68 protein-coding genes, 4 tRNA genes and 1 pseudogene (1 of these 73 cut by a window edge) are annotated in these 54,535 nt (G+C 42.8%); 25 read left to right on the top strand and 48 right to left on the bottom strand.

Going from position 1 to position 54,535, the window contains the following annotated elements; all coding sequences use genetic code 11:
- Nucleotides 1-75: 75 nt before the first annotated feature.
- From ACO5E4_RS03440 to gloB, 5 genes are all read right to left on the bottom strand, one after another.
- Nucleotides 76-160 (bottom strand) — tRNA-Leu (locus ACO5E4_RS03440).
- A 5-nt stretch (nt 161-165) separates the two neighbouring features.
- Nucleotides 166-242, bottom strand: a tRNA-Met gene (locus tag ACO5E4_RS03445).
- A 248-nt stretch (nt 243-490) separates the two neighbouring features.
- Nucleotides 491-1,714, bottom strand: coding sequence for an ROK family protein (locus ACO5E4_RS03450; RefSeq protein ID WP_485862078.1), 1,224 nt, complete (start codon nt 1,712-1,714; stop codon nt 491-493).
- 61 nt (nt 1,715-1,775) lie between these two features.
- Nucleotides 1,776-3,080, bottom strand: coding sequence for a glutamyl-tRNA reductase (hemA, locus tag ACO5E4_RS03455; RefSeq protein WP_485862079.1), 1,305 nt, complete (start codon nt 3,078-3,080; stop codon nt 1,776-1,778).
- Between the two features lie 187 nt (nt 3,081-3,267).
- Nucleotides 3,268-3,969 carry a hydroxyacylglutathione hydrolase gene (gene gloB / locus ACO5E4_RS03460; protein WP_485862080.1) on the bottom strand — a complete coding sequence of 234 codons (702 nt, stop codon included), beginning with the start codon at nt 3,967-3,969 and terminating at the stop codon, nt 3,268-3,270.
- 20 nt (nt 3,970-3,989) lie between these two features.
- Here gloB and ACO5E4_RS03465 point away from each other — a divergent pair, with 20 nt between their 5' ends.
- Nucleotides 3,990-4,685 carry a class I SAM-dependent methyltransferase gene (locus ACO5E4_RS03465; RefSeq protein ID WP_485862252.1) on the top strand — a complete coding sequence of 232 codons (696 nt, stop codon included), beginning with the start codon at nt 3,990-3,992 and terminating at the stop codon, nt 4,683-4,685.
- Nucleotides 4,686-4,755: 70 nt separating this feature from the next.
- Here the strand turns inward: ACO5E4_RS03465 and ACO5E4_RS03470 are convergent, their stop codons facing one another.
- Nucleotides 4,756-6,249, bottom strand: coding sequence for a PTS transporter subunit EIIC (locus ACO5E4_RS03470; protein WP_485862081.1), 1,494 nt, complete (start codon nt 6,247-6,249; stop codon nt 4,756-4,758).
- 289 nt (nt 6,250-6,538) lie between these two features.
- A pseudogene (locus tag ACO5E4_RS03475) lies at nt 6,539-6,604 on the bottom strand (YegP family protein); the annotation flags it as partial.
- A gap of 123 nt (nt 6,605-6,727) precedes the next feature.
- Here ACO5E4_RS03475 and manA point away from each other — a divergent pair.
- The 4 genes from manA (at nt 6,728) to ACO5E4_RS03495 (ending at nt 11,902) form a co-directional block, all read left to right on the top strand.
- On the top strand, nt 6,728-7,930 hold the full coding sequence (gene manA / locus ACO5E4_RS03480; RefSeq protein ID WP_485862253.1) for a mannose-6-phosphate isomerase, class I: 1,203 nt from the start codon (nt 6,728-6,730) through the stop codon (nt 7,928-7,930).
- A 74-nt stretch (nt 7,931-8,004) separates the two neighbouring features.
- Nucleotides 8,005-9,768, top strand: a complete 1,764-nt coding sequence (ycaO, locus tag ACO5E4_RS03485; RefSeq protein WP_485862082.1) for a 30S ribosomal protein S12 methylthiotransferase accessory factor YcaO — start codon at nt 8,005-8,007, stop codon at nt 9,766-9,768.
- Between the two features lie 155 nt (nt 9,769-9,923).
- Nucleotides 9,924-10,331 (top strand): Z-ring associated ZapG family protein, encoded by a 408-nt coding sequence (locus ACO5E4_RS03490; RefSeq protein ID WP_485862083.1) that lies wholly within the window; start codon nt 9,924-9,926, stop codon nt 10,329-10,331.
- A gap of 185 nt (nt 10,332-10,516) precedes the next feature.
- Nucleotides 10,517-11,902: a Do family serine endopeptidase gene (locus ACO5E4_RS03495; RefSeq protein ID WP_485862084.1), complete on the top strand. Its 1,386-nt coding sequence runs from the start codon at nt 10,517-10,519 to the stop codon at nt 11,900-11,902.
- Nucleotides 11,903-11,980: 78 nt separating this feature from the next.
- On the opposite strand, the gene uvrB is transcribed toward ACO5E4_RS03495, so the two are convergent.
- On the bottom strand, nt 11,981-14,023 hold the full coding sequence (gene uvrB, locus ACO5E4_RS03500; RefSeq protein WP_314402426.1) for an excinuclease ABC subunit UvrB: 2,043 nt from the start codon (nt 14,021-14,023) through the stop codon (nt 11,981-11,983).
- Between the two features lie 424 nt (nt 14,024-14,447).
- On the opposite strand from uvrB, the gene ACO5E4_RS03505 reads away from it, so the two are divergent.
- The gene (locus ACO5E4_RS03505) at nt 14,448-14,630 is read left to right on the top strand and encodes a hypothetical protein (RefSeq protein WP_442539264.1); all 183 of its coding nucleotides are present in this window, start codon (nt 14,448-14,450) and stop codon (nt 14,628-14,630) included.
- 221 nt (nt 14,631-14,851) lie between these two features.
- On the opposite strand, the gene ACO5E4_RS03510 is transcribed toward ACO5E4_RS03505, so the two are convergent.
- The 38 genes from ACO5E4_RS03510 to ACO5E4_RS03695 form a co-directional block, all read right to left on the bottom strand.
- A complete protein-coding gene (locus tag ACO5E4_RS03510) occupies nt 14,852-16,099 on the bottom strand; it encodes a hypothetical protein (RefSeq protein WP_485862085.1) in 1,248 nt (415 codons plus the stop codon).
- On the bottom strand, nt 16,086-16,421 hold the full coding sequence (locus ACO5E4_RS03515; RefSeq protein ID WP_485862086.1) for a hypothetical protein: 336 nt from the start codon (nt 16,419-16,421) through the stop codon (nt 16,086-16,088). Before ACO5E4_RS03515 ends, ACO5E4_RS03510 begins: the two co-directional genes overlap by 14 nt.
- A gap of 7 nt (nt 16,422-16,428) precedes the next feature.
- Nucleotides 16,429-19,398 carry a TipJ family phage tail tip protein gene (locus tag ACO5E4_RS03520; RefSeq protein WP_485862087.1) on the bottom strand — a complete coding sequence of 990 codons (2,970 nt, stop codon included), beginning with the start codon at nt 19,396-19,398 and terminating at the stop codon, nt 16,429-16,431.
- A 39-nt stretch (nt 19,399-19,437) separates the two neighbouring features.
- Nucleotides 19,438-20,100 (bottom strand): tail assembly protein, encoded by a 663-nt coding sequence (locus ACO5E4_RS03525; RefSeq protein ID WP_485862088.1) that lies wholly within the window; start codon nt 20,098-20,100, stop codon nt 19,438-19,440.
- Nucleotides 20,046-20,804: a C40 family peptidase gene (locus tag ACO5E4_RS03530; protein ID WP_315090986.1), complete on the bottom strand. Its 759-nt coding sequence runs from the start codon at nt 20,802-20,804 to the stop codon at nt 20,046-20,048. The genes ACO5E4_RS03525 and ACO5E4_RS03530 overlap by 55 nt, the downstream gene beginning before the upstream one ends.
- A gap of 1 nt (nt 20,805) precedes the next feature.
- Nucleotides 20,806-21,540, bottom strand: a complete 735-nt coding sequence (locus ACO5E4_RS03535; RefSeq protein ID WP_315090900.1) for a phage minor tail protein L — start codon at nt 21,538-21,540, stop codon at nt 20,806-20,808.
- On the bottom strand, nt 21,540-21,872 hold the full coding sequence (locus ACO5E4_RS03540; RefSeq protein ID WP_109064392.1) for a phage tail protein: 333 nt from the start codon (nt 21,870-21,872) through the stop codon (nt 21,540-21,542). The genes ACO5E4_RS03535 and ACO5E4_RS03540 overlap by 1 nt, the downstream gene beginning before the upstream one ends.
- 9 nt (nt 21,873-21,881) lie before the next feature.
- Complete coding sequence (locus ACO5E4_RS03545; protein ID WP_485862089.1) at nt 21,882-25,208, bottom strand: tape measure protein; 3,327 nt, start codon at nt 25,206-25,208, stop codon at nt 21,882-21,884.
- 63 nt (nt 25,209-25,271) lie between these two features.
- Nucleotides 25,272-25,469, bottom strand: a complete 198-nt coding sequence (locus ACO5E4_RS03550; protein WP_006718602.1) for a hypothetical protein — start codon at nt 25,467-25,469, stop codon at nt 25,272-25,274.
- Between the two features lie 75 nt (nt 25,470-25,544).
- Nucleotides 25,545-25,748, bottom strand: a complete 204-nt coding sequence (locus ACO5E4_RS03555) for a hypothetical protein (RefSeq protein ID WP_485862090.1) — start codon at nt 25,746-25,748, stop codon at nt 25,545-25,547.
- Between the two features lie 352 nt (nt 25,749-26,100).
- Nucleotides 26,101-26,367: a DUF4035 domain-containing protein gene (locus ACO5E4_RS03560; protein WP_485862091.1), complete on the bottom strand. Its 267-nt coding sequence runs from the start codon at nt 26,365-26,367 to the stop codon at nt 26,101-26,103.
- An 8-nt stretch (nt 26,368-26,375) separates the two neighbouring features.
- On the bottom strand, nt 26,376-26,783 hold the full coding sequence (locus tag ACO5E4_RS03565; protein ID WP_197712328.1) for a hypothetical protein: 408 nt from the start codon (nt 26,781-26,783) through the stop codon (nt 26,376-26,378).
- 58 nt (nt 26,784-26,841) lie between these two features.
- Nucleotides 26,842-27,495 (bottom strand): hypothetical protein, encoded by a 654-nt coding sequence (locus tag ACO5E4_RS03570; protein WP_485862092.1) that lies wholly within the window; start codon nt 27,493-27,495, stop codon nt 26,842-26,844.
- Nucleotides 27,496-27,498: 3 nt separating this feature from the next.
- Nucleotides 27,499-27,843: a DUF3168 domain-containing protein gene (locus ACO5E4_RS03575; RefSeq protein WP_485862093.1), complete on the bottom strand. Its 345-nt coding sequence runs from the start codon at nt 27,841-27,843 to the stop codon at nt 27,499-27,501.
- 1 nt (nt 27,844) lies between these two features.
- Nucleotides 27,845-28,327 (bottom strand): HK97-gp10 family putative phage morphogenesis protein, encoded by a 483-nt coding sequence (locus ACO5E4_RS03580; RefSeq protein ID WP_485862094.1) that lies wholly within the window; start codon nt 28,325-28,327, stop codon nt 27,845-27,847.
- Nucleotides 28,320-28,643 carry a phage head closure protein gene (locus tag ACO5E4_RS03585; RefSeq protein ID WP_485862095.1) on the bottom strand — a complete coding sequence of 108 codons (324 nt, stop codon included), beginning with the start codon at nt 28,641-28,643 and terminating at the stop codon, nt 28,320-28,322. Before ACO5E4_RS03585 ends, ACO5E4_RS03580 begins: the two co-directional genes overlap by 8 nt.
- Nucleotides 28,640-28,960 carry a head-tail connector protein gene (locus ACO5E4_RS03590; protein WP_070714479.1) on the bottom strand — a complete coding sequence of 107 codons (321 nt, stop codon included), beginning with the start codon at nt 28,958-28,960 and terminating at the stop codon, nt 28,640-28,642. Before ACO5E4_RS03590 ends, ACO5E4_RS03585 begins: the two co-directional genes overlap by 4 nt.
- Nucleotides 28,961-29,009: 49 nt before the next feature.
- Nucleotides 29,010-30,236, bottom strand: coding sequence for a phage major capsid protein (locus ACO5E4_RS03595; RefSeq protein ID WP_315544874.1), 1,227 nt, complete (start codon nt 30,234-30,236; stop codon nt 29,010-29,012).
- Nucleotides 30,237-30,299: 63 nt separating this feature from the next.
- Nucleotides 30,300-30,971: an HK97 family phage prohead protease gene (locus ACO5E4_RS03600; protein WP_485862096.1), complete on the bottom strand. Its 672-nt coding sequence runs from the start codon at nt 30,969-30,971 to the stop codon at nt 30,300-30,302.
- Entirely contained in the window at nt 30,895-32,115 is a 1,221-nt protein-coding gene (locus ACO5E4_RS03605; RefSeq protein ID WP_485862097.1) for a phage portal protein, read from the bottom strand. The genes ACO5E4_RS03600 and ACO5E4_RS03605 overlap by 77 nt, the downstream gene beginning before the upstream one ends.
- Nucleotides 32,112-32,264, bottom strand: a complete 153-nt coding sequence (locus ACO5E4_RS03610) for a hypothetical protein (RefSeq protein ID WP_485862098.1) — start codon at nt 32,262-32,264, stop codon at nt 32,112-32,114. The genes ACO5E4_RS03605 and ACO5E4_RS03610 overlap by 4 nt, the downstream gene beginning before the upstream one ends.
- A complete protein-coding gene (locus ACO5E4_RS03615) occupies nt 32,261-33,967 on the bottom strand; it encodes a terminase large subunit (protein WP_485862099.1) in 1,707 nt (568 codons plus the stop codon). Before ACO5E4_RS03615 ends, ACO5E4_RS03610 begins: the two co-directional genes overlap by 4 nt.
- Complete coding sequence (locus ACO5E4_RS03620; protein ID WP_442539276.1) at nt 33,964-34,455, bottom strand: phage terminase small subunit P27 family; 492 nt, start codon at nt 34,453-34,455, stop codon at nt 33,964-33,966. Before ACO5E4_RS03620 ends, ACO5E4_RS03615 begins: the two co-directional genes overlap by 4 nt.
- Before the next feature lie 127 nt (nt 34,456-34,582).
- A complete protein-coding gene (locus ACO5E4_RS03625; protein WP_485862100.1) occupies nt 34,583-34,954 on the bottom strand; it encodes an HNH endonuclease in 372 nt (123 codons plus the stop codon).
- Between the two features lie 41 nt (nt 34,955-34,995).
- Nucleotides 34,996-35,277 carry an Rz1-like lysis system protein LysC gene (gene lysC / locus ACO5E4_RS03630; protein ID WP_485862101.1) on the bottom strand — a complete coding sequence of 94 codons (282 nt, stop codon included), beginning with the start codon at nt 35,275-35,277 and terminating at the stop codon, nt 34,996-34,998.
- Nucleotides 35,183-35,539, bottom strand: a complete 357-nt coding sequence (locus ACO5E4_RS03635) for a DUF2570 family protein (RefSeq protein ID WP_485862102.1) — start codon at nt 35,537-35,539, stop codon at nt 35,183-35,185. Before ACO5E4_RS03635 ends, lysC begins: the two co-directional genes overlap by 95 nt.
- Nucleotides 35,515-36,090, bottom strand: coding sequence for a lysozyme (locus ACO5E4_RS03640; protein WP_485862103.1), 576 nt, complete (start codon nt 36,088-36,090; stop codon nt 35,515-35,517). The genes ACO5E4_RS03635 and ACO5E4_RS03640 overlap by 25 nt, the downstream gene beginning before the upstream one ends.
- The gene (locus ACO5E4_RS03645) at nt 36,074-36,310 is read right to left on the bottom strand and encodes an HP1 family phage holin (protein ID WP_485862104.1); all 237 of its coding nucleotides are present in this window, start codon (nt 36,308-36,310) and stop codon (nt 36,074-36,076) included. Before ACO5E4_RS03645 ends, ACO5E4_RS03640 begins: the two co-directional genes overlap by 17 nt.
- 150 nt (nt 36,311-36,460) lie before the next feature.
- A complete protein-coding gene (locus tag ACO5E4_RS03650; protein ID WP_485862105.1) occupies nt 36,461-36,967 on the bottom strand; it encodes an antiterminator Q family protein in 507 nt (168 codons plus the stop codon).
- Nucleotides 36,960-37,322 (bottom strand): RusA family crossover junction endodeoxyribonuclease, encoded by a 363-nt coding sequence (locus ACO5E4_RS03655; protein ID WP_308605245.1) that lies wholly within the window; start codon nt 37,320-37,322, stop codon nt 36,960-36,962. The genes ACO5E4_RS03650 and ACO5E4_RS03655 overlap by 8 nt, the downstream gene beginning before the upstream one ends.
- On the bottom strand, nt 37,319-37,612 hold the full coding sequence (locus ACO5E4_RS03660; RefSeq protein WP_006718649.1) for a DUF1364 domain-containing protein: 294 nt from the start codon (nt 37,610-37,612) through the stop codon (nt 37,319-37,321). The genes ACO5E4_RS03655 and ACO5E4_RS03660 overlap by 4 nt, the downstream gene beginning before the upstream one ends.
- A 62-nt stretch (nt 37,613-37,674) precedes the next feature.
- On the bottom strand, nt 37,675-38,310 hold the full coding sequence (locus ACO5E4_RS03665) for a DUF1367 family protein (protein ID WP_295658114.1): 636 nt from the start codon (nt 38,308-38,310) through the stop codon (nt 37,675-37,677).
- The gene (locus ACO5E4_RS03670) at nt 38,280-38,798 is read right to left on the bottom strand and encodes a DNA N-6-adenine-methyltransferase (RefSeq protein ID WP_485862106.1); all 519 of its coding nucleotides are present in this window, start codon (nt 38,796-38,798) and stop codon (nt 38,280-38,282) included. Before ACO5E4_RS03670 ends, ACO5E4_RS03665 begins: the two co-directional genes overlap by 31 nt.
- The gene (locus ACO5E4_RS03675; protein ID WP_485862107.1) at nt 38,795-39,469 is read right to left on the bottom strand and encodes a replication protein P; all 675 of its coding nucleotides are present in this window, start codon (nt 39,467-39,469) and stop codon (nt 38,795-38,797) included. Before ACO5E4_RS03675 ends, ACO5E4_RS03670 begins: the two co-directional genes overlap by 4 nt.
- Nucleotides 39,466-40,239 carry a replication protein gene (locus tag ACO5E4_RS03680; RefSeq protein WP_006718655.1) on the bottom strand — a complete coding sequence of 258 codons (774 nt, stop codon included), beginning with the start codon at nt 40,237-40,239 and terminating at the stop codon, nt 39,466-39,468. Before ACO5E4_RS03680 ends, ACO5E4_RS03675 begins: the two co-directional genes overlap by 4 nt.
- Nucleotides 40,239-41,003: a KilA-N domain-containing protein gene (locus ACO5E4_RS03685; RefSeq protein WP_485862108.1), complete on the bottom strand. Its 765-nt coding sequence runs from the start codon at nt 41,001-41,003 to the stop codon at nt 40,239-40,241. Before ACO5E4_RS03685 ends, ACO5E4_RS03680 begins: the two co-directional genes overlap by 1 nt.
- A gap of 43 nt (nt 41,004-41,046) precedes the next feature.
- Complete coding sequence (locus ACO5E4_RS03690; RefSeq protein WP_442541673.1) at nt 41,047-41,343, bottom strand: hypothetical protein; 297 nt, start codon at nt 41,341-41,343, stop codon at nt 41,047-41,049.
- Nucleotides 41,344-41,363: 20 nt separating this feature from the next.
- A complete protein-coding gene (locus ACO5E4_RS03695; RefSeq protein ID WP_485862109.1) occupies nt 41,364-41,570 on the bottom strand; it encodes a helix-turn-helix transcriptional regulator in 207 nt (68 codons plus the stop codon).
- 127 nt (nt 41,571-41,697) lie between these two features.
- On the opposite strand from ACO5E4_RS03695, the gene ACO5E4_RS03700 reads away from it, so the two are divergent.
- The 4 genes from ACO5E4_RS03700 to ACO5E4_RS03715 all read left to right on the top strand — a co-directional run bounded on the left by ACO5E4_RS03700 (nt 41,698) and on the right by ACO5E4_RS03715 (nt 44,436).
- On the top strand, nt 41,698-42,354 hold the full coding sequence (locus ACO5E4_RS03700) for a LexA family protein (protein WP_485862110.1): 657 nt from the start codon (nt 41,698-41,700) through the stop codon (nt 42,352-42,354).
- A 55-nt stretch (nt 42,355-42,409) separates the two neighbouring features.
- The gene (locus ACO5E4_RS03705) at nt 42,410-43,468 is read left to right on the top strand and encodes an N-acetyltransferase (RefSeq protein WP_485862111.1); all 1,059 of its coding nucleotides are present in this window, start codon (nt 42,410-42,412) and stop codon (nt 43,466-43,468) included.
- Nucleotides 43,446-43,820 carry an ASCH domain-containing protein gene (locus ACO5E4_RS03710; protein WP_485862112.1) on the top strand — a complete coding sequence of 125 codons (375 nt, stop codon included), beginning with the start codon at nt 43,446-43,448 and terminating at the stop codon, nt 43,818-43,820. Before ACO5E4_RS03705 ends, ACO5E4_RS03710 begins: the two co-directional genes overlap by 23 nt.
- 385 nt (nt 43,821-44,205) lie before the next feature.
- A complete protein-coding gene (locus tag ACO5E4_RS03715) occupies nt 44,206-44,436 on the top strand; it encodes a hypothetical protein (RefSeq protein ID WP_485862113.1) in 231 nt (76 codons plus the stop codon).
- Between the two features lie 89 nt (nt 44,437-44,525).
- Here ACO5E4_RS03715 and ACO5E4_RS03720 read toward each other — a convergent pair whose 3' ends face one another.
- On the bottom strand, nt 44,526-45,050 hold the full coding sequence (locus ACO5E4_RS03720; RefSeq protein WP_006718666.1) for a hypothetical protein: 525 nt from the start codon (nt 45,048-45,050) through the stop codon (nt 44,526-44,528).
- A gap of 323 nt (nt 45,051-45,373) precedes the next feature.
- Here ACO5E4_RS03720 and ACO5E4_RS03725 point away from each other — a divergent pair.
- From ACO5E4_RS03725 to ACO5E4_RS03795, 15 genes are all read left to right on the top strand, one after another.
- Nucleotides 45,374-45,450 (top strand) — tRNA-Lys (locus ACO5E4_RS03725).
- A 555-nt stretch (nt 45,451-46,005) separates the two neighbouring features.
- Nucleotides 46,006-46,314 carry a hypothetical protein gene (locus ACO5E4_RS03730; RefSeq protein ID WP_485862114.1) on the top strand — a complete coding sequence of 103 codons (309 nt, stop codon included), beginning with the start codon at nt 46,006-46,008 and terminating at the stop codon, nt 46,312-46,314.
- Nucleotides 46,292-46,456 (top strand): hypothetical protein, encoded by a 165-nt coding sequence (locus ACO5E4_RS03735; RefSeq protein ID WP_485862115.1) that lies wholly within the window; start codon nt 46,292-46,294, stop codon nt 46,454-46,456. The genes ACO5E4_RS03730 and ACO5E4_RS03735 overlap by 23 nt, the downstream gene beginning before the upstream one ends.
- Before the next feature lie 2 nt (nt 46,457-46,458).
- Nucleotides 46,459-47,400: a hypothetical protein gene (locus ACO5E4_RS03740; protein ID WP_485862116.1), complete on the top strand. Its 942-nt coding sequence runs from the start codon at nt 46,459-46,461 to the stop codon at nt 47,398-47,400.
- Nucleotides 47,401-47,409: 9 nt separating this feature from the next.
- The gene (gene bet / locus ACO5E4_RS03745; protein ID WP_485862117.1) at nt 47,410-48,309 is read left to right on the top strand and encodes a phage recombination protein Bet; all 900 of its coding nucleotides are present in this window, start codon (nt 47,410-47,412) and stop codon (nt 48,307-48,309) included.
- Nucleotides 48,306-48,917: a YqaJ viral recombinase family protein gene (locus ACO5E4_RS03750; RefSeq protein ID WP_485862118.1), complete on the top strand. Its 612-nt coding sequence runs from the start codon at nt 48,306-48,308 to the stop codon at nt 48,915-48,917. Before bet ends, ACO5E4_RS03750 begins: the two co-directional genes overlap by 4 nt.
- A gap of 2 nt (nt 48,918-48,919) precedes the next feature.
- Complete coding sequence (locus ACO5E4_RS03755; RefSeq protein ID WP_442539291.1) at nt 48,920-49,333, top strand: hypothetical protein; 414 nt, start codon at nt 48,920-48,922, stop codon at nt 49,331-49,333.
- 79 nt (nt 49,334-49,412) lie between these two features.
- Nucleotides 49,413-49,772, top strand: a complete 360-nt coding sequence (locus ACO5E4_RS03760) for a hypothetical protein (RefSeq protein ID WP_485862119.1) — start codon at nt 49,413-49,415, stop codon at nt 49,770-49,772.
- Between the two features lie 73 nt (nt 49,773-49,845).
- Nucleotides 49,846-50,640 (top strand): DUF2303 family protein, encoded by a 795-nt coding sequence (locus ACO5E4_RS03765; protein ID WP_230622422.1) that lies wholly within the window; start codon nt 49,846-49,848, stop codon nt 50,638-50,640.
- A gap of 53 nt (nt 50,641-50,693) precedes the next feature.
- Complete coding sequence (locus tag ACO5E4_RS03770) at nt 50,694-51,329, top strand: hypothetical protein (protein ID WP_485862120.1); 636 nt, start codon at nt 50,694-50,696, stop codon at nt 51,327-51,329.
- 40 nt (nt 51,330-51,369) lie between these two features.
- Nucleotides 51,370-51,525, top strand: a complete 156-nt coding sequence (locus ACO5E4_RS03775) for a hypothetical protein (protein WP_485862121.1) — start codon at nt 51,370-51,372, stop codon at nt 51,523-51,525.
- Nucleotides 51,515-51,691 (top strand): hypothetical protein, encoded by a 177-nt coding sequence (locus ACO5E4_RS03780; RefSeq protein ID WP_485862122.1) that lies wholly within the window; start codon nt 51,515-51,517, stop codon nt 51,689-51,691. The genes ACO5E4_RS03775 and ACO5E4_RS03780 overlap by 11 nt, the downstream gene beginning before the upstream one ends.
- 55 nt (nt 51,692-51,746) lie before the next feature.
- Nucleotides 51,747-51,977, top strand: a complete 231-nt coding sequence (locus ACO5E4_RS03785) for a DUF4224 domain-containing protein (RefSeq protein WP_485862123.1) — start codon at nt 51,747-51,749, stop codon at nt 51,975-51,977.
- 9 nt (nt 51,978-51,986) lie between these two features.
- Nucleotides 51,987-53,009, top strand: a complete 1,023-nt coding sequence (locus tag ACO5E4_RS03790) for a tyrosine-type recombinase/integrase (protein WP_485862124.1) — start codon at nt 51,987-51,989, stop codon at nt 53,007-53,009.
- Nucleotides 53,010-53,431: 422 nt separating this feature from the next.
- Nucleotides 53,432-53,507, top strand: a tRNA-Asn gene (locus ACO5E4_RS03795).
- A 129-nt stretch (nt 53,508-53,636) separates the two neighbouring features.
- Here the strand turns inward: ACO5E4_RS03795 and zevB are convergent.
- On the bottom strand, nt 53,637-54,535 hold the 3' portion of the coding sequence (gene zevB / locus ACO5E4_RS03800; protein WP_485862125.1) for a zinc transporter permease subunit ZevB. It continues 136 nt past the right edge of the window; the window shows 899 of its 1,035 coding nt (coding positions 137-1,035); its start codon lies beyond the right edge, outside the window — the gene reads right to left on this strand; it ends in the stop codon at nt 53,637-53,639.

The raw sequence follows: 54,535 nt of genomic DNA on the forward strand, positions 1-54,535 counted from the left end.
GGATGCCGAGATCAAAACCCGGTGCCTTACCGCTTGGCGATACCCCAACTACTATATTGATATCAATGAAATAAATGGTGCGGGACGAGGGACTTGAACCCACACACCTCGCGGCGCCGGAACCTAAATCCGGTGCGTCTACCAATTTCGCCAGTCCCGCAAATATGGTGGCTATGACGGGATTCGAACCTGTGACCCCAACATTATGAGTGTTGTGCTCTAACCAACTGAGCTACATAGCCATTTATTTACAATCATCTCATTGACTTTGCGGGGCGTATTATGCGGATATTGCCCCTACTCGTCAACCATTTTTTTGGGAAAATAAATAAAATTAGATCATTCGAATAGAGATTAAACAAATCGCATTAATTTTATTCAACGCTTAGTTTACACCTCACTCAATCTCGATCACTTTTAGTCGCTCCGGCACTCAAAAATATTCTTTTTGAAGACCGCACTTTGAAGACCGCACTTTCATCTCGAAAACTTATTCTTCAATTAAACGACGCAATAAACTGCCGTCAAACAACGCACGTTTCACTAAGGCAAACGCCCCTATCACATCTTCATTGGTGAGCTCTGATGCGACTAATGGCGTGTTTTGAACAAACGCCGGTAAGGCATGGCTTTCCAACGTGCGACGAATAGCCGCAAATAAGACGTTTTTTGCCTGCGTAATTTCACCGGAAATCACGATTTTTTCCGGATTAAACATATTTACGCTCATTGCCAACACACGCCCGATTTGCGTACCAACGTGTTCGATGAGTTCTGTGGCTACCGCATCTTGCTTATTGCTGGCTTTGCAAATGGCTTCAATGTCATGAGCTTCTAAAGAAAGCCATTTACTTTGGTAACCATCTTCCAATAGCTCCGACATTTTATTTTCAATCGCCGAATTGCTGACCACCGTTTCCAAGCAACCCACATTACCGCACATACAACGTTTTCCTAACGGATCCACCTGAATATGCCCAATTTCGCCCACATTCTTTTTATAGCCGGAAAAGAGTTCGTGATTAATCACAATTCCCGCACCAACACCGCGATGAATACGCAATAGCAACGAATCGTAACAATCTTTGGTTACACCAAAATAATGCTCCGCAAGGGCTAAACTACGCACATCATGTCCGATATAGGTAGGTAAATTGAAACGTTCGGCAACGTGATTTGCCAAGTCCCAAGGCGCAGTTAATTCAAAGTGCGGAACCTGTTCAATCATGTTGCTTTTCGTATCCACAAAGCCGGGAACCGTGATACCAATCGCAATAAATTCACTGCCACGTTTTTGGTTTTCTTGAATAAATTCATCCAAGCGTTGAAATAAAAACTGTTCAAATGCTTGTGGCGTAGGATAATTCTCAAGCGTAAAGACGGATTTATTCACTAATTTAGCGGATAAATCCATAATGGCTAAAGTTAAATGTTCCCGCCCGATACCCACTAAAATCGCACGAAAATGTTTATGCTCTGCCACAATCGAGGTTGCCCGACGCCCACCGGTCGATTCTTGTTGTTCTACTTCTTTAATTAAACCGCGAGCAAGTAAATGGCGGGTAATTTTAGTCACACTGGCCGGAGCAAGTTGGCTCATTTCAGAAATTTGAATACGGGAAATCGGGCCTTTCTGATCGATAAGCTTATACACCACTGCGCTATTCATTTGTTTCACTAAATCAACGTTCGCGATTTGAGGACTTTCTCGCATTTTTTTCTCCCGCAAAAGTAAGTTGAGTGATTTAAACGGCATTTAAACACATTCGGAACGACTATTCATCGTCCATGCCTAAGGCTTTGGAAAAGGTTTGCAGACCCACCGCATTACCGTTTTTCACCATGGTTTGCATGGCTTTTGTCGGCGCATGAATTAATTTATTCATTAATTTATAACTTAATTCTTGTAGCACTTGTTCCGCCTCTTCGCCTTGTTGTAAGGAAGCGATCGCTTTTTCCAGTAAATCTTGGCGAGTCAACTCCGCCTCTTCCCGATAGCGACGAATCAAATTAGAAAACTGATGGACCTTCAACCATGCAAAGAAATCCGCGCATTCTGCCTGAATAATTTCCTTTGCCTGCTCAGAGGCTTGTTCCCGTTGGCTTAAATTATGCTGAATGATATTTTGTAAATCATCCACCGTATAATGATAAACACTGTCTAATTCTGCCGCACTTTCTTCAATGTCACGCGGCACGGCAATATCCACCAACAGCATCGGACGATAGCGGCGCATGATTTGCGCCTTTTCAACCATGTTGCGGCTTATCAAAATATGCGGACTACCGGTAGAGCTAATCACAATATCCGCTTGATCTAAGCCCTGCTGTAACTGTTCTAATGGCAGGATTTGAATATTCGCTGTTGTATCCAATTTCTCCACGAGGGCTTCGGCGCGGGTTAAAGTGCGGTTGGAAATCACCATGTTTTTTACGCCGTGACGCAATAAATGACGACAAACCAATTCAATGGTTTCCCCTGCACCTACTAATAAAATGGTTAATTCGCTCAGCGATTCAAAAATTTGGCGCGCTAAACTGCAAGCAGCGTATGCCACAGATACCGCACTTTCACCAATATTGGTTTCCGTACGCACGCGTTTTGCCGTGGAAAATGTTTTTTGAAATAAACGGGATAATTCGCCGGAAATGGCTTGCTGTTCTTGTTGATAGTGCTGCTCGCTCATTTGGTAAGCTTGCTTCACTTGCCCCAAAATTTGCGGCTCACCTAAAATCAATGAATCTAAACCACACGCCACTTCCATCAAATGATTGACGGCCGGCAGGTTTTCATAAGTGTAAAGGCAACGCTGAAGCTCGGCTAAGTCCAGTTGATGAATTTCGGCAAACCATTGTATGGCTTGGCGAATCCAATGTTGCGTGTCTTGTGGCGGGACGGTTTTGTTGTGCAGATAAACTTCAGTTCGGTTACAAGTGGATAAAATCACCGCACTTTCGGCTAATTCAATTTGCCGAATATGACGCAACGCAAAAGCACGTTTTTCGTCAGAAAAAGCGACTTTTTCCCTTAAGGCAACAGAGGCGGTTTTGTGATTAATACCAAGAACTAAAATCGTCATAAAAAATACATGAAAAATGACCGCACTTTATTATGTTGACACAACAAATACGGCAACATTTATCCCACTAAAATAGAAAAAATAGACATAAAAACGGGCTATATTCTAGCTGAATTGCCCCTGCTTGGGCAAATTAGCGCAAGAAAAAAGCCATTAATCTGTAATTTTATTGCGAATCATCAAATTTCTAAAACGTATCTTTTGCTTGGCGTAATTGGGTAAATTGCGCCAAATTGGTTGCTGTTAAAAACGGATTAATGTGTTTTTCCAAGCCGATCGTGGTGGGCAGGCTTGGTTTATTTTCAGCCCGTAACTGCGCCACCAAAACGCGATGATTTTCCACCGCACTTTTGTTTGCCCAAACACTTTGCACAAACGCTAAATTACTTAACGTATATTCATGCCCCGGGCAAACAATGGTGTCATCAGGTAACGCCGCAAAACGCTGCATGGTGGCGAACATTTGCGCGTAATCACCGGTAAACACCCGTCCGCAACCGGCGGAGAATAAGGCATCACCACAAAACAAATGCCCATCCACCCAATAACTCACATGCTGCGCCGTATGCCCACCGCTGGGCAATACTTGAATTCGATAATGTTCGGTGGTAAGGTCGCCTTCATTCACTACCTGCGTCAGCCCATGTTCAGCGCACTCTGCCGGACCATAAATTGGGATTTGTGGAAAACGTTGTTTAAACGCCGCAACACCGTTCGTATGATCTGCGTGATTATGCGTGAGCAACAACGCTTCAACGGAAAAATGTTGTTCTTCCAGAAAATGAAACAGACTGTCGGTTTCGGGCAAATCAACAATGAGCAACGGTAAATTTTCCCGTGCATAAAGCCAAATATAATTATCGTTTAACGCAGGAATCGGAATTAACATAGGACCTCGGAGTTACCATGATGTGGCGTGCTAAATATGAAAAGTCACTGGCGATGCCCAACGGTTGGCTAGAATTGCCAAATGGGCGCGCTTATTGTAACGCATTAAATGCGTATTTTGCCCCTTGGTTTACAAAAATTTGTGGTTATCAGATTCTGAAAATTGGCGAACTTAGCGCAGAAATTCAATGTGATTTGCCCTTGCGCCACCAAATTAGCCTCAGCGAAAAAATCACGGAAAATTTGACCGCACTTTTAAACGATCATCATTCCGTGATACAAGCCAAGCTCACCGAACTCCCTTTTATTCAACAGCAGTTGAATGCTTGTGTGTTGGCGAATACGTTAAATTTTGTCCAAGATCCCCACCAAGTATTGCGCGAAACCCACCGCGTACTCACCGATGACGGCTACTTGTTCCTCAGTGTGTTTAATCCGCTTAATGGCCTCTTTTTTAAATTAAAAACAGGCGACTTTCCCGCGCGTCATTATTGCCTTTGGCGGATCATTGATTGGTTGGAATTGCTCAACTTTGATATTTTGGAACAGCGGAACTTAGCGCTTTCCACTAAAACCGCCGGTTGGTTTGCGCCGCTGACGGTTATCGTGGCGCAAAAACGCACCTACCCGTTAACGCTTAATCCGCAAAAAGTGCGGTCAAAAATCCCGTCGTTTTTACAACCGGCAGAAGCGTTGAAACAAGCGGAAGATCTCTAGTCTTTGAAGAAAAAATAACGGTCAGAAATAAATCTATTTCTGACCGTTCACATTCATAGCGAAGAAAAAATTAATCTTCTTTACCTAAAATCTGGTTAATCTCACTTTTATATAATACCGCTTTAGCCCCATAAACTGCTTGTACGCCACCACCGACTTCTAATACTTCAACGGCGCCTAACGCTTTTAAGCGTGGTTTATCCACTAATTTGACGTCTTTCACCGCGACCCGTAAACGGGTAATGCACGCATCCACATTTTCAATATTCTCTGCGCTACCTAGGGCATTGATGATCTCGTGGGCGTTTTCCGTCAAAGAAGAGGTTTGTTGTTCCACGTTGTCTTCTTGCTCTTCTGCACGTCCCGGGGTCATCACATTAAATTGGGTAATTAAGAAACGGAAACTGAAATAATACAACGCCGCCCAACATACGCCGACCCAAATTACCGTAAACCAGTGGGTATTTTCATTGCCTTGTAAGATCCCAAACAACAGGAAGTCAATAAATCCGCCGGAGAACGTGTTACCGATGGAAATATTCAAAATGTCGGCAATATAGAAGGAAACGCCGTCTAAAAAGGCGTGAAAAACATACAACCAAGGCGCAACAAATAAGAACATAAATTCGATAGGTTCGGTGATCCCCGTAATAAAAGAGGTCAGCGCCGCACCGAGGAATAACCCGCCAATGGCTTTACGGCGCGCTTTCGGCACGCAGTGATACATGGCTAAACAGGCTGCCGGTAAACCGAACATCATCGTGTCAAAACGGCCTGCAAAGAAACGCGTGCCTTCAGTAAATAAACCTTGGTGATTCGGATCCGCCAATTGAGCAAAAAAGATTTTTTGCGCCCCAACAATGGTTTCACCATTCACAATTTCCGTACCGCCTAATTCAGTGTACCAAAATAAAGGATAAATCATGTGGTGCAAACCTACCGCACCACATAAGCGCATAAGGAAGCCATAAAAGAATGTTCCGATTGCACCCATGGAAGCAATATGTTCACCGGCAGACAACAACCAATTTTGAAATGTCGGCCAAATTAAAAAGAAGATGGCACCGACAAAAATCGCCGCAAAGGAAGTGACAATCGGCACAAAACGTGAACCGCCGAAGAAACCTAAAATTTGAGGCAATTGAATATTATGATATTTATTGTGCAGTTTGACGGTAATCAACCCCATCACCAAAGCACCGATCACGCCCGTGTCAATTCCTTTCGTTTCTGGTGAAAATAGCGGAATCAATGCCGCAATCGTACCGGTCATGATCAAATAGCCGACGGTTGCCGCCAACGCCGCAACCCCTTTATCCCGTTTGGCTAAACCAATGCCCAAACCGATACAAAGCAATAATGCCAAATTACCGAACACTACCGAACCGGCAGCTGACATGATCTGAAAAACGCCTTGTAAAACCGGATGATCCAATAATGGATAGGCTTGCACGGTGGCTTTATTAGATAGTGCGCCACCAATCCCTAGTAGCAAACCGGCTGCAGGTAAAATGGCAATCGGCAACATAAATGCCTTACCGACCTGTTGAAGCTGTTTAAACATAAGTTTTCTCCTTAATTTACGACATGGTTTATGTCCAAATGCCCACTTGCCAAACCTAGTGTATTCCATTCAAAGGCAAAGTGTTTTGTGGAATATTACTTCAATACGTCAGTAAAAAATATGATGAAGATCGCATTTTAAAAAGAAAACCTGTTTTCTGATTAACGCCCTGTTTTAGATAAAAAATCAGCACCGAAGTGCCGATAATATTCATTTATTCTTGTATATTATGTCGTAATAACAGGAATATCTTCCGTTGAGGGATTATTCATCACATATGCATACTTTTTTACGCCGCCGCGTTCGTTTTGTAAAGCTCGCTGGTTAAGAGCTCTTGTCCGTTAGTGGCGATTAAATAGAAATTTTAGGCGTCACTAAATGTATAAAAAAAAGCCTGTATATCGCAACAGTTAAGCGGAAGAATATGCTAAAATGCCGCCTTCATTTTAGGCAAAGCAACGCTAAACGAGAACACATGATGGCAGGCATTTATCCACTGAACGGGAGTCTTCAATATTACGCATGGGGTGGTAACCAGTATCTTCCGGACTTCTTGCATATTACAAAAACGCAAGCGCATTATGCCGAATATTGGCTTGGCTCACACCCTTCTTCGCCATCACAGTTAATCACCGCCGATGGCGAACTGTCGTTACTGGATTTTTTACAACAAAATCCCACCGCACTTGGTCGTCAAAACCGTCAATTATTGGGTAACAATTTGCCTTATTTACTGAAAATTTTAGACGTTGCGAATCCCCTTTCTATTCAGTTACACCCAACCAAAGAACAAGCTGAAATTGGCTTTGCGCAAGAAAATGCAGCAGGCATTGCGTTGAACGATCCTAAACGCACTTATAAAGATGATAACCATAAGCCGGAAATGATGATTGCTTTGTCCGATTTTTGGCTTTTACATGGTTTTAAATGCAGAGCCGACATTCTTGATACGCTACGCCAACGCCCATCACTTGCGGAACTGGCAACAAAATTGGCCTCACAGAGTTTAGCGGATTTTTATGCGGATATTATGTTGGCAAAACAGGAACAGCTGGCACAATGGCTGTTGCCGATCATTGATGCGCAACAAAAGGCTTACGAGCAAAACCAGCTTGCCATGCAAAATCCGGATTACTGGGTGCTTTACACATTACACGCCATGAAGATTTCCCGAGACCGGTTAGATGCCGGCTTAATGAGTTTCTACCTGTTCAATATTGTGAATTTGCAGGTTGGCGAAGGGATTTTCCAAGCCGCCGGCGTGCCGCACGCTTATTTACGCGGACAAAATATTGAACTAATGGCCTGTTCCGACAACGTGATCCGTGGCGGTTTAACGCCGAAACACGTTGATATCGAACAATTGCTGAAAATCATTGATTGTAGCGAAATCGACCCTCAAATCATCGCGCCGGCACCTCAAAATCAGGTTTACATCTACCCGACGCCCATTGCCGATTTTGCTTTGAGCAATATGCCTTATGCTAAAAACACCGAAATTTCCGACCGCACTTTAAACGGCACGATTCTCTTAGTCATGGCAGGCGAAATGACATTGGAAGCCACACAACAAAAACTCACTTTAAAACAAGGACAAGCGGCGTTTATTGAAGCTGACACAGACTATCGCGTGCATGGCATGCAAGAAGGCTATGCCGTGCTGGCCGGATTACCGATTTAACATCGTTTTCATGAAAGAAATACTTAACAACGATTTTTATGACCTCTGATTACATCACAAAAATAGGAACAACAATGACTCAACAAACGTTTATTCCCGGCAAAGATGCCGCTCTTGAGGAAAGTATTGAAAAATTCCAGCAAAAACTGACCGCACTTGGCTTTAATATTGAAGAAGCCTCGTGGTTAAACCCGGTGCCGAACGTGTGGTCGGTACACATCCGTGATAAAGACTGCCCACAGTGTTTCTCTAACGGCAAAGGCGCCAGTAAGAAAGCCGCATTAGCATCAGCACTCGGCGAATATTTTGAACGTCTTTCCACTAACTATTTCTGGACGGATTTCTATTTAGGACAAGACATTGCCAATGGCGATTTTGTGCACTATCCGAACGAAAAATGGTTTCCGATTGAAGACGAGGCGTTGTTGCCACAAGGCATTTTAGACGATCGTTTATTCGAACATTTCGATCCAAATCAGGAGCTGACACCAGAACTTTTGGTAGATTTGCAATCAGGCAACTATGAGCGTGGCATTGTTGCTTTGCCTTATGTGCGTCAATCAGACCAGCAAACGGTTTATATTCCACAAAGCATCATTTCTAATCTCTACGTCTCCAATGGGATGTCCGCCGGAAACAGCCAATTTGAAGCGCGCGTGCAGGGATTATCGGAAGTGTTTGAGCGCTATGTGAAAAATAAAATCATCGCAGAAGCCATTAGTTTGCCATTAATTCCGCAAGAGGTGATGGCACGTTATCCATCGATTCAAGCCGCGATTGACAAGCTGGAACAGGAAGGCTTCCCGATTTTGGCATATGATGCTTCTCTTGGTGGAAAATACCCGGTGATTTGCGTCATTTTGCTTAATCCAACCAACGGCACTTGCTTTGCCTCTTTCGGGGCACATCCAAAATTCCAAGTGGCGTTAGAGCGCACCGTGACTGAACTGCTGCAAGGTCGTAGCTTAAAAGATTTGGATGTTTTTTCTCCGCCATCCTTCAACAATGACGATGTTGCCGAACACGCCAATTTGGAAACCCATTTTATTGATTCCAGCGGTTTAATTTCATGGGATTTATTCAAAGAAACACCGGATTATGAGTTCGCCGATTGGAATTTCTCCGGCAAAGATACCCATGAAGAATACGACAATCTGATGGCGATTTTCCGTGCAGAAAAGAAAGACGTTTACATCATGGACTATAACCATTTAGGTGTTTATGCCTGCCGCATTATCGTGCCGGGCATGTCCGATATTTATCCGGCAGACGACTTAATTTACGCCAACAGCAACATGGGCATGGACTGGCGCGAAATCCTGTTAGATTTACCGCACTTCCACCACGCCCCAGAAACCTACCAAGAATTATTGGATGAACTGGATGAGCAAGGCATTGATGATGCTACCCGCGTGCGTGAATTTATCGGCATCGTGGCACCAAAAGCCAGTGGTTGGACAACCTTGCGCATTGGTGAATTAAAATCCATGCTTTATCTTGCCTTGGGCGACTTGGAAATGGCACTAGATTGGGCGAACTGGGCCTATAACATGAACAGTTCCGTGTTCACGGCAGAACGTGCCAACTATTATCGTTGCTTAATCAGCAGCCTTGAATTGTTTATGGATAGCCAACGTGATCCGCAGCAATATCGCATGGTGTTCGAAAAAATGTATGGCAAAGAGGCTGTTGCATTTGCGTGGAGCGCGATTCAAGGTGGCAATCCGTTCTATAACCTGCCAGCCAGTGATGAAACCCTTGCAAACTTTAGCGAACATCAAAAATTATTGGCGGCTTATGCGAAATTGCAAAAGGCAAAACGTGAAAATTGGCAGTAAAGTGCGGTTATTTAAAAAAATGTTTTTGAAGGGCGAAAAATATTCGCCCTTTTATTTTCCGAAAAATTTTCGTTCTGTGATCTAACACATAGAAATAGAAAGCGGTTCAAGCTATGATTTAACCAATGTTTCACATAAATTAGAGGAGGTTATTTATGCAAACTTGGACAGCTGAAATGTGGCAAGCCGCGTTAATCGGTTTGGTGCTTGGTTTTATTATTGGTTATTTCTTGTTACGACTCATAAAAGAGTCTGCTAAAAAACAAGTAAAAACCGAAGCAGAATTGCGTGTTGCAAAAGAGCAATTAGAAAGCCAAAAACAACAATTGGAAAAACATTTTGCGGAAAGCGCCGATTTGTTGAAATCTCTCGCACAAGATTATCAAAAACTGTACCAACATCTTGCTCGCTCCTCGACTCAACTACTGCCTGAATTGAATGACAGCACCTTGTTTCAACATAGTTTACCGGATGAAAAAGGCAACGTTTCTCCGTCTAAAACGGAAGATCCACCGAAAGACTATTCCGAAGGTTCTTCAGGTTTATTCAAAGCGGAAAGATAATTCAACAAACGCCCTTCAATTGAAGGGCATTTTATTGTTTTATATTTATTTAAAAAACGCACCGCACTTTTTTTTCCTCATGAATTAAATAAAAAAACTGAGAACATTCAACCATTTTATTTGTCATAGTCATCACCGAAACTCATTGAGATTTCGTTTTTTATTTTTTGATTGGAGAACATTTAATGAAAAAACGTCATTTTGTTTTAACCGGTATTGCTCTCGGATTAAGCATTTTAACAACCCCAATGATGAGCCAAGCAGAAACACCTGTTTCCATCATAGCGGGACAACAACTCCCAAGCTTGGCACCGATGTTAGAAAAAGTATTACCTTCCGTTGTCTCTATTTCCGTTGAAGGAAAACAAAAAGACAATACTGCCCAAATGGATGATGATATTCCGGAAGAATTTAAATTTTTCTTTGGTCCGGATATGTTCGATCGCAATCGCGCACCGCGTAATTTCAAAGGTATTGGTTCCGGCGCCATTATTAATGCGGAAAAAGGGTATGTCTTAACAAACAACCACGTGATTAAAGATGCCGACAAAATTACCGTGCAATTACACGATGGCCGCGAATTTAAAGCGAAAGTGATCGGTGCTGACGAAATGTCTGATGTGGCATTGATTCAAGTAGAAAATCCGAAAAATTTGACCGCACTTAAACTCGCCGATTCCGATAAATTACGCGTAGGCGATTTCACGGTTGCTATTGGTAACCCGTTCGGTTTAGGACAAACCGTAACCTCCGGTATCGTATCTGCTTTAGGTCGCTCTATGGGTTCTGACAGCGGCACATACGAAAACTATATTCAAACCGATGCGGCAGTAAACCGTGGTAACTCCGGTGGTCCGCTCGTCAATTTAAACGGAGAACTCATTGGTATTAATACCGCCATTATCTCCCCAAGTGGCGGCAATGCGGGTATTGCGTTTGCGATTCCGAGCAACATGGCGAACAATCTAATACAACAAATTCTTGAATTTGGTGAAGTTCGCCGCGGTATGTTAGGTATCAAGGGCGGAGAATTAAATGCCGATTTAGCTCAAGCCTTTGATATCGAAGCGAAAAAAGGTGCTTTCGTAAGCGAAGTAATGCCGGGTTCTGCTGCCGATAAAGCCGGCTTAAAAGCCGGTGATGTCATCACTGCCATGAACGGACAAGCGATTTCTAGCTTTGCGGAAATGCGTGCCAAAATCGCTACCTCCGGCGCAGGTAAACAAATTGAGCTGACCTATTTACGCGATGGCAAATCCAATACCGCCAAAGTTACGTTACAATCAGACGAGCAAACCCAAACCACCGCCAACAGCCTATTACCGGCATTGGATGGCGCAGAATTGAATAACTACGATGAAAAAGGCGTGAAAGGCGTGTCTATTGGAAAAATCAAACCAAATTCTTTAGCAGAACAACGTGGTTTGAAAAATGGCGATGTCATCATTGGCATTAACCGCCAAAAAGTCGAAAACTTAGGTCAATTGCGCAAAGCGTTAGACAGTAAACCATCTGCCATTGCGTTAAATATCGTCCGTGGTGACAGCAATTTTTATTTGTTAGTGCAGTAAAGCATCTACCTTAAAAACAAAAAAGGCGAATTAATTTCGCCTTTTTTTATAAAAACACTGAGAAAAATGACCGCACTTTTACTCGCCGGATAACATAAAACTTTCCCGTAATTGCTGTAATTGATCACGTACGGCGGCGGCTTTTTCAAATTCCAAATCTTGTGCAAACTTATACATTTGCTGTTCCAATTTCTTGATTTGTTGTTGATATTCTTTCGGTGATGTGGGCACGGCATAAAGTGCGGTCGGTTCTGCCACCATTTTTCCGCGTTGTTTATTGGCTTTCGCTTTTTGATTGGCGCCCTGACCGATATCTAACAATTCGCCCACTTTTTTATTTAACGCCTGTGGCACAATGCCGTGATCTTCATTGTATTTCGTTTGTTTTTCACGGCGGCGATTGGTTTCCGTAATGGCTTTTTCCATAGACTTGGTGATGCTGTCCGCATACAAAATCGCTTTACCATTCAAGTTTCGCGCGGCACGTCCGATGGTTTGAATTAAAGAACGTTCGGAGCGTAAAAAGCCCTCTTTATCTGCATCTAAAATCGCCACGAGGGACACTTCGGGAATATCCAAGCCTTCCCGTAATAAGTTAATTCCGACCAACACATCAAATTCGCCTAAGCGCAAATCACGGATAATTTCCACACGCTCCACCGTATCAATGTCGGAGTGCAAATAACGCACGCGAATCCCATGTTCATCTAAATAATCCGTTAAATCTTCCGCCATTTTTTTGGTCAACGTCGTCACTAAAACACGCTCGTTTTTATCCGCTCTTTGACGCGCTTCAGAAAGCAAATCATCCACTTGAATGGATACCGGACGAATTTCAATTTGTGGATCCAACAAGCCTGTTGGACGCACAACCTGATCGATAATTTCAGCTCCTGATTTTTCTAACTCATAAGGCCCCGGTGTCGCTGAAACATAGATGGTTTGCGGAGCCAAGCGCTCAAATTCCTCAAAACGCAACGGACGGTTATCCAACGCGGAAGGTAAACGGAAACCATATTCCACCAACGTTTCTTTACGGGAACGGTCGCCACGATACATTCCGCCTATTTGCGGCACAGTGACGTGAGATTCATCGATAATTAAAATCGCATCAGACGGCATATAGTCAAATAAGGTTGGCGGCGGTTCGCCTTCATTTCTGCCCGATAAATAACGTGAATAGTTTTCAATCCCCGAGCAGTAACCCAGCTCATTCATCATTTCAATATCAAATTGAGTACGTTGACTAATGCGTTGTTCTTCCAACAATTTATGCTCTTTAATGAAATATTCTCGTCGTTGCGCCAGTTCCACTTTGATTTTTTCAATGGCATCTAAAATGCGCTCGCGCGGTGTGACGTAGTGCGTTTTCGGATACACGGTAAAACGTGGCACGGCACCAAAGCTGCTTCCGGTGAGTGGATCGAATAAGCTTAAACGCTCAATTTCATCATCAAATAATTCAATGCGTACGGCGCGCTCATCGGATTCTGCCGGGAAAATATCGATAATCTCCCCGCGCACACGAAACGTACCGCGCTGAAATGCCTGATCGTTACGCGTATATTGCAATTCTGCTAACTTCGCCAAAATCTGACGCTGATTGATGATTGCCCCTTGTTGCAAGTGCAACATCATTTGCAAGTAAGAATCCGGGTCGCCCAAACCATAAATAGCGGAAACCGAGGCAACCACGATAGTGTCTCGCCGTTCCAAAAAAGATTTGGTGGCGGACAAACGCATCTGCTCGATTTGATCGTTAATAGACGCATCTTTTTCAATGAAGGTGTCACTGCTCGGCACATAGGCTTCCGGCTGGTAATAGTCATAGTAAGAAACGAAATATTCCACCGCATTTTCCGGAAAAAAGGCTTTCATTTCCGCGTAAAGCTGTGCTGCGAGGGTTTTGTTTGGGGCAAGCAACATAGCCGGTCGGTTTAACTTTGCTATCACATTGGCAATGGTAAAGGTTTTTCCGGAACCGGTAACGCCCAGTAAGGTTTGGTGCGCTAACCCGTCTTCTAAATTTTCGGCGAGTTTGGCAATGGCTTGTGGCTGATCGCCGGAAGGTTTGAAATCGGAATGAAGAATAAATGGCTTGGTGTTAATTTTCTCAGACATAAAGTGCGGTCAATTTTTACGGTATTTCTAAATGCCACGCATTTTAGCATATTTCTCACACCACATTGAGTAGTAAAAAATGAAGTTTTACACATTATAAAAGCGATGTTTATTTAACGGCTTTTAGCGCGATTTTATGTTCCGAAATGATTGTGATTTCACTATGAAATTTTCTTTATAAATCAATATGCGCTAATTTTCTTTCGGAACGAATAAGCCCTGTGGATAACCTGTTATTTAAGTAATGTTACAGGGCTTTTGCTTACCACAAAATAAAGGATAAGCATGATATAAAACCCCTCACTTTTTGCCCGCCTATTTTTTATTTTTGCGAAGCAGATCGCAAAATATCATCAACAAAATTCACCGCACTTTTAATCTTCCCTACTCTATGTCCGCTAACAAAACATAGGAGTAATAGCAAATGAAAAAACAATTTGAAACTTGGTTATCATCTTTGAATCATCCAATCATTAATATATTTGGCGCAGAAATCTTGTTATCTTATGTAGATGATGATTTAGAGCTGATTGCTGGCAATCAAGACGAGCGAGAGATATTAGACGAGCTTATAGCGGAATTTTTGATAAGGAACGTAGAGAGTTGAAATAGCGGGGATAACCCCCGCTTTTATTATTTATTGGTCTTTAATTTTGCTGCCTCTGCGTAAGTGTAAGGGTTTACATAACCGTAATAAGTTTCCGGCACAAATCCCTCCGGCTGCGGCTCAATTAATTTTTTTCAATAAATTTCATTGGATTGCTCCTGATTTTGGATAAAAGAAAACCGCACAATCCTTACGAAAAGCGCGGTGGATTTTTAGGTATTTCACGCAATAAAGTCATCAATACTTTTTACATTTGCAAAACTAATTAACTTAGGTAGCTGTGTGATAATTGGTCCATACACACCTCTAAGAATTTTTAAACTAGTAAAATCAAATGCATTATCCCGACCTACCTTATAGGCATAAGCTGGCAATGCTTCGTCATACAGATGATAATCATTTAATTCCGTGAATGGTGCTGTGTAATTATAGACAAACAATGCGCTTTCATTCAGGTTAAAAGGTATCTGCTCAACTCTTCGTGCCAACCCATTATTTTTACCGTTCTTGTCTTTCAGTTGTAACTCAATTCCTCTGCTTTGCCCTGCAATATGGATATTATTCGCGCCTTTATAATGGCTAATATCTTCCCTTAAATCTAAAGACCCAGCAATCTTCATATAATGAGCAGCACTTTCAAACGCCAAGACCCTCCCGCTATCCAAATCGTTCTGATTTATGTCACGATAAATTCCAGCATCTTTATTGGATAACTCATATTTATAAACTTCCATTCCATACGCATTGAAATTATCAGAATATTCATCGCGTTGTTGGAATAAATTAAACATAAAGCTCTTTGTTCCAAGTCCCGACAAATCATAGATATATAGGCGAACTTTAAATGGAATTACAGTATTACTTCGAGTCATATTGATAACGGATATAGACAAATCTCCTGTATTGGATTGTCTCCCACCACCTCTATACTCCACCCCGACAAATGTGTCGGGATTAGACATATTACGATAACCAATGCCAATATGGGTGCAATCTTTTGGATTGGTATATGCTTCTATCATCTGTCCTATGCTAGGTAATTTATTAGGCTCAGAAACCATCTTTTGTTCTTTCGATCTCGGAATATAACCCGTTGCTATCATTACCCCCATATAAAACGCATTAAACTCTATCTCATATCTCTGTACTTCCGTTTCATCTAAAATACGCCTATGAGGACGGCGGTAAGAAAATGGGAAAGCGAAAGGGATCTTTTTAACTGGGTTATCCCCATCTAAATCGCCTGGATACTCACTAATATATTCAAAAAGCAGGTTTCTTCTTAACCTTGCTTCTGGGGCTGGACTATGTAAATGTGGTGCGCAATAGATATAGGTCGGACAAGTGCCACCAATCGCTCCTGTTGTTCGTGTTTGTATAACATCCACCACAGCAATACATTTTGGCAATATAAAATCTTCATTTGAAGCATTAAAATCGCCAAATATTCCATATTTAGTAGTACCCATAGAAAACCCTCAAAGAAGAATAGTTGTTACGCGTATCAAAACCAGTCGCATCATCAGTATTCCAGAAAAATCCTTTTACTTTTTTTTGTTCATCATAGATTGGATAAAACTGAACCAATAAAGAGTCATTAGACAACATATTTCTACTAACAAAATAGAACAAATTCTTGTTATAAGGTAAATCATTGATAACAACTTCCCCATCAGGTCTTAAAATATCTACCGCCCCAACAAGAGTTATATTGCTAACAACCCCACGGCTATCAAATACAACATTCCCTTTCGTATCGAATGTTTGTAATGCATAATCAATCAATTTCATTACCTCGCTACTTAGCTTTACCAATATTAAGAGCAATACGCCCTTTGCTATCGTAGATGATGATATTTTGATTATCCATATATAACCCCTCATTATGTTTGCTTGATCTAAGCACAAACGCCCCACTACGCCCGACTTTTAACTCTCCATCCTCGCCACTAATATCTATTTCTCCACCAACAAACCGATTACCGATTAGGTCTCCTTTTACGGCAATATCGCCATTCAAAGCTACTTTGTCATCAGCAATCGTAAAAACAGGTTTAACCTGATCGTCTTTGTCATTCTTGACTACGGCGAACTTGTCCGCCATTACAATCACAGAGCTTTCGGCGGTCTTGCCGTCTGTTTCTGCACCAATCGCAATACCTGCAATCGCCTTGCGGTCTCCTGCAATAGCTTGCGTTTTGATGGTGTGCATTGATGAGACTTTGTCGCCTGCTTCTTTTGCATTTTTTACCGCGCTTTCTGCACTTACTTTCGCGTCATCGGCGTTTTTTTCGATATTGGCTAGATTATCAATTAGTTCCTTATTAAAGGCATCTTTAGTAATCGCACCGTGTAACGCATCAACAAGTTTCTGCGCTGATCGGTCTGTTACGCCCTCTGTTGCTGGGGTAAATTGACCCGTCACGTCCTTGCTAACCATTCGCGCCCAAAACCAATACGTTTCCGCCGCACCTAAACCGGTGTAGCTATAACTGTTGGTCGGATAAGCAAGCGTGACAAGTTTGCGCGCGTTTTGAAATTGGTTGTCTTTACTCACCCAAATTTCGATTGCCGCATTCGTGTTCGCAAAAATCGGGTTCCGCCAATTCAGGTCGATGCCCATTACCTTGCTTACGGTGACAAGCTCTTTAATATCAAAATTAACACTGAAACTCTTTGTAATCGGCTCGGATAACTGCCCCACTAGATTTTTTGTGCGGATTTCTGCGATATAGTCACCGTCCGGTAGGTCGCTAAATGCAATAGACGGCTGCTCTAAATCGTCGTAAACGTTAAACAAATTGCCATTGCGGTATAGTTTGACTTGATATTTAAGCCCCTGACCAACAAAGTTTGCCGGCGGCTTAAAACTCAATGAGATTCCGCTGCCGTCCGCGTTTACTTCGGCGTCGCTTACTGCCGACACCCCGGCTTGATGTAACGTTGTATTACGTGGCTCAAAATTTGCCGAGTTATCAACAATCACCTGTTTCTGCGGCTCATGCTGTAACGCTGTGATAGTATAATTACCATCGTTTTCAGAGATGCCGATTGCTCGGTATAATTCGGTCCGTACTAACGGCGTTTGTAGTGCCCAATTATCATTAGGGTTTAAGTTTTCCGGTGCGCGCTCAAGATTAACGACATTGCCAGCAATGCTCAGGATTTTAACTCGCTCGGTGCGTTGTCCGTTGTTATCTCTCACAACGTAGGAAAGATAACTGTCTCCCTCAATTTTGATTTTGCGGTCTAATTCGACCGCACTTTGATTAATTGCTACAACGCGCCCGCCGAGGTTTGTTTTAGCCCAACTATTGTCCGCAACTTCGATTATATCGCCTGGCAAGTGATGTAACCCCTCGCGCCCAACGGTAAATGTAATAGTGCATTGCTCCAATTTAGAGGTGACAAGTACCCATTTCCCGTAACGGCGCGCCTGCCCGCGTGAGGTACAAGCGAACGCAGTGATTTTTTTAACGTTATAGCCGTAACGTGCCACCATCTCATCATCGACAACATACTCGATAGCTTTTTGATACATGTTGTTTTTGTCGGCGTATTCCACTTCTACGGCAGTATAAATGGATTTCAATGGTACATATTGACGAGCAAATTTACCGTCAATTACGTTTGCTTGAGAGTAAGTGCAGACTGGATCTGTTGGTCTATCTTGGATTGCCAACATCTGCATTCCGTTCCACGCCACGATCGCACGGAAAACGGATGACATATCGTTTAATACTTCGTATGCCGAGCGCTGCTCCGTAATCCAAATTCCCGCCGTCATTCTCGGTTCTTTGCCGCCGTAACCGTCCGGCACAAGCTCGTCACAATACTGCGCAATTTGATAAAGCTGAAATTTATTAAGCCCATATTCGCTTATGCGTTTCCCAATTCCTACATCGGGATTTGTCGCTAAGTCGTAAAAAATCCAAGCTGGGTTTTCTGTCCATTCTTTTTTAAAATCCCCGCGCCAAATTCCCGGCGCATAAGCGCGTGTTTCAGGATCGTAAGTGGACGGCACGCTGATAATACGGCCGTCCAGGAGCGAATTTACATTCGGGAAATTGGGGGTGTGTCGGGAGTCGGTTTTAATGCCGATCATTGCAATGTTTGGATATGACAGTTTGGCGTCGATAATCTCCGTGTAACTGCTCCAAACGATAGCATTTTGTAAGCGTTGGCTTTTTGAGTCCGCTGTAACCCGTCTAACGGTGACATTAAACGGCTTAGGAGGTAGCTCATCGATAATATAGCTACGGTAAAAACGTGAGGATGACTTGCCGTTGATAGAGTAACTTTTGTAAAGGTTACTGTTTATTAAAATTTCAAACTCTACAGATGTTCCGCTTGTGTCGCCTTGATCATTTTGGCTAAATAATGCATTAACACCAATTGTCACGCGTAATCGATCAACATCAGGATCGATAATCGAACGAGTGATCGGAAGTTCTTTTTTTACTTCAATACCAATAGGCACTTCACGTTGGCTGCTATCAAACCCAGTCATTGGCAACTGATCTTGAGTTCCCAGCGTGTACTGGATTTCCATGTTTGTAAAATTAAAACTATCTACGTCATCATCATCCTTACCGCTCGCGTTTTGGATTGGTGTATTGTCTAAATAAGTTGATTTCCACTTATTCACCGGCCCCTTGATTGGTCCGAGTGATATAATCCCAATTGCGCTCAATCGCTGTGATGATAGCAGGGAATCCGGCGCTTCCACCGGAGTATGTCCGCCGCCACCGCCTTTTTTACCGCCCATATTTACCCCATAAAAAACCGCACATAAAAGTGCGGTCTGTTAATTACGTTTTAATCTTCTTTTCCCGGTTACGTCAGCTTGCGTGTTATCAGCCTCAGGTGCATCGTCGTACGCTTCCGCGCCTTGCGATACTAAAACAAGACTTGTCATCATACGCCCATAAAGTAACGGTATTGGTCGCCCTTGTGGGGTTAGATTTTTCAGATTGCTAAATGAGGTGCTTTGATTTTTTTCGCCCTCTTTTATTTTCTGATCACCCATGTTTGGCGTAGGTGTTAAAAGCGATATTGCACCGCTAACGATTAGTGATGCCCCAACGGTGAATGCCATTGTGGCACCTGCAAAACCTTGCGCACCAAGATAAGACCAACCGGCAGCACCGCCAGCATACCAAGACGCAGCAATCAACACTACACCAACGATTATTTGGCCAATTCCAACCCCTTTTCCAGCGCCAGCAATTACCGGGGTAAAATGGATAGTGCAATCAGCCTTAAAGTCTATGTCGGCTTTAACTTGGCTTTCCTCAAGATAAGTGTTTTTCCCGATTCTAACTTTATAGCAACCTTTTTTGAGATGCTCGCGCAACCCCTTAATTTGGGTTAAAAGCCCGCTCATTAACTCAGAAAAAGAATCAACCTCAAGTTCTACCGGCTCACGCACAAATCGTTTAAGATCGCCGTAAAATTTAACTTGTACCATTCTTTGTGTCTCCAAACAGAGTGTGTGTTATTAAGCCAAAAACCATCATAAGGCACGCGAGCAGATAGCCTATCTTGACTATGATGTAACATCATTTGATTGCCAAGATACACCCCGGCATGATTCGCCACTTTACTGCCAACTTGAATTAAGACAACATCGCCGATCTGTATATCTGCTTCATGCATCACCCTGTAAAAACCACACCGTAATAGCCCATCTTCATAAAGATTCTCTGTTTCAAACCACTCAAACGGATACTTTGAGTTGTCCGGCAGATCAATCCCTGCAAGCATATAACTGTCTAATACGATATTCCGGCAGTCTTGTTTGTTGTTTTCAAACTGCCGCCCGATTAATGGCGGGACATTGCGAAAACACTTAATGTCACCGTCAACCACGAGCCAAAAATCCAAACCTAATCGCACTTGGCAGGCGCGATCTGATGCAGATAAATAAGGCAATCCGCGCATATAGTCGCTGTCTGGGTGGGAGTGCACCAGCGCAACAATCTCGCCTTGCTCTTCGGCTCTGATAAATTCTTCCGGTGCAATTTCGAAAAAATTTACCGGATCGGAAGCAACATTAGTACACGGGTAATAATACAACCCCCCACGCACAGATAAAACAAACCCGCAAGATTCCTGCGGGTGACATCTCGTGGCATGGGCTAATATTGCCTGTTTCAACTCAAAATCAATCATATTAATTACCAAATTGTGTTGTGCTCGGGAAACCACCGAACGGCAATACCGCATTTTTTCCCCAGCGTAATTTACACCCGCGCAAACAGTGTGAGCATTTATCTTTTTTAGGATCTGTGGTCGGCTTGTCGTATTCGTCCGCCACCGGTCCGCCCGTGTAACCGCACTGAGAAGATCTATATTGCCAAATACAAGTATCAGATGTAATCATCAATAGAGGAATTCGTGCGCCGTCAGTCTCAATCGGCAATGCCAGCTCGAATGTTGCCGTAACATCATCAAGAGATTTTAACTGTTCGATAACATACAAACTCACCGCTTCCTGCATCGGGTCGGCGTTTGGGTTACCTCCGTCAAAATTTACCGAGTCTAAAAACTTCGCGTAAACTTGACGTCGTACGACTTTACCGCCAATCCCCTGCCCAAAATCCGCAACAATACCCGTTACCAACCCATAAAGATTGGATAGCGTAAGTGTAGGACGATTACTTGGCCCACTGCTTGATAACTCAAAGCCCTCAGCATTTATTGGGTATGCGGCGTATTCATTACCTTGCCAGATAAGGTTTTTGCCCCCCTGCGTTAATCCGTTATGAAAACGGTATATTTCGCCTTTTTTATCGGGCGAGCTATTAGATGGGATTTTACTTAAATCAATTTCCCATAATTCAATCAGTGCGCCTTGCTCGAGTTTGGATAATTCCGACAACATTTTATTCGGGGTATCTTTTGGCATTACATCACCTCTTCAAAAGTGCAGCTAATTTCGGTGTATTTTTTATCTACAGTTTTAGACCATTTAGGACAAACCGCCTTGATTAATGCACCGCCCTCATACTCTTTAAATAAAAACGGAGTTACCCCGCTATGCTCCATAAAAAAGCGGTCTAATTCGACCGCACTTTTATGATTTAGCTTGTACGTCAGGCTAAATTTACGCAATAGCGGATTTAGCCCGTCAACCATTCGCTGTTCGTAGCCGTCGCCAAATTTATTTACTTTTCGGCGAGGTTCGCTTTCCACGGTGTATCCGGGTTTCGGACAAAAATTAATTGTTCTTAACGCCACAATTTACCCCTAGTTCAAAAGACCGCCATCGCGCCCACGTTGTTTTCGCATTACTTCCAGCACTTTTACCGTGATTGCGTCGGATAACGCCTTACTTTGCGCAATCTGCTGCTCTACCGTAACATCCTCTTTACCATCTTTAGCAATATTGATTGTGATGCTGATCTCATTGTGATCACCCTCACCACCATTGCTGCTAATTCCTGGATAGCTCGGCGAACCACCACCGCCCACGCGCCCACCACTAGCAAAGCGCGGTAATCGTCGCTGATTAAGCGCATTCATAAATGCCACCCCGTAGTGATCCACGGTACGGGATGTCATTACAAATTCGTTATTGGATAACCAGGCGGGGATTGAGTCGCTTGTTCCGGTTCCTGGACCTTGTACATGACCGCCGGTAGCAAATGCCGCAACGCTGGTAATTTGCGAGATTAAGTTAACCCCAGCACTTGCCACGGCTGCCATATTCGCAAATTTTTGAGCCGGAGTAAGTGCAGATGGATCAGCCATTGCCTGTGCGATTGCTTGCGATAGTTTTACTGTTGCCTCGGCGATCGCAAATGCTTTCGAGATAGCAAACATCGCTTTATAAGCTGCTGACTGTTTGCCGGCAGATTGTTCCACCATCGACGCCAAACCATCAAATGCACTTCCAAGGTCGTTCAACCCAGTAGCATAGTTTGTCATATCGCGCTGAAATTCGTCGTTTTTGTATTTGTCGATGATTTCTTGACGGCGTTGCTGAAACTCCTCCTCAGTAATAAGCTTTTGCTCATTAAATGCTTGGAGTTGCGCTAGTTCCTGCGTTTGTTTATTTTTGGTCTCTTGTAAAGGGTCGTAAATTGCGCGAACTTGGGCTAACGGATCGACCGCACTTTGCGACACACCTTGCGCATAATCAAACTGCGCCCGTTGTGCGGCTTTGGCAGCTTCCGCCTGATTTAGTTGCCCTGCGTTATAAAGCTCCTGAATCGACTTTAAGTCATCATTCAAATTCGCTTTCAGCAGTTTTTCCGGCGCATATTTACCTGCAAGCTCCAACCGTTGACGAGCAAAACGTTCGGCGATGGCAGTTTTCGCCGTTTCGTATTCTTGGTAAGACACTACACCTTTCTTATAATGTTCTTCCAAACGTTGAAACATTCGCGCTTGCTCTAATTCAATTTCGCCAAGGCTTGAACTGTTTTTCTTGCGAATTTCATCGTAAAAGTTAAGCCAATTTTCACGAGCATTATCTGACGACTTATTCTTTTTGAGACTTGTTTCAATGGTGGCTACCTTAGTATCTGTATCAAATAACCCCTCAATCTTTTTACCCATGTCGAGCATGGTTTGTAATTGTTCGGCGGATAAGTTGATCGCAGCTGCGGCTGCCTGTGCTGCCGCTACGTCACCATTGGCAATAGCATTAAGAACCTTTGAGTATTCAGCGCCTTTAACACCAAGTACTTCATAAAGACCTGCCAACACATAAGATGCCTTAGCATGACCTTTATTTTTAAGCTCTAACACCTCTAATTTAGCGCGTAAATCATCAGATTTTTTAGTAAGTTCATCCTGTGCTTTTTTAAAATCAATCGTTGCGCCGGTAGCTTCATCTGTACTTGCCTTGGCGCCATCAAGACCATTTTTTACATCAGCAATAATCTGTTCGGCCTTTTCATTGCTTACATTAAAAAGGGATAGTTTCTGTTTAATTTCATCAAGCGATCGTCCTTTACTCTGCATTGTCTGCACTATCGCGTGTAATTGATTATCAAAAACCTTACTTTTTGCTGTCGCTACTTCCATTCCGGCACGATAATTAGCGGTTACTTTTTCTACATCTTCAGCAGTATCAGCAAACAACCAGCCACGACGATTGCTAAACTCAGATTGGATCATTGCGTTGCCAAGGCTTTTTAACTGCGCCTCCTGCTCTTTCATTGCATCAATTTGTTCAAAGATTTTTGTAGTTAAGACAGCTTCACTCAACCCCTCATAACTTTCCTTGAGCTGTTCATTCGCCGCTTTAGTGTCTATAGCTGACTTTCTTGCTTCTTCGGCTTGTGAATGAAAGTAATACAACGCACTCGCTGCGATTGTAATCACACCTGCGGGACCGCCCAATAATCCCATAACATTTCGCAAGCCAACTGCCGCAGCGCTGGCAAGTCTGTTTGCCGTAGCTAAATTGCGCTTAGCATTCGCTTCGGCATTAACCAATGCTGTTATTTGAGCCGCTTGCGCTTTCATTTGCTCACGCAACGCAAATCTTGTTTTTTCTGATTGGGCCACTTGTAATTGTGCGGACAAGGCGGACATTTCAGCCTGTGCAGCAATCCTAGATGCCGTAGCTTTGGCATAAAGTGCTTTAGCTTCGTTATAGTGAGATAACGTATTTTTGGCGCTATTAATTCCGGTTTGTAGGAGTGCAGTTGAGTACTTTCCAATTTGTCCGATCGCTAAGGCACCAGTAAACAAAACAGCAGCTTGAATCGCACTATCCAAATTGGCTGCAACAAATTCAATACTCTCTGCAAGTTTTGTTGTCACGCCGACAGTTTGATCGAATCGCCCAACAGTTTGAATAAATGCGGTTTCTAAATTGGTTAAAGACCCAGATACGGTTTTTATGCGACTATCAAAATCACTATCAATTTGCTTACGCACTTTTCGCAGTGCGGTGATAACTTGTTGAGTACTAAGCTCACCAGATGCCCCCATCGCTTTTAGTTCACCGGTCGTTACACCCAAACCTTTTGCAATTGCGTCTGCCAATCCTGGTATTTGTTGCATTACCGAGTTGAGATCTTGCCCTTTCAATGTTCCGGTAGATAAAGCCTGCCCGAATTGGATTAACCCAGCCTCAGCTTGTGCGGCAGTGGCGCCTGACATCGCAACAGCTTTCGATACAGTTTCGGTTATAGACGCGACTTCACCTTGACTTAATTTTAAGTTTTCAGCATTTTGCGCAAATTTTTGATATACCGTTGATGTTGCGGCTACTGATTGATTAGTGCGCAAAGAAATATCAAATACTGATTGAGTAGCAAAAGCGAGTTCGTTGTTACCGTTAGTACTTAACTTTAAACGGTTAATTAACTCAGTATTTGCATCTGCGTATGAAATTGCCGCTCTACCAACACGAGCGAACATATCTTTAGCCAAAAGCAAGTTCGTTAATTTTGAAGATCGATTGAGAGATTCCATCGCAGAATCAATGTTGTTCAAATAACGCTGTGCTTCAACCGAAAATCTTTTTGTTCTTTGTTGCGCTTTCGATAACGCGTCTTGATATTTAACTTGTTCTAACTCAAGCTGAATACTCAGCTTGCCTAAAGCGCCAGACATAAAAATCTCCCATAAAAAAAGCACTCCGAAGAGTGCTTTAATAAAAAATTAAAATTACTGCCGTTATCGAATCGGCTTTTTGAAGTATTCGATCACACCAAACATGATTGACACTGCCGCAATAATGACGACATACGGCAAACCGCCCCAAGAGAAGAATCCGGTAGATAACACGCCCATGAAATATAGTGCGGCAAAAGGAAGAATCACAAAAACACCAAAGGCTTTAGCAAACCACTTAATTATGTAAAGTGCATTCATTTATTACCTCCTTCCGTTATTTTGTAAGCAATTACGTTATAATAAAAACTATCTTGAGTGTCAAGGGGCTAGTTATTACATTGGTAATAATCTTGGTCTGCGCCAAGGTCCTAAGCTAATCCTGAAAATATTCTCTTTGTCTTTTTTAATAACCTGTTTCTCTACTGCTGGATTAAACTGGGGAGGAACTTGTTTTGCTTGTTGAAGGACTACAGGAGACGTCCCTGCACAACCAGACAAAAACGCAGCCATAACACCCATCAATAATAATTTTTTCATTTTAGGTTCCTCTCATATTGTATGATAAAGCTCGCACATTCTAAGGCACCTTAATACTTTCTGTAAGTTTTCGGATGAATTTATTTCAAAATTGCGACGCGGATCGCAGATTTCTACAATGAAATTCGACCGCACTTTCTTTCATAGATATTCTCTGCGCACATTCAACAACGGAGAACATCTATGAAAAAACAATTCATGCAGTGGTTATTGAGACAAAACGAACTGATCAGTACTAATGCGAAATACATTACCGCAAGACTGGACGAAAACTTAAAAATCCAGCCATGCGGCGAACGTAACCGAGCAACACGAGAAGAAAATGTAATAATCAAAGAGCTAATATCCGAGTTTAACGATTCGCTAAATACTCAGTAGCGCCGTCATCTTCATCATCATTTTCGACCGCGCTTTCCTGATAGAACGGCATAAAATCGGACAATTCAGGCGGCTTAGCTTTTGAGTCTCGGTTTATCATTGCCAATAGATGACTAATTTGCGCCGTGCGGTAATCTTCACGCCAAAGCCCGAATGGTTGCTCGCGATAAAACATCATATATTCGGAAAAATGACGTTCAGGCATCAACTCAATTTCTTCTAACGTCTTCCCCAGCGCCAAAGACAGGGTTACTTGGAATCTTCGGCGCTCGGTAAGTTTTTTGGTTCAATATCAGCAATTGCTTTGCTTAATTCTTCAAACACCGACTTATCTAATTGAGATAATTGCTCAAGATCTGCGTCATTATTTGGATCAAACAGGTTTTCGCCTTTTTCATCGCATAAGCGTGTAGCTAAAGTGCGTGCAATTTGATACGGGTCATAGACTTGAGCAAGCTGTTTTGCCAACGCTTCCTCATTGTCAAAATTCAACTCAATACCTTGTTCTTGAGCAATTTTGAATAATGCTTGTTGTTGGCCATAAACCGCTTTATTCATGTCACCGACCGTAAATTCACGGTAAAAATAGGTAATATCACCAATTAAAAATGACCGAACTTTCGGCTTTGTTGCTAAAAGCTTTTCACGTAAACTCATTTCAATTCTTCCATTCATTCAAAAAAATGACCGCACTTTTTAGGTGCGGCCGCGCAGATTAAGCTACCGGCAAATGGTAGTCACGTTTTGCTTTTTTAATGGTTACACCAGAATCAAACTTACCTTTAACTTCACCACTCCAGTTTTGCGAAGTTTGGATAAAGCCGGTGCCATAAAGCGAACCTTGATTATTTTTCAAAACCATCATCCATGGGAAGGTTTCTTTAGCGTAGAATTTTTTACGTAAATCCCGTTGCATTGGAGTGTCAGGGGCATAGAAGAATGTCAATTTGATTGAGCCGTACTCAATTTCACCCGCTTCGGTTTCAGTCCCTTCGCTACACATAGTTGTAACATCTTCTTCACCAAGCGTGTCACCGTCGCCTTCAATGTTTTTGATTGCGCAGAAGTTAGATGACCATTTAACGGTTGCCACTTTTGCCGTTGTGAAAGAGGTCGGCGCGTCTTGGTTACTCCAGTCCACTTCATCAGCCAACGTAATTTTTTCGTTTGTAACGGATTTCACCGGATAATAACCATCAAGAGAGCCAAGACCAGTTAATTTGACAAAATCACCGGCTTTAGCACCGTGACCGGTTGCGGTAATTGTCGCATTCGGCTTTACCGTAACGGCTGTAACGGCTTTTTCTTCGTTTAAGCCGACACCTAAATAAAATTTTGTCCCTTGGAAAGGGGTTGTTTGTGTTGCCATGTTTTATTCTCCATAAGCAATTTGATAATTGATTACGCGACGATGTAGCTTTGTATCCGCTTCATAATCGCTAAAATCATTCATGCGCTCCGCAAAATCGAACGCCGCCGAAAGTGCGGTAAAAATCTGTTTGCGCAGGCTAAAAATGTCATCGGGATTTGGGCTGTAAATGTCAATCTGCACCTGATAATCATCAAGATCGCCATCTTCCAGCGCCGAACTTGGCGAGATGTTCGGGAATTGATACACAATCACCGGGAAAGCCTTGTTTGTTTCCGGAATCAGCCCATAAAAACAACGCCCCGACACCAAAGGCGACAGGGCGCTAAAAAGTTTCTTTTGGATCATGTCATTTGCCAGCCTCCGCAATTATTTCTTGTTGCAGTGTGTCAATGATGGCTTGCGCCGCCTGTTCCTTCGATTGCTGAAAGGCGGGTCGCATAAACGGTCGCGCGGGCATTTTAGATGTGCCAAATTCAAGATAACGCCAGTAAAACGGATCGCGCGGATTATACGCACTGGATTTACCGCCCTTTTCCTTGAATTTCAGCACTTGCTTGGTCGAAAGCCCCTTCACCCAAATATAGGCGTCAGTTCTGCCATTTTTGCCGACTTTCGTACGGCTTTGAATGGATTTTCTTAATGTACCTGCACGTCTGTGCGGCACGCTTTCTTTCAAGACAGGTGCGAGCATACGCGCTTTGTCACGCACGATTGCACCGCCTTTACGCATTGCTTTAACGGCAATACGGTTAGAGGTCTTTCGCCCAAGGCTTTGCATTGCTTTTTGCAACTCTTTCAAGCCATCAACGCGGGCCGTTACGCTACCCATTAATCACCTCTTTACACATGAGCTGCAACGATACATTGCGCTCCTGCGTATTGAGTACCGACACAATCTCTAAAGTACGCTTACCGAACTTAACCTGCATTGTCGGCATAATCCCGTCAAGATAACGTAGCCAAATTTGCGTAGTGACTTCCGACTGCACTTGTTGAGCCGAAAAATACTCGCGCCCAGACAGCGGACGCACATCGGCCCAAACGGTCGCAACGTTTTTCCACATCGTCACCGCCGCGCCGTAGTCGTTTACGGTATTGACCTGCTTCTGCAATGTGATTCGATGCCGTAATTTTCCGATGTTCATATGTGTATAAACCGATAACGTTCAATGATTAGCCTTACAGTCGGCGGTAAATCAAAATTGCTCACGCCCTGCCCTTCATTCCATCCACCACGATTTTCAAACATATATGCCACCAACATTAAGATCGCTATTTTCAGATCTCCAGTGATCTCTTGAGCGTTATCAGGTGGGTCATCCGGTAGCGTTTCGTAAAGTTTGCGGTTGGTGTAGTTTTCGATTGTCGCCTTGGCGGCTTCAAGGTAAACCTGAAGCAAATCGTCTTGATCGTCGCTATCAATTCGGCACTGCAATTTGATTTCATCAAGTGTGATATTCATCACGCCCCCGAAAAAGAAAAGTGCGGTCGAAATTAACCGCACCTATTGGTTATTTACCGATTAACGCTTTAATTGCTGAGGTATCTTCAAGCACGCAGTCAAAGCGGTGGAACGCTAAGAATGCGGTTTGGTCGAATTCGGCATAACGTTCAACCAAGCGTTTCAATGTCATGTACGCCACACGACGCACCACGAAGCGGTTGAAGTCACCGAAATACAAGAATTTTGCGTCTTTGGCAATGTCGGCGATGCCTTGATCGATAACGTATTGCTTACCGAGAATGGTAGATGGTGCCACGCCGGCAACATCAGGCAACCATAACGGGCGGTTTTGAGCGTCAACCATTTCTTTCAACACTTTAAAGGTGTTGTCGTTAAAGGCTAAACGGGAATTACCCACGTTACGGTAAGCCGGATCAACGGAGTGCAATAATGCGTTAATATCCAACCAGTCCACTTTACCCGCTACTTTAGCAGCGGTGGTGCCGGTAACACTTGCTGCCAACCCTTTAGGTTGTGCCGGTGTGCCTGCGCCGGTGCCTTGGATTAAATATTTTGCTTCTGCGCGTCCGATACGTTGTGCGATACGATCAGCCAAATAAGATTCGATGTTAATCGCGGAATCTTGCAATAATTCGTTAGATACGCGAATAATTTTGGATGATAATTTTTTCGCACCAAGGTTAGCGATGCCGAATGAAGTATCTGCTTCGGTTGCGGCAGTGTTTTCACCGATTAACTCACCTTCTTCGGTAGTGCCGTCGGCGGTGATCCATTCGATGGTGCGACCGTCAGAGGTTGTCAGGATTTGCGCTACTTGAGCAATGCCGCCATAGGCTTTCATTTGCTCAACAATGCGTGCCTGCATTTCTTTTGGTACGGTATAACCGCCCTTATCGTTAACGCCAACACCTTGCGCGCGCATTTCCGCCAACGCTTGGCGCTCTTCTTGGCTCAATTCGCCTAAACCGTTACGCAAAAATACGTTAAACGCTTGAGCGCGCATTTCGTCAGCGGTTTTTGTTTTCTCACCGTCATGTTTAGCGCGTTTTTCGGCTTCGGCCGCTTCTTGCTCCTTAACGAATTTTTCATCCATTGAGCGAAGTTCTTCTTCACGCGCAATTACGGCATCTACACCGTCTAATTCGGTTTTCATTTTGTTCCATTCAGTGCGTTGCTCGTCAGTCCAAGCGTTATCACCGATTTTGTCGTGTAATGTGCGCATTTGCGCAGCAATATTGCGACGTTTTTCTTGCAATTCATGTAATTTAGGCATTGTTTTTCCTCTCTAGAAACGAAAAACCGCACTTTTATGTGCGGTCGGTTTAATTAAATCTGTTTACTTGCCAGATATTAACGATAAAAATCGTTCTCGGGCGGCTTTTTGATGTACGGCTTTCTGAATATCGCCACTGTTACGGGCTTCTTTCCATGCGTCCAACGATCGCGCCGTGCTGTTTGCTTCCTGATATGCTGGATAAGTTACCGGGCTAACGTCATAAAGGCGTGAAATCTTGTGAATTTCGCGGATTATTACGCCATCGTCATCCTCATACCATTCATCGCCGTTACGGGCCACATTAAAAGCAAATGATGATTGAGTGATGTCGCCGCGCTTTAATGGCGCGATCACTAAATCCCGAATGGTCGGCGTATCAGGTGCGATAATGTCATAACGTAAACCGGTGTCGTCAACACTTAGGCTTAATGTGCCGGCGGTTGAACGTCCGAGAATGAAATTCGGGTCATGATTGAACAGACCGCGAACATCATCATCCAGCACGTCATCAAATGCCCCGGGCATAATGATTTCACGAAAGCCCCACATCAACTGCGAGCGGGTGTTAAAAACCGAACCATACCCGATAATATGAGTAGGTTCGGAATCTTTACTTTCAGCCCGAACTTCGCCAACGTAGGACCGTTTTTCAATATCAGTCATCGGGTTTGTTCTCCTCTTTCTTGTCTGATTCGATTTGTTGTGCCGCATTAACACTGACAAGATATTCATCTAACCCGTCAACTGGGTTCATATCTTCGAGTGTGCGGGCTTCATTGCGTGACATCCAGCCATCAGTGATCGCACTATGATAAAACTGCGCTCTTTCGGTTGGCGTGCCGCGCATAATGCCGCCAAGGTTAAACTTCACAAAATAACCGGCTTTGCGTTCGGTTTCGGTAAATACCTTGCGATTAATTTCCTGTTCCCAGTTCACGATCCACGGCATCAAACTGTAACGGATAAATTGAATCGTCTGCTCAGAGATGTTCGAAAAGGTCGCCTTTTCCAAGTCGTTAATCATGTGTGCCGGAACGTTAAAGATCCCAGCAATTTCCGAGCGGTTGAGCTTCATCATTGATAACAGTTCGGTATCTACGGGCGATACCGTGAGCGCTTTATACTCAAGCTCCCCCGGTAAAAGAACCGTTTTATTTTCTTTGCTTTTCAGTTCCGCGCTGGCTTTATCCCAAAACTTTTTGAAGCTCTCCCATGCTTTTTCATTAAGCGGTGTTTTTACATTCACGATCCCCGCTGGGCGCGCGTTACCCAAGAAAAAACTACCCGCAAAATCTTTAGCATTCAACCCGAGACCGATTGTTTCGGCGTGCTGTTGGATAACAGATTTCCCCATTTTTAGGGAAGTTCCAAGGGCTTTTACGTGGATCATGTCATCCGGTGTGATTGATAATGTCTCGTCATCCCCATAGTAGCCGTAAACGTAACGACTGCCATTTTTTAGTAACTGCACCATCCACGGTTCGCAGGTTTCGATTGATTCAATCTCTCCGCTTCGGCGGCGGACAATGTGTAAAAAAGAATTGCCATGTAAAAGTACCGCACTTTGCCCGTACTCCCGCATTTTGTACGACGTTTGCCAAAAATTGGGGTTGTCATGGAGTAGATAAAATAACGGGTGGTCGCGCGCAGGCTCAATGTTTTTACCGTCTTTGCGCATAACGTGTAACGGCAATTGAGCAATGGCGCTTGATAGCACATAAACGCACGCGTAAACCGCGCTTAGCTTCATCGCTGTGTCGGCATTAACTGTGCGTGATTGTCCGCCGCTGAATAACTCATCATAAGCCCCCTCAGCGCTCAAAGGAGTTTTCGGATTTTCAAGGGAGCGCGTAGAAAATAATTTATCAAAAATCATTTATGCCCCCGAGATGAGATAATGGCGTATAACAAGCAAAGCACGCCGCCAACAATACAAGTATCAGCAGCGCCGTATTGTAGGTAAACGCCGGTACATAATGCGCCAAGTCCAGCCAAACCGACCAGATCAATAAAAAATGTTCTCATAGCGTTAATACCTCGTCCGGGATAAATATCCCGTCATCTTCGTTTAGCATGATTCTTCCGATTGCCATCATCAGCGCGACGGCACCATCGATTTTATTTTCCGGTATTTCTTTCACCGGACGGACAATGTCATCATTCCCCGCAGAATGTTTACCAACTACGTTACCGATACACCACGTCATGATCGGGTTTCCGTCATGGTGGAAGCGACCGGATTCAATGGCCGCCTCAAGCTCTTTCATTGGGTCAGATAGATTGGTGTAATTTTGCGTGATAGTAATCGGGTTTAATCCCTCATCCGCCATATCGTGAGAGATGGCGATCGCACCGTGCGGGTCTATTGCCACGCAATTGACTTGATGTTCCTTGTTTGTATCTTTCACACATTCAAGGATTTCGCGATAGTCAACCTCTGCGCCGTCGGTTGCGATTAGATGCCCACTGACTACCCATTTTTGGTATTTATCCACCACTCGTTTTAAAGCAGTATCAGTACTAAAAACAGTGTCTTCCGGTACAAAAAACAATGGAGAAATACAGTAATAATGACGTTTACCATCAATAATTCGACTAAACACCCGCACAAGTGAATTCATATCGAGCTTTCGCGCCATATCCAGACCGAGGAAAACTTCTTCACCTTGGAAATCTTCAAGGCTTAATGTTTCGTCGTAACACTTCTCCCAGCTCACCATGTTGAAATAGGATTCTTTCGCTGATACCCAAACATTCAGGTGCTTTGTTTTGAATTTATTCGTAAAGCGTGGATTATTGATCGCCTGTTTCTGCTGACTTATCAAATAATCCGCATAAACCGAAACGTCAAAATTCGGGTTAGCTTTTTGTAGCACTTCCGGACTTGTCCAGTCGTCGCCCTCGTCGATTGTGTAGATTAAACCGAACAATTCATCATTCGGCACCGTGCCATTCAGCATTTCAATCACTTCGCGGCGCTTGTCGTAACAAGGCCCTTCAATGTTGTAACCCGCCGTCGTGATAATCCACATCAACGGCTGGCGACGTGCGCCCATACCGGTGAGCATTGTTGTATAAAGTTCGTCGTCTTTATGCTCATGGTATTCGTCCACGATCGCACAACTCGGCGACGCACCGTCCCCAGGGTTCCCGATTAATGGTTCAAAGCGTGATCCGTCGGCGGGGCGGTTAAGATTGGATGCGTTAACTTCAATTTCGAATGTTTTACAGAGCAATTCTGTTTTCTTACACATTAACCGGGCAGGACGGAACACCTCCCACGCTTGCTTCTCGGTTGTTGCCCCCGAATAAACCTCCGCGCCGAACTCGCCATCTACGCAAAACATATACAACCCAACACCGGCAGAAATAGCCGATTTTCCGTTTTTACGCGGGATTTCGGTATAAACTTCGCGGTAACGGCGTAATCCGCTGATTTTCTTGATCCAGCCGAAAGCGTTTGCCACTGCGAATAATTGCCACGGCTCAAGCGTAATTAGCTGTCGTTTTAACGCCCACTCGCCTTTAGTGTGCGGCAAAAGTTGAATAAATTTACAAGCGCGTTCCGCCAGTTTTTCATCAAAGCGATAAGGAAAATCCTTGTCCTTTTGATTATCAAAATCATCTAAATGCCGCTGACATGCTTTAATCACCAAGCGGCAAGCTGGAATCTTTCCGGAAACGATGTCTTTTGCGTACTTGTTCGCTTTTTTTACGTTATCCGTCATTGCATTAACTTTAACTCCGCGAATGGATTGTGATTTTGCTCATCTACCTTACCAATCAATCGTTGTCGACTGCTTGGGTCAAGTCCGAGCAACGCGCCGAATGTAGTCATCTGTTTCAACGCTTCATTCAAAACAGTAAAAGCAGGATTTTTCGATAATCCACCATTACCGTTCTCAACAAACGTGCCGTATTTTTCAACATCTTTACAAGCACGATTACGATTCTGATATGCAATGCAATAGTTTGTAACTACTTCAAGATCGGTTTGGAGTAGAACTCCTTGGGATAGTAATTCTTTTAGAATAAATACCCACATCTTTTTACCGTCAGTATTAAGCTGAGATGGTGGTGGGGTGTTTTCATTAAACGGGCTAAATTCAGGCTCGTCTTTATTTAATTTTCTTTTACCGGGGTTGCCGCGACGCTCTTTCACTTTCGTCGGAGTGGGCTTTCTTCCTCGCCCCGGCGTTGTTGCTATTCCTGTCATTTGGCGTTTACCCTAAATTTTTAATTTCGCGGTTGTAAAAATTGAGTTGAACGGGCGGTATCCATAGATGAAACCTATAGAGATTTACCCACCCCCTCCCCTTGTAGAATTGACCGCACTTTAAACGCTATCTCAAGCGCTCTCTTGCGGTTTTGAATTTATGGCATGAATTACATAAACTTTGTAAGTTTGAAAGATTGTCACTGCCACCATGTGCTTTAGCTATGATGTGGTCAACGGTTGTTGCTGTAACATATCTACCTTTTTTTAAACACTCTTGGCATAGATACTTGTCACGTTCCAATGCGACGGTGCGCAACGCTCGCCACTGTGAGCCATAACCGCGTTGGCTTGCCGTCTTGCCTTGCTGGTGTTGTTGCCATCCGCAACCTAAATGCAGTTCACAATAACCGCTTGAATGCGTTGTTGTGTTCTTACATCCCTGTTTTCGGCATGCTTTAGGTATTCTTGCGGGCATTTTCATTCCTTTTATGTACATACAACAAAGGGCGCTTGTTTTAACGCCCTTTAATTTTCCATTTAGTGCTGAGTGTTCTCAACTTGCCACTCTCTTATCTTATCAATCCTATTCAGGCACATGTCGCGCTCACGCTTAAGGATGACAGAGTATTGAGTGATGTCTCCGTATGTGTTGCCGTTAAATCCTGTCTTATCCAAATGAGCAACATAAGCAGGCGGCAATACAGGACAACCGGTAGCTTGTGGTTTACCTGCGCAAGAACTCAACAACATTACGAGGAGCGGAAGCATTATAAGGATGGCTTTGTTTAATATCTTGTGGGATGGATTTAATAACTTCATCTGATTCGCTCCGTGCTTCTGCTTCTTGTTTCGATAGCTCTAACATGATGCGCTGATTTTCAGCCGCTTCGTCTTTTAGCCTTGTTATCTCTTTTTCTTTTTGAGATAACGCTTGCGCCTGCTCTTTGTTGTCGACTCTTAAGTCAATAATAGTGTTGTACTGGTACCGCAAAACGCCGAGCAGGCACAAAACCGCAACGACACCAACACATATCGCACCAAACTTAATCCGCTTAATTAATTGTTCACCGGGGTTAAACATAAATCACGCTCTCTTATTCTGCGCTTCATGATTGACGGGTGTGGCTTTCCGTTTACGCTGGCATAATTCGTAAATGTGTTACACATACGCATAAAGTCTTTATCTAAAGCCGCTTTGTATAACTGAGTTTTAAGCCGCTTACCCGATTTTTTGTCGTAGTAGTAACGAGCGCCACCGCACCCTAGGTTGTGTACCACAGACCCCAAGGCGTCAATCTGATTTTGATTCATCTCGGCACCGTTAAAGTAAAGCATGATGCAATCACCTGCTTTCTTGAGATCTTTGGCATATTGTTCGGCTATTTCTTCATCGGTGTAGCGCTTATTTTCAAGAATCATTGTTCCGCCAGTAACGGCTGCGCCAATACCGTAAGTTAAAACATGAGCCGAACAGCGGTAAGGGTCACGGCGACAACCTTCTTCATCGCCAATAACTTGCGCGCCCTCTTTGCTGATCACAAGGTCATCCGCATAATCAGTGTAAACCTTGCCGACAATAACACTTACCAAACACACCGCGCCGGCTAACGTTTTTTTAACTGTTTTGTTCATTAATCAGATTCCCGTTTTTGTCGCGGATTCCCGCTCGAATTTCTTCAAGCTCCAGCATACGTTTTTTATATCTTGATTCCCGCCAATAGCCGCAAACCGTCACAATAATACCTATCAGAATAGCCCATTCTGATAATGTGAAATATCCAATAAGCCCGGTTAACCAACCAACTGTTAGCGACTCAGTCGGCATATCTTTGAACACTTGCATTTTTGCCATACCCCACCCCGCTTTATTCAGGGCAATAAAAAACCCCAACTGTTACCAGTCAGGGTTTGTTTAAATCCACATCTATTAATTTCAGCGGTGAACATCACTTACACGACGACCACCATATATTCAAATGATAGGACAAGATGACAAGGTTTGTCAATATGTAATTTTGATGTTTTTTGCATTTTGTCGTCCAGTTCGAAGAATAACGAAACCAGTTACAAGCAGTTCGTGAATTATCGCTTTTGCCAATTTCAATTCTTTTTCAACATTCCGCTTCACAGTTTTAAGGCTCGGAATGCGAATATCTGACTTACCGGCACACGGCTGCATTTTCATCTCTCCACAGTTTTCACGCAGTTTAACGGCTATGCGATTTATCGTGTTTTTGTTTACGTAATACGAGAACACAATATAGTGTAAAGTGCGGTCGTTCTTGAAGAAGAATTGCTCGATAAGCTCACTAATCATCATGCCGACTTCATCGCTACAAACCGGTTCGCTTGGATCCGCCGGAATCACGCTCTTCATTAGTTTAGCGATGATATTAAACTCAGGCTTGTCTAATCTACCCAATCTAATCCACGCCCCCCATGGATACATGTTCTTATCAACAAATTCTTCCTGTTCCTCGGTCAGTTCAAGCTCGCTAAATTTACGCATCGATACCTCTAATTTTAATGATTGACTTACCTTTACTTACTACGCCTTTTTCCTCTATTGAGTATTTGCGGATGATTTTGCGGTTATCGTCTTTGATTAATCCGGCGCCGACCAAGCTATCAAAAATCCCTTTAGGTAAATTATCAAGGTCACGTGGGCGGTTATCCGGGAAGTAGATTTCCATCTTGATTTCAACCGCACTTTCAAAAGGATCGAACTTAGAACAAACCTCAGTAGCAATGCGTTTAAATTCTCGCCCTGCTTTTGATATGTAATGCTTACCTTGTCTTGTGTGCTTCCAGTAGTGGTTCACGCTCGGTGGGTACGGCAAACAGATTTCAAGCCAATCACTCATAACTTGCCCTCGCGGATTAAAATTGCCTGAGTGCGTGCCATACCCTCCAAATGAGCCAGTAACAGTTCGTCCTTGGTGTAACCGATCTTTGTTCGTAAATCGATTGCGTCGTGACAGCTTGAGCACGCCCACGCCCCTAATTGGTCGGGCGCTTTTTGCCCTGCTCCAGTAATGCCAGCGGCGCGTATGTGTGCTAATACGGTTGTTTCCGGGTTATAATTACAAACACCAACTAACCGCACTTGGCATTCTCGCCCTTTAGCTTCTTTTCGATAGTCTATTTTCCCCATGTTTTCACCTCTAAAATTAACCGCACTTTTTGAACTGTAAACTATTGGTTGACAGTTGCAGCTCAACCGCCAAACCCTATTAATTGATTAATCTTGTTATCCAGTGCCACTTCGTCTTCATAGATATTACAAAGCGTTTCGTTCCAGATGACGCCATACACCGTTTTATACACATCGTTGAATCGTTCCTGGCTCATATTCGCGAATGAGATTGACCAACGCTCTTTAACGGTTCCTCCGTCTTGTGCCGGTTTGATGTCGTAAAATCCCGCTTTTTTCATCACATGATCGAGATACGATTCAAGGGTTTTCATTCCCTCATAATCCAATTTTGATTCACGATTCAACCGCACTTTTGCCAGCACGCTATCTGCTATCGGTTTAGTTACGTTCTGATACAGATTTTCATCGTTGGCCGCTACCGCGATTTCTCTTGCGACTGCCTGCGCTATCCATTCTTCGGCTTGGGTCAGTACGCTAAATTCAGGCTGCCAATATTCAAAACCTGCATCAAGCAGCGCGAAAAACTTCTTGTGATGTTGGTAATTCCGATTGTTACCGATGGGTGTAATTTTTACCGCACTTCCCACCGGCAACCCTTTGAGTAGATTACGGTCGTAGTCTGTTTCCGCCACCACCGCACCGTTCGCATATTTAACCGCGTGGATTACCGTTTTTTTCTGCTTTTGGCTCGCCATTCGAATTCACCTAAATCATCGATGTGGACATGACGGATAACCTGCCCCATATTGCGGTGACGTGGGTCAAATATCGCTAAGTGATTACCACGGCAGACATCAGTCCATAAACCTGTTTGAGGACTTAAAAACTTAATGCGGCCGCCAACAATAAAACGGATTTCCGTTGCCTTTTGGGTGATTAGCGAAAACCATTCCGTGCTAATGTCAACCGGCAACAACATAACCACTAAGCAGTTGTGATTTTCAAACAGTTCGATGGAACGTTTAATAAAACTTAACGGGTCACTAAATGGCGGGTTAATGAAAATACGCTCGTTTTGTAGCGGGTAAGTTAAGTAATCCATTTCAGGCGTTACATATCGCTCAAGTTTTGAGTTGTACGGTAGTGCGGCACCATCAATCGTAAAGCTAAATTCAGCATGAATCGGGTTAAATAGCGAAAGTGATGTTGGGTATGTGTCCTTATCAAATTTTCGCTCTGTCATCTTTTCATTCCTATAATCTGTTTAAGTTTTGCGATGTTTTCTGCGGCTTTTTCCGGACTGGTTGGCACGGTTGTTTGTGTCGGTAGTTGTTTTCTGCGTGCCGGTATTGTTTCGCCGCTTTCAATTCGCTTTGCTATTGCCTTGAGTGCCTGTTCGCACTCTTTTTTAAATTCCATCGGTGTCCATTGGTCACGACGACCGCGGCTGCACAAGTCGGTTAATAACCAGTATTCTGCGTCCGATAAATAATTAAATTTATCCTCACCGTCCGTGCAGTAAACCGCTTGAAATTTACTTACTCGCGCCGGCAATTCGTCAGGTGTTGGCAAACCAAGAGTGGAGTAATCCGTTATGTTGCACCATGCGATGAATTGACCTACTGACGGGAAAAACGCGCTTGCTTGTGTGGCGGCAATATCAAGTCCACGTTTGAGTTTTAACGGGGTAACTACGCCGGCTTTGAGTAATTCTTCAAGCCAAATTTGCTTTGCGTAGTTGTAATCTTCGGTGGTGGCAAACGCTTGTTTCCATGCGGGGTGTAACGCTTTCAGCCGCTGGAACATACGATCAACAAGTTTCGTTGCGTTGTCAGAAATCCGCGCTTTTTCCACCGGCGCGCGATAGTTTGGCTCGCTACCGATGACCTGCGCTAAGTTTGCTACGGTTCTCATATCATCGACCCTCGCGGCACATTGACCGTGCGACCGATAGCCCAGCTGCCGTCATCGGCGAAATCATCGCGTTTTTTGCCTTTCGCGCCGGACAGGTTTTTACACCAATCAGCCCGAAAACCTTGCCAGTTTTGGCAAATAGCGATTTCGATTGCTTCGGCAAGTGGAATGCCCGCTTTGTCGGCTTCTCGCTGAAAGCCCTCAAGTGCAGTCCTCGTAATCGCCGCTTTTTTCGATTTTCGGTGTTCGGCAAAGTCATCGGCAAGCTGACCGGTGATACCGAACTCGGCAAGCAGCGAAAGTGCAGTATTTTTTTGCGAAGTTTTTTTAATTGTATTTAATGGTGTATTTATATTGTTTTTATGTGAGGTACATTTTTTGCTACTGGTACTAGGTACATTTTTTGCTACTACCCTAGTGGCATTTTTTGTCACTGGTTGTATTTCTTGTAACTGGGTACATTTTTTGCTACTGGTACTAGGTACATTACGAACCAAATAAAATTTATTTGTTATGCCTAATTCGCGCTCAGTAATAATCAAGCCCGCTTGCTCTAATTCGTCGATAACGGCGTAAATCGTGCGCTTATCCTTGATCTTCGTTTTCTCTTGGAATTGAGATACGGAAATGTAATCGCTTTCCCGCTGCCAGCCTGTTGTTTGACGCGCGATTAATAAATAACACTTAACGGCGTTCCCTGATAAATCAGCAATCAATTCATCAACAAAAGCATTGGGGATTTGGAAAGAATTAACGATAAAATCACTCATTACGCCACCGTCTTATCTTGTTTGAAATTACCATTCCAGTTTGCTTTCATCGGTAATTGATTTTTCATGTACCAGTCATAGATTTTTGCTGCGCCCTTTTGCAGCAAAACCGGCTTGTAAAAAATACGCACTTCTTGACCGTGTTCGGCTACCTGTGTGTTTTCTTCGGTCAGATACACATCGCGCGCACGGGATGTTACGCGCCAGCCGTATTTATCCTTGTAAACCCAACCTTTACGAGCCAAGAAATCATTGATCTGCGAAGAATTAGCACCGTTTAACCCTTTTACAAACTGAGGCGCGCTCATACCGTGGCGGAAATAGCTCTGCATTGATTCAATCTGTTCTGATTTCTGTTTGCTATCCAATAAAGCGCGTTGTTCACCCTCTTTTGCGTCAGCCCATGCGCGAGCCGCTGCAACCGGATCAGAAAAGTCAGGTAAAAGTGCGGTCGAATTTTGATTTGTTACCGCCCTATCAAAAGTGCGAATAACGTATAAGTGGAATTTCGGACTAATCCACATTGCGTAAGCGTAAACAAGTTCTTTGCTTACGAATGTTCCAAGCCCTTGTTTTGTAAGGATAGACGGAATTCCGTCTTTTGAAATTTCGCCGATTAACTCCTGCGTTTGCTGATTTGATAACCAGTAAGCAGGGCGATGACGACTTTCACCACCGCTTGCTTGATGTAAATCATTTAAGCAAAAACGCCCTTGTTCATCTTGGCGAATTTGTGTATCATAAAGCTGTATTTTGGTTTTCATAAAAAATTCCTTCGTACAGAACCACGGTTGCCGCCGTGGTTTTTTATTTGCCCAAATATTTCTCGCGCAACCGGTCGTCAAAGCCTTTTGCCGCCAATAAAAGCAGTTCCAACTCTGATTTCTCAATTGCTACGTGAGAATCCCTGTCGAAAACATCAAACCCATTTGCCGCAATAAAATTAAACGCCTGATTAGCGTCTTCATTGCTGACAAAACGGCTTAACGTGGACGGCGAACATTCCATTTCGTCCGCGATCTCGCATTGTTTCTGTTTCCAGTATTTGTTCATAACCCGATCCGAAAGTGGTTTTGCGGATCTGGTGAGTTTATTGCGTGCCATTGCGCTTGCCTGTTGGTAAATTAGTTTTGAGACGGGAAAACATCTTCGATGCAGACTTTCGCACCAAGTGAATTCAATGCTTGAACAATTTTTTGTGCGACAAGTAAAGATGGTGCGCGCAACCCCGTTTCATAGTTGGCGATCCGTGGTTGCCCCCAACCGATGTGATGAGCAAGCTCTCGTTGAGTAATCCCGAGTTGCCCGCGAATCTGTGAAATATTGTTCATAAATAATTTCCTTTTGTGATTTTTATCAACCATTAAATCACATTATGTAATTTATATCAATCACAAATTGAAATTATATAAATATAACGCAACGTGTTACTATTTGCGCCAAAAGAGGAGATATAAAATGACTACACTTGGAGAGAGAATAAAAGCGTATCGAGAGCAGTTAAAAATTAGTCAAAAAGAATTGGCAGAAAGATGTAATGACATCGATGATCGCAGTGAGAATACGCGCTGGGGACAACCTCGAATCGCTAATTATGAAAAGGGAAATCGAACACCTGATCTTGAAGATATATCCATCATCAGCAAGGCGCTCAATATCCCTCCTGAAGTGTTGGCATTTGATTCAAACGTAAGCGTGATTGAAGAAAAAACGTATCGCTACCCATTGTTAAGCCCAATCCAGGCTGGATTATGGACGGATATTAAATCACTTGAGGGGTTTGACGGTTACGAGATGATCCCAAGTACAGTGATTGCCTCCGAAAACTCGTTTTACTTGCGAATCGAAGGAAAATCCATGCTCCCTCGTTTTAATGAGGGCGATTTGGTATTAATCGATCCCGATATTTTGCCCACTCCGGGGAAATTCGTGGCCGCAATCAATGGTGATAATGAGGCTACGTTTAAACAATACAAAGAGCTTGGCACAAGAACACCGGAAGGAATACCGCACTTTGAGCTTGTTCCGCTTAATCCAATGTTTCCAACATTAAGCTCGCTCAACCAAGAGATCCGCATTATTGGCGTGGCAAGAGAACGTGTAGAAACGTTATAGAGTGGCGAGGCGTATAAGTTTCAACAACCAATAATTATTAAATGAGGAAATTACTATGGATAATTTAAAACTTGAATACTTTTCCAAAATTAATTTAGATGACCCATTCTTTGATAGTTTAAAATCTGATTATAAAGAATTTCCTAATTGGTTTAATAAAAAACGAGAAAAAGGTGAAAGTGCATTTATTTTTATAAACAATAAAGGTTTATTAGACGGGTTCCTTTATTTAAAAATAGAAAATGAAGAACTGAATGATATTAAACCAAATCTACCAAGTAAAAATAGATTAAAAATAGGCACATTAAAAATAAATCCACATGGAACGAGATTAGGGGAAAGATTTCTAAAAAAAATATTTGATATTGCATTAATAAGAAATATCGATGAAATCTATGTGACGTTATTTGAAAAACACCAAACATTATTAAATTTATTTCAAAAATACGGATTTGAAAATCGTGCTGAAAAAATAACTCAAAATGGCCGAGAGATGGTTTTGTTTAAAAATATCTCTAAAGTATCAGGAGATATTGTAAAAGATTACCCCAATACACCAGAAATATCTAATCGCTATCTTATTTCACTTTATCCACAATGGCATTCTAGATTGCTCCCTGATTCTATTTTAAATAATGAAGACCCCGCATTACTCATTAAAGATACATCACACACTAATAGCATACACAAGATTTATCTTACTGCAATGGAAGGAACAGATCGTCTGCAACCAGGAGATACATTGGTAATTTACAGAACTGCGTCTGACGGTAAAAGTGCTGAATATAGCGCTGTAGCAACATCTATTTGCGTAGTAGAAGAAGTTAAAAATATTAATGACTTTAGATCGTTAGATGACTTCTTGAAATATACATTATCATATAGCATTTTTTCTGAGAAAGAATTGACTGAGTTTTTTAAATATAAAAAATACCCAGTGATAATTAGATTTACCTATAACATTGCATTAAATAAGCGTATAATAAGAAAATCATTAATCGAAGATATCGGAATGATAAGAAATCAATATTGGGGATTTTTCAAAATAACTGAAAGTCAATATAGAAAAATATTATCAATAGGAGGAGTTAGTGAAAATCTTGCTATCCATTAAACCTGAGTTTGTAGAAAAAATCATTTCAGGTGAAAAAAAATTTGAATTTAGAAAAACGCTACCTAAACGTGAAGGTGTAACAACAGTTGTGGTTTACTCAACGATGCCCGTAGGACGAATTATCGGGGAATTTAAGGTGAAAGATACCCTATCTCACACGCCGGAATCTCTTTGGGAAAAAACAAAGGAATTCTCCGGCATCACTAAAAGCTTCTTCGATCAATACTTTTCAGCAAAGTCCTTGGCACACGCATTTGAGATTGACTCATTCAAATTATATGACGAACCGTTAGTAATTTCAGATGTATTGCCATCCGGCACACCACCACAATCTTATTGCTATATTAACTAACCAATGAACCGCCTCACTGGCGGTTTTTTATTATCCTCCTTAAACATTGCTTAAATTCGCCAAATCTTTCTTATCTCCATCTCAATTTACTGCAACTCCCTAAAAATCCACCCTCATCATACTTGCTTAATTACAACTAAAACTTGCTTACACCCACAAAAGCACCTCAAAAATCAACCGCACTTTTCTATTCTTGCTTATCTACTGGTTAAAAAATAAGCAAACAAACACATTTCTTTAAAATTTATTTCTTTGAAAATCAACCGATTAATCACAAAATGAAATATTTTTAACTAAATAAATCACACCTTGTGTTGACTGTATTATTTCAAAATGTGATACTAAGCCTATCAAAACGAGATACACAAAAAACAAGGATCCGAAAATGACAACATTTCAAAACTTCAAGAAACAACTTTGCTCGATGGCGCCGATTGAGTGCGGTTTAAAAGTTGGCGACCGAGTTATTTATAAAAACGACTTTGGGGTCAAATTCGGGCCGTTTGAAGTCATTGGATTTGAAAAGAAAGAAGATATTTCAGGCGGAAGATTTGTTTACTTAAACAAAGATTGTTACTGGTTCCCAGTAAAAGCGGAACAACTAACAAAGCAATAAGAATCTTTACTAAGCCCTCTTGGTGAGGGCTTGAATAAAGGTTTTACAACCAAGCCGAAAGGCAACGCTCTTTAAAAATTTGAAACAGGTTAATGATGGGAATTCATGCTCTTATCGAGCTCAGCAAGAACAACATTGCGAATAAGTGGATTTAACTCATATTTATCATTAGTCCAGCCGTACGAAATAAGTTCTTTTGACAAGAGTTTTTCAATGGCTAGCTGAGTTCTGTTATCTGGGAAAATAATTCGCTCATTAAGGCAGGACATTGCAAGAACATGTTGCTCTTCTGTTGATAAATTATGAAGTAGATTGATTAATCTAGCTTGCTCTGAATTAGTTTTTAATGATTCACGCAGTTTTGAAATAATTGATTTGGTCGATTTAGAAATAAGAATCCAAATCATCGTAGAAACCAACGCAAATATCAAAGAACCAAAATTGGCAAGAGTGAACCAATCAGGAAAGAATGCCGGTGTTTTAGCGTTGAGATACAACGTTAATTCGGGCGGAATGAACGTAAAGCCAACAAACAAGAAAACGAAGAACATAGTCATGTGATTAAAAACTACCTTGGTAAGTATGGTATTAAGTAACTTGGCGTACTCTTCCATGATGTTCCTCTGATTAAATTGTAGTCGCAGAGAGCATTATATTCCTCGTTGTAGTCGCATACAAGAGGGCTTGAGCCTTACAAGCATAAAGAAAGGCGCTCATCATTAACCTGTTTCGAGTTTTAGACAATTTGATCTCATGCGGGATATAAATTATCGGCTGATTTAAGTCGAGTAACCCCCAAGCAGAAAACTGTGTCGCGTGTTTAACCGAAAAGAGGTGGTTGGTGAATCAAGGGCAGCGCTGTTTATATCTTTAAGCAATCCTTCGAGGATATGAGGATGGTCGGGGAAACGGCAAACAAGCCCACGGACCAGTTAATGTCGCAGTAGTTACAACCGATAGAACGGCGGACTTTTAATCCGTGCGATGGTGGTTTGAATCCACCCTGCGACACCAATTCAAAGCGCATTCTACACAGACCGATCTAATGAGTGCGCTTTGAAATGGCAAACCTTACGAATCTAACTATGTTAGCAAAGCTACATACTGCTATCAGCTACCGACCGACCAAGCTAAACCCGGTCAAAACTGTATCGGGTCCGGCGGTCACGGTAATTAATTAATATTATTGCGGATCCGCTTGTCCGGAGTTTCGTCTGAAAAAGTGGTGCGTTGCCGTGGCGGGCAATTAAGAAATGAAATACCGAGTGGGATTAATACGACGTTTCCCAAACTATGTAGGGTTCGGTGCGGACGCTGTCGCCAAGCAGCCAAGCGCCGACGTGAACACTGCGTGAACGTGTTACGCAAAGCCTGTGAGCGGTGACAAGAAATCAGGCACTATCGATTTCATAATTTGGTTCCTTAGGTTATTCGCCCTCCTTGTGAGGGCATTTTTTTTGGGAGAAATAAAAATGAAACACCTTAAAGACATCGCTTTATTTGTGCTGGTAGTTGCCGCGTATCTTCCGCCAGTAATCGCACTAATCCTACTCAATTAAGGGACGCAAAATGAAAAAACTAATCAAACTCCACTTCACCGTTGCATTGGTATTTTTAACTGGCGCGGTTATCACCGAGGCTTATTTCAACGTTGCTCAAACGGACGCAACACCACAAACAACCCAATACGCCACAGATTACAACGACAACGTAATCAGTGAGCAAATCAGCGCGGAAGCGATTGCGAAAGCAAAAGCGGAATGGATCGAAGAAAACGGCGAATGGCAACCGAATTTAGATGCCGACACCGAAAAATACTTGCGAAAAACTACCGCACTTTTACAGGAACAACGAAATGCGAAAAGTAAGACGCGGTAGCGTGTTTAGTTTCGACAATCCGGACGATTATTACGAATCGCTGGAAGAACGACCGCAACGTGACGAACCACCGGAAGATGACGAGGAGCCGGCGGACGATGATTGCGACTATTGGAAAAGTAATTGCCATGGCAGAGGTTAAAAATGGAAAACCAAGAACAAAAATTTGAATTAATTATCAGCACAGAAAGTAAAGTGCTGACGTGTAATATCGCCGACTTTGAAAAACAAGCGGAACAGTTTTTATCTACTCTCACGCAGTCCTTTGAAACGGACGAAGATTTCGGGCGCGCAAAGGAAGAAGTGAAAATCCTTAAAGAGTTGGAAGATAAAACCCGCGCGGCGATTAAAAACGCACAGCAAGGCGATATTAACAAGCTGATCGAACAGGCAGAAGCTATCGCAGAACGTTTTCGTCAAGAGCGATTGTCGCGCGATAAGTTGGTGAAAGAAAAAGAGGCATCGATTAAGGACAATATCGCGAACGCGGCGATAATTGAAATCCTCGATACGCGCAATTCGGCATGCGGTGAAAGTGCTATCTCGCTTGCACTTGAATTTACCATGCCAAAAGACACATTGAAAAAACGAATTAATGACGCGACGAAAAACAAACGCACCATTGACGGATTGACTAAAGCGGTAAACGCCGAAAAGGCGTTAGTGCTTGCTGAACTGATGTCAGAAATCGCGCGCTTACAATCACGCCTAAAACTTATCCCAATCTCGCACGAATATCTGTTTAGCGACGCGGTGAAATTGATTGCCGGTGAAGACGACTTGGAAGAAATTGTGGCGCAGCGTATCGAAGATGAAAAGCAACGCGAAGCACAACGCGCGGCAGAAGCGGAAGCGGCAGCCGAAAAAGCCAAGCAGGAAGCGGAAGAACAGGCAAAAGTACAGGCGGAAGCGGCGGCGGTCGCGCAGGAAATGGAAGCGCAAACTCCACCGGCAGAAGTCAATGAATCGGTAATTAATTTTGTTGTAAAAATACCGTTCACAGGCACAAAAGAACAGGCGATCGAATTTGCTAAACAGATTAAAGCACAATTCGGCGATGGCGTAACACTATCACTTTTAAAATAAGGGAAAAAAATGACAACTTTACCAGCTGAAATTCAATCTGCACTTACCGAACGAAATATTGATTCAGCCACATGGACAACACTACAAAATAGTGTTTTTCCCGGTGCGAAATCCGAAAGCATTTTACTTGCGATTGATTATTGTAAAGCGCGAAAAATAGATATCCTCAAAAAGCCGTGTCATATCGTACCAATGCAGGTCACCATTAAAGACCAAAAAGATAAATACGGCAACGATAAAAAAGAATGGCGCGATGTCATTATGCCGGGTATTTACGAACAACGAATTACAGCTTTCCGTACGGGGCAAATGGCAGGACAAGATGAACCTGTATTTGGCGAGTTAATTAATCATTTAGGTGTAACCGCTCCAGAATGGTGCCGTGTAACAGTTTATCGTTTTATTAATGGTGTTCGTTGTGCGTTTTCACACACGGAGTATTTTTCCGAAGCTTGTGCAACAACCAGCGTTTATGAAGACAATAAAAAGACCGACAGACTAAAAGTCAATTCAATGTGGACTAAACGCCCGCGCGGACAGTTGGCAAAATGCGCAGAAGCCGGCGCGTTGCGTAAGGCATTTCCTGATGAGTTGGGCGGAGTAATTACCGCTGATGAAATCGCGGAGGAGCCAACGCCAGCAGCACCCGACAATCACGCGAATGTAATCGATACAACTGCGACTAAAACCCCAATGATTACCGATAAGCAGTACGACAAATTGTCGGATTTAATCGGATTAACTGGCACCGACGAGCAGAAATTGTTGTCCGCTTACGGTAAATCGCGACTTGACGAATTAACAAGTGCTAATGCCGAAAATGCTATTGGCATCTTGAATAAGCGTTATCAAGAGAAAAACAAACCGGCACCGCAACCTGACGACAACGAGGAAAACATCCCGCTATGATCGACGGATTAATAACCCTAGATTGCGAACAAGGCTCGGAAGAATGGCTGGCTGCAAGGTTAGGCATTCCGACCGCGACTGGTTTTGAAAATATCGTCACCGCTACCGGCAAGAAATCGGCAAGTTATATTAAATATATGGCGGAGCTGATCGAAGAAAGCATTTTAGGCGGTGGCGATACGTTTAAATCCGGTTTTATGGAGCGCGGCAATCAGTTAGAACCGCAGGCCCGCGCCGCTTACGAGTTTTTAACCGGCAATGACGTTATTCAGGTCGGCGGCGTGTATCTCAACGAAAACCGCGATGTAATGGTTAGCCCCGACGGATTAATTCCGTCGCTCAAAAAAGGACTTGAAATCAAATGCCCGAAAATGAGTACCCATATCCGCTATTTACTTGAGGGCGGCGTACCGGCTGAGTACGTCATTCAAGTGCAGGCGAATTTGTGGGTGACAGGCTACGAAACTTGGGACTTTGTGAGTTACTGCCCCGAGTATCAAAAACAAACGCTTTATTTGTTCACCGCCGAGCGCGACGAAAAACTGATGAAAGCCTTTGACGAACATATCCCGCAATTTGTTAAAACGCTGAAAGCGTATAAGGAATGAATATGAGAAAAATTATTCAAATCGTTACAGGACAAGATTTACAGTGCGATTTAGGTCATACACTTTACGCATTGTGTGATGACGGAACAGTGTGGTGGCGAACTTATGCGTGTCCCAAGCTTGATAAATGGCAACCGGTACCTGATATTTCCCAGGTTAATGAAGTTGATTACACAAAACCCATGCGCCCTATTTACAACGTAAATGAAACCATAAATTTGAAATGGGTTTACAGAATAGATCAGCCGTCTGCTTATCACGGATTTCAAGTGCTAAAAGTCGCGGCAAGAAATGTATCTGAACAAAAATATAAATTTGGGGCTTATTACAAAACAAAAGATGAAGCTATAAGAGCCATTGAGGCTATAACTGGAATGGATTTTCAGGAATATGAAAAAATAAAATATTATTCTTAATAAAGAATAACTACCAAACCCGCTAACAAGGCGGGTTTTCTTTTATCTACAAACAACCCTTAAATAACTGGAGGCTCACATGAGCAAAACTAACTTTGATAAAACATTATCTCAACTTAATCGCGGCGAATTAAACGCAGAATTAACCGACGCACTCGCTGAAGTAATTAAGGCGGTCCGCGAAACTCGCAAACAAGGGACGCTAACATTAAGCCTGAAAGTATCCATGCTTAACACACGCACCGAAAACCAAATCAAAATCACACCAATGGTTAATTCAAAAATCCCTGAATTGGATCGCGAAGAAAGCATTGTGTTCTCAACGGCTGACGGTGACGTGCTTTTCGATGACCCAAGCCAACTTAAAATGGATTTGAAAACCGTCGAAGATAAACCGGCAAGCGGTCTGAAAGTCGTTAGCAGATCCGCCGCAGCTTAAGCTTAATCGTAAATCTTAATCGCTAGCCTGTCACACGACAGGTTTTTTATTAACTCCAGAAGAGGAAAAACAAATGGAAAAAACAACCGTAAACGATATTGCCAAACTTGCGATCAATGGACTGCCTGTTGAAGATAGTTATAAAGCCGTTATTTTAAATAACGAGTTCAGCGTCGAATCGTTGGAAAAATTACAGCCTGCACCGAACCGTTTGCGCCAAAATCTGTACTTAAACACCGAACAGTCCTTAATTGATTACGCCAACAAATTCAAGGTTGCCGGCACCGCTATTTTTTCCAACTTAGATGAATTGGAGATTACTGCCGTTTTTGACTACCACGCAGATCCAGCCAATCCTCGTTGGGGCGACCATACCGCAACTTATAACTGCCCTTACTCAAAAGATTGGAAAGAATGGGCGCACAAAGACAAACAGGCAATGAGCCAAGTTGAATTTGGTGCATTCTTGGAAAATAACATTCACTGCATTGCAACTGACGGCAACATCGTAAGCGGCGCTGAATTATTGGCAATGGTGCTGGCCTTTGAAGAAACCCGCAAATCTGAATTTAAGTCGGTTAAACGCTTACAAGACGGTACTATGTCGTTTACCTACACAGACGAAAAAACCGGTGGCGGCAACGCAAAATTGCCGGAAGAAATTGTACTGGGCATCCAACCATTCCATAACGGCGATTACTACCAAGTAAAAGCACGCATTCGTTATCGCATTAAAGACGGATCGTTGTTCTTGTGGTACGAATTAATCAATCCGGAAAAAGTGGTTGAAGACGCGTTTAATACGACATTGGAAAAATTGAAAGCCAATATTGCCGACGTAGATTTCTACGAGGGCGTATTAGACTAAATAAATACAACCGCACTTTAAATCAAAGTGCGGTCTTTTTTTAAGGAGAACTTATGAAACCGTTTGATTTACAAGAGGCGTTGAATGGCGCGCCGGTAAAACTACAAGACGGAACCAAGGCATTTGTTTTGCATAAATTAAATACCAAATCGAAAGAATGCCTTATGGGATATTACATCGATCAATATGGATGGCATTATCAACTCAGTTGGCGTGAAAATGGTCGCTCAGAGCATGATCAAATTGATGACGCCGATATTATCGGCATGTGGGAAGAGCCAGAACTAACATCCGAACAGGTGCTGGAAAAGGCGTATCAGGAAGATTTAAAAGTTAGTCTTGACGGGCAAGATGTATATATCATCATAGGCAAAGCTAAAGATGGCAGTTACTTATTGGGTTGTGAGAAAAGTGATTCTTATGTTGCGTGGAGCGAAGACTTTGGGCACCCTGAAATATACCTGGATTCCATAGTGCAAAAATCCGACACAATCACCGTTACACTGCCTAAGCCGTTTAAACCAAAACAAGGAGAGGCCTACTACAGTATTACTTATACTAACGAAGGAGTAGGCAAAATGCATGCAAACCGACTTGATCATGGTAGCATTTTAAACGGCAACTGTTTCCGATCCGAATCTGACGCTCAAGCATGGCTTGACGCCATGAAAAACGCTTTAGATGATTAATTCAAGCCGTCCGAAAGGGCGGTTTTTTATTGGAGTAAATATGAGCGATTATTTATTTTGGTATTTAGTTATTGTCGGCACTGTTTTGCAATATGCCGAGAGCAAAGCGAGATTGGCAAAAATCAAGCTCCAAGAGGATCTTTTTATTTTTAACGTCAAACTATGGCTATTAGCGAGAGGTGTAAATGTTTTTTAAGCAAGATTTACAAGTTGTTGATGGTAAAAAATATATCGTCATTGAGTGCCAATTCCATCGTAATTGGGACGTTGTCCGAGAATCGGAAAAAGGCGTAACGCAAGGTGAGGCTATGGAAATCGTACAATACTGGCTCAATACAAAGGCGTTGATCGCAATCAGATAATGATTATTGAGGTGCCGGATATTGTTAGACCACGTTGATTTAAGGGAAACACAAAATGGAAATCAATGTCTATGACGAATTTTTATCCCGTCCTGAAATTGAATTTCTGACGGGATGCAAACAGAAATCGCGAATTATTAAGCAGCTAAACGCGCAGGGGATCAAGTTTACTTTAAATGCCGCCGGCTATCCTGTCGTTCGCCGTGACTATGCTAATACTAAAACGAAATCAAACAAAGCCAGCGCAGAAAAAGAAACTTGGTGTCCAAAAGTTCTTTACGCATAGGGGGAAATCATGGGACGACCACGAAACTATGAAAACCAAGGATTGCCACAAAACTTAGTTTGCCGCCGGAGAAAACGCGCCAGCGGGAAAGTCATAACCTATTATTTCTACACGCTCGCCGACAAATCCGAAAAATCTCTTGGCACGAACAAACATCAAGCAATCTTGGAAGCCGCTAAGTTAAATTTAGATCGTTCCTTGCCAAATGAAATTATCACATTTCATGCGGTGGTGGCGAGATATATGGACGAGATTGTGCCAAACAAGGCGGAAACAACAATTATAGGGAATAAGCACTCAATCGGATTTTTAAAGAAATTTTTCGACAATCCGACCTTAGAGCAAATTGAGCCAAAACATATTCGGGAATATTTGACTTGGCGGAAAGATAAACCCAGTTCGGCAAATAGAGAAGTTACTCTATTTCACCACATTTGGGCAATGGCGCGCGAATGGGGATATACAAAACTCCCCTGCCCTAGCGACGGTATCGCAAAGCATAAAGTGAAACCGCGTGATGTTTACGTCGAAGATCACGTTTATCAAAAGGTTTACGAACTCTGCGACCAAGACATGAAAGACCTAATGGATATAGCCTATCTGACCGGTCAACGCCCAGTAGATATTGTCAAAATCCACCGCAGCCATATCTATGACGGAATTTTACATATCACGCAACAAAAGACCGGTGCAAAACTACGCATCGCAATAATCGGGCAGCTACAAGAAATTGTTGAGCGGCGGTTACAAGATAAGGAAGGCTATCTTTTCCTTAATACTTGGGGCAATCCAATGACCCGTGCATTGGTGACAAATAACTTTTTGGACGTAAAGAGGAAAGCTATTGCGCTTTATCCGGAGTTGAGAAAGGAACTTGAACAATTCCAATTCCGCGACTTGCGAGCCAAAGCGGGTACAGATAAATCATTATCTGCGGGCGATGATGAAGCCCGAAAACAACTCGGTCATACGTCTTTGCGGATGACAAAACGTTACATCCGAAAAGACAAGGTGATCAGCCCGACAAAATAGGGAATTTCGGAACATACACCATTATTTCGGAACGCTTGCAAAATTTTAGTTTGTAATTCGTTGTTTTTATTTGGCGCGTAAAAATGACATTTAAAAATACAAGTTTTACACAGAGTTATATTTGTCAAGTAGCCTAAGTCACAAATTTATAAATTTTTTCTAAAAAATTCGCTAGATTTTTATTAACTAATTGAAAAATAAAAAAATGTCATTTTGCAATCAATTTTATATCGAATTTCAATGAAGCCTGATTTTATCGGGGGTGGGATAGTTTTTAAAATAATAACTCACAAACTTATCCACAGAGTTTGTGGATAGAAATATCACATAAAAAAATAGAGAAATATTTTTTAATGTTAGGTGTTGACAACCCATAGGTGGATAAGTAACATACGCGACCTATCTTTTGATACCAAATTTATTCCTCCTTAGTTCAGTCGGTAGAACGGTGGACTGTTAATCCATATGTCGCTGGTTCAAGTCCAGCAGGAGGAGCCAATTTTTTCTTTTGGATAGTTTTTATTTGTCTCCTTTTATAAAAACTAAAGCACACCGAAAGAATTTGAGCCCATAGCCTCCTTATGGGCTTTTATTTTTTTCTGCTGAATCCTTTTTCCTTACGTCTTCTTATCTCACAAATAATGCCGCACCTCCGCTTATCGGCAAGGTCGTACCATAAAGTAACGCTAACGCAAAGAAAATCAATATAGTACCGGCAAGACATTTCGCCACCGTTTCTATATCTATGTTTGCAAAAAGTCGACGATACCATTGCCCGATTTTAATCGCTGTTGAGCGAGCATAGCGCACCAACAACGCAAATGCAGATAACGTAATTCCCGTACCAAGTGACATCGCAAATGTTGCCACCATCCCCCAAGCAAATAAGTCCAACATATAGGCAAGGAACAAAACAAAAATCGCACCGGAGCAAGGTCGCATGCCGATACTCAAAATAATCAATACGCTTTCCTTTGTATTTACGTTTTGATTCAAAGCGTCAGGATCCGGAATATGTTGGTGACCACAACCACAGCTGGCATAGTGTTCCGTATGTGTTTCTGGAAAAACAGTTGAAATTCCTACCGCACTTTTAGGGGCTATCTGCCCATCAAACCGTATCTCATTTGCGATACGGTGTTTAATTCGATGAATTTGTGGCGTTTTCTTTATCTGTCGACGTTGTTTATACAACCGTTTCCCACTTTTCCAACACCAATTCAGCCCAAGAAAAATCACCAGAACATAAGCGCTTCGTTCCAACCATAATTGGCTTAAATTGAAGTAGGCGGAGGAAAGTTGCAAAATCAGCACCACAACAGACACCGCCAAAATGGCAACTAATCCTTGAGCTAAAGAAGAGAAAAAAGTGATTTGCATGCTACGTGCAAGCTTCGTTTGATGAGTTGCCAAATAGCCGGCAATAATAAACTTGCCATGTCCAGGACCTAAGGCATGAAACACACCATATAAAAAACTCACCAAAATGAGCAGACTGCCGGCATAAACAGGCTGTTGTTTAATGG

It is taken from the genome of Aggregatibacter sp. (assembly GCF_057314075.1).

Excerpts from the sequence above, each read along its gene's own strand:
- ACO5E4_RS03450 (WP_485862078.1), bottom strand. The coding sequence starts at position 1,714 with ATGCGAGAAAGTCCTCAAATCGCGAACGTTGATTTAGTGAAACAAATG.
- hemA (WP_485862079.1), bottom strand. The coding sequence starts at position 3,080 with ATGACGATTTTAGTTCTTGGTATTAATCACAAAACCGCCTCTGTTGCC.
- gloB (WP_485862080.1), bottom strand. The coding sequence starts at position 3,969 with ATGTTAATTCCGATTCCTGCGTTAAACGATAATTATATTTGGCTTTAT.
- ACO5E4_RS03465 (WP_485862252.1), top strand. The coding sequence starts at position 3,990 with ATGTGGCGTGCTAAATATGAAAAGTCACTGGCGATGCCCAACGGTTGG.
- ACO5E4_RS03470 (WP_485862081.1), bottom strand. The coding sequence starts at position 6,249 with ATGTTTAAACAGCTTCAACAGGTCGGTAAGGCATTTATGTTGCCGATT.
- manA (WP_485862253.1), top strand. The coding sequence starts at position 6,728 with ATGGCAGGCATTTATCCACTGAACGGGAGTCTTCAATATTACGCATGG.
- ycaO (WP_485862082.1), top strand. The coding sequence starts at position 8,005 with ATGACTCAACAAACGTTTATTCCCGGCAAAGATGCCGCTCTTGAGGAA.
- ACO5E4_RS03490 (WP_485862083.1), top strand. The coding sequence starts at position 9,924 with ATGCAAACTTGGACAGCTGAAATGTGGCAAGCCGCGTTAATCGGTTTG.
- ACO5E4_RS03495 (WP_485862084.1), top strand. The coding sequence starts at position 10,517 with ATGAAAAAACGTCATTTTGTTTTAACCGGTATTGCTCTCGGATTAAGC.
- uvrB (WP_314402426.1), bottom strand. The coding sequence starts at position 14,023 with ATGTCTGAGAAAATTAACACCAAGCCATTTATTCTTCATTCCGATTTC.
- ACO5E4_RS03505 (WP_442539264.1), top strand. The coding sequence starts at position 14,448 with ATGAAAAAACAATTTGAAACTTGGTTATCATCTTTGAATCATCCAATC.
- ACO5E4_RS03510 (WP_485862085.1), bottom strand. The coding sequence starts at position 16,099 with ATGGGTACTACTAAATATGGAATATTTGGCGATTTTAATGCTTCAAAT.
- ACO5E4_RS03515 (WP_485862086.1), bottom strand. The coding sequence starts at position 16,421 with ATGAAATTGATTGATTATGCATTACAAACATTCGATACGAAAGGGAAT.
- ACO5E4_RS03520 (WP_485862087.1), bottom strand. The coding sequence starts at position 19,398 with ATGGGCGGTAAAAAAGGCGGTGGCGGCGGACATACTCCGGTGGAAGCG.
- ACO5E4_RS03525 (WP_485862088.1), bottom strand. The coding sequence starts at position 20,100 with ATGGTACAAGTTAAATTTTACGGCGATCTTAAACGATTTGTGCGTGAG.
- ACO5E4_RS03530 (WP_315090986.1), bottom strand. The coding sequence starts at position 20,804 with ATGATTGATTTTGAGTTGAAACAGGCAATATTAGCCCATGCCACGAGA.
- ACO5E4_RS03535 (WP_315090900.1), bottom strand. The coding sequence starts at position 21,540 with ATGCCAAAAGATACCCCGAATAAAATGTTGTCGGAATTATCCAAACTC.
- ACO5E4_RS03545 (WP_485862089.1), bottom strand. The coding sequence starts at position 25,208 with ATGTCTGGCGCTTTAGGCAAGCTGAGTATTCAGCTTGAGTTAGAACAA.
- ACO5E4_RS03550 (WP_006718602.1), bottom strand. The coding sequence starts at position 25,469 with ATGAATGCACTTTACATAATTAAGTGGTTTGCTAAAGCCTTTGGTGTT.
- ACO5E4_RS03555 (WP_485862090.1), bottom strand. The coding sequence starts at position 25,748 with ATGAAAAAATTATTATTGATGGGTGTTATGGCTGCGTTTTTGTCTGGT.
- ACO5E4_RS03565 (WP_197712328.1), bottom strand. The coding sequence starts at position 26,783 with ATGAGTTTACGTGAAAAGCTTTTAGCAACAAAGCCGAAAGTTCGGTCA.
- ACO5E4_RS03570 (WP_485862092.1), bottom strand. The coding sequence starts at position 27,495 with ATGGCAACACAAACAACCCCTTTCCAAGGGACAAAATTTTATTTAGGT.
- ACO5E4_RS03575 (WP_485862093.1), bottom strand. The coding sequence starts at position 27,843 with ATGATCCAAAAGAAACTTTTTAGCGCCCTGTCGCCTTTGGTGTCGGGG.
- ACO5E4_RS03580 (WP_485862094.1), bottom strand. The coding sequence starts at position 28,327 with ATGGGTAGCGTAACGGCCCGCGTTGATGGCTTGAAAGAGTTGCAAAAA.
- ACO5E4_RS03585 (WP_485862095.1), bottom strand. The coding sequence starts at position 28,643 with ATGAACATCGGAAAATTACGGCATCGAATCACATTGCAGAAGCAGGTC.
- ACO5E4_RS03590 (WP_070714479.1), bottom strand. The coding sequence starts at position 28,960 with ATGAATATCACACTTGATGAAATCAAATTGCAGTGCCGAATTGATAGC.
- ACO5E4_RS03595 (WP_315544874.1), bottom strand. The coding sequence starts at position 30,236 with ATGCCTAAATTACATGAATTGCAAGAAAAACGTCGCAATATTGCTGCG.
- ACO5E4_RS03600 (WP_485862096.1), bottom strand. The coding sequence starts at position 30,971 with ATGAATATCTTGTCAGTGTTAATGCGGCACAACAAATCGAATCAGACA.
- ACO5E4_RS03605 (WP_485862097.1), bottom strand. The coding sequence starts at position 32,115 with ATGATTTTTGATAAATTATTTTCTACGCGCTCCCTTGAAAATCCGAAA.
- ACO5E4_RS03610 (WP_485862098.1), bottom strand. The coding sequence starts at position 32,264 with ATGAGAACATTTTTTATTGATCTGGTCGGTTTGGCTGGACTTGGCGCA.
- ACO5E4_RS03615 (WP_485862099.1), bottom strand. The coding sequence starts at position 33,967 with ATGACGGATAACGTAAAAAAAGCGAACAAGTACGCAAAAGACATCGTT.
- ACO5E4_RS03620 (WP_442539276.1), bottom strand. The coding sequence starts at position 34,455 with ATGACAGGAATAGCAACAACGCCGGGGCGAGGAAGAAAGCCCACTCCG.
- ACO5E4_RS03625 (WP_485862100.1), bottom strand. The coding sequence starts at position 34,954 with ATGTACATAAAAGGAATGAAAATGCCCGCAAGAATACCTAAAGCATGC.
- lysC (WP_485862101.1), bottom strand. The coding sequence starts at position 35,277 with ATGAAGTTATTAAATCCATCCCACAAGATATTAAACAAAGCCATCCTT.
- ACO5E4_RS03635 (WP_485862102.1), bottom strand. The coding sequence starts at position 35,539 with ATGTTTAACCCCGGTGAACAATTAATTAAGCGGATTAAGTTTGGTGCG.
- ACO5E4_RS03640 (WP_485862103.1), bottom strand. The coding sequence starts at position 36,090 with ATGAACAAAACAGTTAAAAAAACGTTAGCCGGCGCGGTGTGTTTGGTA.
- ACO5E4_RS03645 (WP_485862104.1), bottom strand. The coding sequence starts at position 36,310 with ATGGCAAAAATGCAAGTGTTCAAAGATATGCCGACTGAGTCGCTAACA.
- ACO5E4_RS03650 (WP_485862105.1), bottom strand. The coding sequence starts at position 36,967 with ATGCGTAAATTTAGCGAGCTTGAACTGACCGAGGAACAGGAAGAATTT.
- ACO5E4_RS03655 (WP_308605245.1), bottom strand. The coding sequence starts at position 37,322 with ATGAGTGATTGGCTTGAAATCTGTTTGCCGTACCCACCGAGCGTGAAC.
- ACO5E4_RS03660 (WP_006718649.1), bottom strand. The coding sequence starts at position 37,612 with ATGGGGAAAATAGACTATCGAAAAGAAGCTAAAGGGCGAGAATGCCAA.
- ACO5E4_RS03665 (WP_295658114.1), bottom strand. The coding sequence starts at position 38,310 with ATGGCGAGCCAAAAGCAGAAAAAAACGGTAATCCACGCGGTTAAATAT.
- ACO5E4_RS03670 (WP_485862106.1), bottom strand. The coding sequence starts at position 38,798 with ATGACAGAGCGAAAATTTGATAAGGACACATACCCAACATCACTTTCG.
- ACO5E4_RS03675 (WP_485862107.1), bottom strand. The coding sequence starts at position 39,469 with ATGAGAACCGTAGCAAACTTAGCGCAGGTCATCGGTAGCGAGCCAAAC.
- ACO5E4_RS03680 (WP_006718655.1), bottom strand. The coding sequence starts at position 40,239 with ATGAGTGATTTTATCGTTAATTCTTTCCAAATCCCCAATGCTTTTGTT.
- ACO5E4_RS03685 (WP_485862108.1), bottom strand. The coding sequence starts at position 41,003 with ATGAAAACCAAAATACAGCTTTATGATACACAAATTCGCCAAGATGAA.
- ACO5E4_RS03690 (WP_442541673.1), bottom strand. The coding sequence starts at position 41,343 with ATGGCACGCAATAAACTCACCAGATCCGCAAAACCACTTTCGGATCGG.
- ACO5E4_RS03695 (WP_485862109.1), bottom strand. The coding sequence starts at position 41,570 with ATGAACAATATTTCACAGATTCGCGGGCAACTCGGGATTACTCAACGA.
- ACO5E4_RS03700 (WP_485862110.1), top strand. The coding sequence starts at position 41,698 with ATGACTACACTTGGAGAGAGAATAAAAGCGTATCGAGAGCAGTTAAAA.
- ACO5E4_RS03705 (WP_485862111.1), top strand. The coding sequence starts at position 42,410 with ATGGATAATTTAAAACTTGAATACTTTTCCAAAATTAATTTAGATGAC.
- ACO5E4_RS03715 (WP_485862113.1), top strand. The coding sequence starts at position 44,206 with ATGACAACATTTCAAAACTTCAAGAAACAACTTTGCTCGATGGCGCCG.
- ACO5E4_RS03720 (WP_006718666.1), bottom strand. The coding sequence starts at position 45,050 with ATGGAAGAGTACGCCAAGTTACTTAATACCATACTTACCAAGGTAGTT.
- ACO5E4_RS03730 (WP_485862114.1), top strand. The coding sequence starts at position 46,006 with ATGAAAAAACTAATCAAACTCCACTTCACCGTTGCATTGGTATTTTTA.
- ACO5E4_RS03735 (WP_485862115.1), top strand. The coding sequence starts at position 46,292 with ATGCGAAAAGTAAGACGCGGTAGCGTGTTTAGTTTCGACAATCCGGAC.
- ACO5E4_RS03740 (WP_485862116.1), top strand. The coding sequence starts at position 46,459 with ATGGAAAACCAAGAACAAAAATTTGAATTAATTATCAGCACAGAAAGT.
- bet (WP_485862117.1), top strand. The coding sequence starts at position 47,410 with ATGACAACTTTACCAGCTGAAATTCAATCTGCACTTACCGAACGAAAT.
- ACO5E4_RS03750 (WP_485862118.1), top strand. The coding sequence starts at position 48,306 with ATGATCGACGGATTAATAACCCTAGATTGCGAACAAGGCTCGGAAGAA.
- ACO5E4_RS03755 (WP_442539291.1), top strand. The coding sequence starts at position 48,920 with ATGAGAAAAATTATTCAAATCGTTACAGGACAAGATTTACAGTGCGAT.
- ACO5E4_RS03760 (WP_485862119.1), top strand. The coding sequence starts at position 49,413 with ATGAGCAAAACTAACTTTGATAAAACATTATCTCAACTTAATCGCGGC.
- ACO5E4_RS03765 (WP_230622422.1), top strand. The coding sequence starts at position 49,846 with ATGGAAAAAACAACCGTAAACGATATTGCCAAACTTGCGATCAATGGA.
- ACO5E4_RS03770 (WP_485862120.1), top strand. The coding sequence starts at position 50,694 with ATGAAACCGTTTGATTTACAAGAGGCGTTGAATGGCGCGCCGGTAAAA.
- ACO5E4_RS03775 (WP_485862121.1), top strand. The coding sequence starts at position 51,370 with ATGAGCGATTATTTATTTTGGTATTTAGTTATTGTCGGCACTGTTTTG.
- ACO5E4_RS03780 (WP_485862122.1), top strand. The coding sequence starts at position 51,515 with ATGTTTTTTAAGCAAGATTTACAAGTTGTTGATGGTAAAAAATATATC.
- ACO5E4_RS03785 (WP_485862123.1), top strand. The coding sequence starts at position 51,747 with ATGGAAATCAATGTCTATGACGAATTTTTATCCCGTCCTGAAATTGAA.
- ACO5E4_RS03790 (WP_485862124.1), top strand. The coding sequence starts at position 51,987 with ATGGGACGACCACGAAACTATGAAAACCAAGGATTGCCACAAAACTTA.